The sequence below is a fragment of the Pseudomonas sp. FP2294 genome (assembly GCF_030687625.1).
In the GTDB taxonomy this organism is placed as follows: Bacteria; Pseudomonadota; Gammaproteobacteria; order Pseudomonadales; family Pseudomonadaceae; genus Aquipseudomonas; species Aquipseudomonas shahriarae.
Genome location: NZ_CP117441.1, coordinates 5595043 through 5650266, shown reverse-complemented (window position 1 = coordinate 5650266; position 55224 = coordinate 5595043). Strand labels below are relative to the sequence as shown.

The window sequence follows — 55224 nt, the reverse complement described above, 5'->3', positions numbered from 1 at the left end:
GAAGCTGTGGCCAAAGTGTTGAGCACTCGTACACCAGCCAAGGCAGTTGCGGCCAAGGCGCCGGCCAAAGTTGCGGCCAAGCCTGCTGCTAAAAAAGCGCCTGCTAAAGCTGCTGCTGCGAAACCAGCCGCCAAGCCAGTTGCTAAAACTGCTGCTGCAAAACCAGCCGCCAAGCCTGCTGCTAAAACTGCTGCTGCAAAACCAGCCGCCAAGCCTGCTGCTAAAACTGCTGCTGCAAAACCAGCCGCCAAGCCTGCTGCTAAAACTGCTGCTGCGAAACCAGCCGCCAAGCCTGCTGCTAAAGCTGCTGCTGCGAAACCAGCCGCCAAGCCTGCTGCTAAAACTGCTGCTGCGAAACCAGCCGCCAAGCCAGCTGCTAAAGCTGCTGCTGCGAAACCAGCCGCCAAGCCAGCTGCTAAAACTGCTGCTGCGAAACCAGCCGCCAAGCCAGCTGCTAAAACTGCTGCTGCGAAACCAGCCGCCAAGCCAGTTGCTAAAACTGCTGCTGCAAAGCCAGCTGCCAAACCTGCTGCTGCAAAACCAGCAGCCAAGCCGGTTGCCAAACCTGCGGCTGCCAAACCCGCGCCAGCTCCAGCAGCTGCCAAGCCAGCGACTCCTGCCGCACCGGCAGCGCCAGCCGCTACCACTGCACCGGCCAGCAGCACGCCTGCCCCGGTAGCACCAGGCACCACCCCAACCAGCGCTTCCTAAGTGCCGGTGGCCGCGGCGCGCAGCTGAAGCAGCGCGTCGTGGTCAAGGTTGGCGGCTTCGGTCGCCAGTCCTTCAAGCCATGTCTGATGCGTGGCGCGTTCTCCCGTTGGCCAAGCCTGTGCCAGCGCTTCCAGACGTAACAGCAACTGCTGTTCGGCTTCCAGTTCCAGGGCCTTGACCCGCTCGCGCAACGTTCCCAGCCCCACATCCTGCTGCGCTATGGCGCGCCATTGCTTGCGCACCCTGCGCAAGGGCTCCACAACGTCTGCCTGCCAGGGACCGGCGATTGCTCGCAGCGCCTGCACGCGTCCAGGTTCAAGGGCCACCCCGCGCTGTTCCAGCCACAGCCCGCACAACAACAGACACACATCCGCCCCTTGCTCCTGCAAGCGCAGGCAGGCATCTTCAGCGCCCGTACGGGCGTAGGTCGAGAGGGCAAAGCTCCACAGGTCAGCGCACATGTTCACACCCAAGCCAGCGGCCAACGAAGCTGGTAGACTCCGCCGCCATTATGATCCGACTTCAAAGCCTAACATTACAGCGTGGCCCGCAACGTCTTCTCGAAGACGCCGAGCTGACCCTGCACGCCGGTCACAAAGCCGGCCTGATCGGTGCCAATGGCGCCGGCAAATCCACGTTGTTCGCCCTGTTGCTCGGTGAGCTGACCCCTGATTCCGGGGACTGCCTGCTGCCAGCCGACTGGCGTATCGCCCACATGCGCCAGGAGATCGACACCCTGGACCGCATCGCGATCGACTACGTGCTCGATGGCGACCTGCGTCTGCGTCAGGTGCAACACGACCTGGCCGAGGCCGAGAAAGCCCAGGACGGTGCCGCCCAGGCCCGCCTGCACTCGGAACTCGACAGTGCCGACGGCTACACCGCCGACGCCCGCGCGCGCAAAATGCTCGCCGGCCTCGGGTTCACCAACGAACAGATGGACCGCCCGGTTGCCGACTTCTCCGGTGGCTGGCGCATGCGCCTGAACCTGGCCCAGGCGCTGATGTGCCCCTCGGACCTGTTGCTGCTCGACGAACCGACCAACCACCTGGATCTGGATGCAATCCTGTGGCTGGAGGATTTCCTCAAGAGTTACCCAGGCACGTTGCTGCTGATCTCCCACGACCGGGATTTCCTCGACGCCGTGGTCGATAACATCGCCCATGTCGAACAGAAGAAAATCACCCTCTATCGCGGCGGCTACACCGCGTTCGAGCGGGCCCGTGCCGAACGCCTGGCCCAGCAACAGCAGGCCTTCGAGAAGCAGCAGGCGCAACGTGCGCATATGGAAAGCTACATCGCCCGGTTCAAGGCCCAGGCCACCAAGGCCCGTCAGGCCCAGAGCCGGATCAAGGCCCTGGAGCGCATGGAAGAGCTGTCGGCGGCCCACGTCGATTCGCCGTTCGACTTTGTGTTCCGCGAGTCAGTGAAAATCTCTAGCCCCTTGCTCGACCTCTCGGATGCCCGCCTGGGTTATGGCGACAAGACCATCCTGGAGAAGGTCAAGCTGCAGCTCACCCCGGGCGCGCGCATCGGCTTGCTCGGCCCCAACGGCGCGGGCAAGTCGACGCTGATCAAGAACCTGTCGGGCGAGCTGCAACCCCTGGCCGGACGCCTGACCCGTGGCGAGAACCTGGTGGTGGGCTACTTCGCCCAGCATCAATTGGACTCCCTCGACGCCAAGGCCAGCCCGCTGTTGCACCTGCAACGCCTGGCGCCGACCGAGCGCGAACAGACCCTGCGCGACTTCCTTGGCGGTTTCGACTTCCGTGGTGCGCGCATCGACGAGCCGGTGCTGAATTTCTCCGGCGGCGAAAAAGCCCGCCTGGCCCTGGCCCTGATCGCCTGGGACCGTCCCAACCTGCTGCTGCTCGACGAACCGACCAACCACCTGGACCTGGAAATGCGCCTGGCGCTGACCATGGCCCTGCAGGAATTCAGTGGCGCTGTGCTGGTGGTGTCTCACGACCGCCACTTGCTCAAGAGCACCACCGACAACTTCCTGCTGGTGGCCGATGGCAAGGTCGAAGAGTTTGATGGCGACCTGGACGACTACGCCCGTTGGTTGACCGACTACCGTCTGCGCAACGCGCCGGTCAGCAACACCCCGGTCAACCCGGACAAGACCGACAAAAAAGCCCAGCGCCAGGCTGCTGCGGCCCTGCGCCAGCAGTTGGCACCGCACAAACGCGAAGCCGACAAGCTTGAAGCCGAATTGGGCAAGGTCCACGAACGCCTGGCCAAGATCGAAACCAGCCTCGGCGACAGCGCGGTGTACGAAGCGGCCCGCAAGGATGAGCTGCGCGACCTGCTGGCCGAACAGGCCAAGCTCAAGGTGCGCGAAGGGCAACTGGAGGAGACCTGGATGGAAGCCCTCGAACTGCTGGAAGGCCTGCAAGCGGAGTTGGAGGCGCTGTCCTGATGGAAGCCTTGCAGCTGCCACTGCCGGCGCAATGGATCGAACCGATGTGGGTCGGTGTGCAAATCCTGCTGATCCTGCTGGCCGGTTACCTGGCCCAGCGCTTCGTCGCCAAGGGCCTGACGCGCCTGGGTGAGCGCTATCCGTTTCCGCCGCAACTGCTGATGCCCCTGCGTGGTGGCCTGCGTTGGCTGATCATGGGCAGTGCGCTGATCTTCGTCCTCGAACGCCTGGGGGTCTCGGCCACCGTGCTGTGGACCGCGCTCTCGGGTTTTGTGGCCGTCGCGGCGGTAGCGTTCTTTGCCATGTGGTCGGTGCTGTCCAACCTGCTGTGCGCGATCCTGATCTTCACCGTCGGGCCGTTTCGCCTGGGTGATGTGGTCGAGCTGGTGGACACCGTCGACAAGCCCGGCGTCAAAGGCCGGGTGATCGCGATCAACCTGCTGTACACCACGCTGATCGAAGTGGCCGAAGCGGGCACCGACAGCGCCGTGGTGCAAGTACCCAACAGCCTGTTCTTCCAGCGCTCGGTACGCCGCTGGCGCGGTAGCGATATCAGCCCTTTACCTTAAAAATTCTCTAGCCAGCCCTCGGTCCTTGGCGTTAGCTTAGTGCTGACAACGAATTTGCTACGAGGTGTGTAATGGCGCTCGACACATGGCTGGCCTTCTTCCTGGCCAGTTGGATCATCAGTCTCTCCCCCGGCGCGGGCGCCATCGCCTCCATGTCCAGCGGCCTGCAATATGGTTTCCTGCGCGGTTACTGGAACGCCATTGGCCTGCAATTGGGCCTGGCGATGCAGATTGCCGTGGTGGCGGGCGGCCTGGGCGCCGTTCTGGCGACGTCCTCAACCGCGTTCTATGCGATCAAATGGTTTGGCGTGGCGTACCTGGTGTACCTGGCCGTCAAGCAATGGCGCGCCCTGCCCATGGACATGAGCGATGACGGGCCAGTCCGCCCGATCGGCAAGCCGCTGGCGATGATGTTCCGTGGTTTCCTGGTCAATGCCAGCAACCCCAAGGCTCTGGTGTTCATGCTGGCGGTGCTGCCGCAGTTCGTGAACCCACAGGCGCCGCTGCTGATTCAGTACCTGATCCTCGGTGCGACCATGATTGGCGTGGATATGATCGTGATGGCGGGCTACACCGGGCTGGCGTCGAAGGTGCTGCGCCTGTTGCGCACGCCCAAGCAGCAGAAACGCGTGAACCGCACTTTTGCCGGGTTGTTCGTGGGCGCTGCGGGTTTCCTCGCCAGCCTGCATCGCGCCACGGCCTGACTGAACAAGTCCAATCAAAACTGTGGGAGCTAGCCGAGCCATTGAGCTTCAGTGCAGGATTTTCGGCGCCTCATCCCTTGGCAGGTTGTTGCGCAATGCCGGCTGCCCAGGCTCCTGGTAGCCACCGCCCAGTTGCTCCTGCAGCTGGCGCGCCACATCTTCACCCAAGGTTTTCGACACTTCCTTCACCACCCGTGGCCGGCTCAGGCTGACGCGCACGTCGCGACTGTTCACCAGCTTGGTGTCCTGGCCCTCACCCATGGCGGTAAACGCCGAGGTGATTTCATAGGTGCGGGTGTTGATCAGGCTGAAGTCCGCCACGACCGCCAGTCCCAGCACCGCTGAATAGCTGTTGGTGCGATCCAGGGCGTTGATGTCCTGGGTGAAGTCGATATCCGACAAAGTACCAAACAGCACATAGTCGGCGCCCTTGAAGTGGCCGGCCTTGATCCGCTTGATCACGTCGTACACATCGCCCTTGGCCTCGCTGGTGTAGGGCGTGCCCTGGACCAACTGGAACTGGCGCGACTTGAGAATCTCCCCCTTGATATCGCCGCTGAATTTACGCAGCTCACTCTGTTCGATGTAGCTGTTGCGGCTCTCGAACTCGGTGTAGCTGGACGCACCGCTGGCGTTGTACGGGCTGGCCTGGAAGTTATTGGTCGCCGCGACGGCGTGGATGTATTCCTCCACCCGCGCCTCGTAGGCCAGGTCCGTCACCGCGATTTTCGGCGCCGCCCAGGCGCCAACGCTGCACAGCAGGGCGATGATGCCGATCCATGGACGCATGGCTTAGCGCTCCGTGGTCTTGCGGATTTCTTTTTCGTCCATCCATTCCGCCAGGCCGCTTTCGACGTCGATCAACTGCAGGCTGAACTTGTAGAACACGTCCTTGTAGTCGGCGCTGCGCTTGACGATGGAGCTGATGGAGCCTTCCAGGCGGTACTTGGCGGCAACCATGTTGCCGGTCTTGCTGACCGTGGATTTCTTGTACAGGCCGCTCTGGTTTTGCAGCTTGAGCTGGTCGACCTGGCTTTGCATATCGGTGTTGTCGCTGGCGAAGCGGGCGGTGCCGGTCTTCATCAGTTGGGTCTTGATCGAGGTGGTGATCTCGCGGGTGTCGATGTACTCGCTGGTCTTGTTCTTCACGTCATACACCTGCACCACCGGGCGGCCCTGGAGGATGCCGGACTGCGCCAGGGAGCGGGTCATGCTTTCGGCGATCATCTGCAGGTCGGTGGAACCGAACTCGTTGGTCACCAGTTCCACGGCCTTGGTGTCGCCGTAGCTGATATTTTTACCGCCGATGACCGGCGAGGTGTTGGCGCAGCCGCTGGCCAGGACGGCGACTACGGCGAGGAACGAAAAGCGTACAAACATGGGAATGTCTCTCGAAAACTGAATAGGGGGCTGGCTCAAGGCGTCTTGACTTCAAGGCGGAAGTCGGCGGCCTGGGGCAGGTTGGCGATGGCCGGCAGGAAGGTGGCCTGGTTGGCGTAGAGGTTCAGCACTTTCCAGGTTTCTTCGTCACCCACCGGGAAGCCATCGGCGCCCAGCCAGGCGAAGCGGTAATACATCATCTGGTTGCTGCTGGTGATGTTGCTCAGTTGCACCTTGGCCGTCAGGAAGCCGTTCTCGCGGGCTACCCGAATGGCGCCGACGGCGATGCCCTTGAACTTGCCCATCACCACGACTTTGCTCGCGGCGCTGCCTGGTTCCGGCGGCGGGGTGGCGCAACCGGCGAGGAAGATCAGCGCCAGGGCGCCGAGGATGAAATGACGCATAGCGTGCTCCTTAAGGTTGTTTGAGGCTGGCGACGGCCTGGGCCGGGTTGCTCGCGACCACATGGGCGGCCACGCCGCTGGTGAAGACCTGGTTGCCGACCACTCGCAAAGTGATCACCTGATGGCGTTGTTCGGCCTTGACCGTCACCAGGGTGCCGCCCAAGGCATTGGGCAGGCTCACCTGGTGCTCACCGTGCTTGAGGCGCAGGCGCGTGACCTGGGTCAGGTCCGGCAGGGTGCGCCAGGTGCGGGTATCGGCGCCTTCGGTGACGGCGGACGCGATGCCCAGCACCAGGCCGGCCATCGGGTTGGTCTGGTTGAGGTTTTTTTGCGTCACGCCGCGGCTGATGGCGCGCACGGTGGTACGCAGGATGATCCCCGGCATGTCGTCGCGCAGGGCGCGGCGCGACATTGCAGTGGTGCTGTTGAGGGGCGTGAGGTTCTGCTGCCGACCATCGACGCCGATCTGCGCAAAGGTGGCCGTCGAAGTGTCTGGCTTGATCACCGGGAACGACAGCGGTGTGATCACCCAATGCCCGTCGATAGGGATCGGCAACGGCAGGCGGATCGAGTCGCGGGCCGGCGCCAGGCCGCTCTGCACTACGATCAGCACGTCGCTTTCGTCAGCTGCCACGCGGGAGGCATCCAGGTCGAGCAGGGCCTGTTCCAGCAACGGTGTATTGGGGCGCAGTTCGGCGGCTTTGCGGTAGCCCGGCGCGGCCAGGTCCTTTTCGCCCAGGGCTTCGTAGATGAAACCGGCCAGGTAATGACTGAACGCGCTCTGGTAGCTGTTCTTCAGGCCCACCACGTCCGGCGCATCGAGACTTTCCACCGGATAGCCGCGCAGATCCTTGAACTGCGTGGCCACGCCCTGGCGCTCGGCTTCGTTTTCGCGCTTGAGGTATTCCTTGTCCCGCAGTTCGGCGATCACCGCTTCGCGTTCGTGGGTTTTCTTGATTTCGGTGCGCGCGCCGTCGAAGTCATTGACGGCCAGCAGGTTCAACGCCATCTGGGTGGTGAGCATGACTTTTTCATAGTCATACCCTTCGTAGCGCCGCACCTTGTCGTTGACCAGGAAGCTACCGAATTGCGCGAGATAGCGCTCGGTGTCGAACCTGACCGACTCTTCCCACTTGTACACCACCAGGTCTGCCCGGTGCCAAGCCGCCTGGCTGCCGGTCAGATCGCCCTTGGCCCGCAGCAACTCGCCTTTTTCGAAGTAGTAGAGAAGGTCTTTGTCTTCGCTGCTGTTGTTCTTCTCCAGCAGGGTCAGCGCGCCATCGACATTGCCGCTGGCCAACTGCTGGTTGGTGGCTTGCAGTTCAGTGTCGTAGCTGCGGAACATCGAACAGCCCGACAGCAGCGTGAGTGCCGCGAGGGCAAGGGAGGTAAAGACGCGAGATGCCATTGAGGTGCTGCTTCCCTGAGCGTAATCGGCCGAAGGGGCTGGTCGGGCCAAATAACCAAGTGCAGGAAAAACCTTTTCCCACACATCCCTCATAAAAAGAGGAGCCTAAATGCCGTTTCGCGATAACGAAGGCGGCGCATTATAGGCCTCGTTACTGGCAAAACAATGGCTTTTCCGCTGCTTTATTTGAGGGTTGGCCCCTACCTGAGCGAGTCATTTCAGCGGCCAAAGCACTAACGTCTTGAGTCAAACCGATTAACATTCGACAATGTGTTACTTCTTGTTTCCATTTGGGATTCATTCATGACTGCCCCCTCCCGTTTTCTCGCCTGGCTGTTGCTGCCGGCGTTGGTGTCGTGCAGCTTCAATCTGCTGGCTGCTACCGCAGAGGGTGCGCCCCAGGCCCTGCATTTACTGGACTACATTGGCGCTGACTATCCGCCGACGGTGGAGGCGGGCAAGGTGGTCGACGACTCCGAATACCGCGAACAGGTGGAGTTTCTCGGCGTGTTGCAGGGGCTGGTGGTAGAGCTGCCCGACAAGCCCGAGCGTGCGAGCCTGGTCAAAGGCGTCGATGAGCTGCTGGCCGCTGTCACTAACCGCCAGGATGGCAACGCGGTAGCGCGCCAGGCGCGTCAACTGGGTGCGCAACTGGCGGCCGCCTATGAGGTCAGCCAGGCGCCGGCCATTACCCCGGACCCTACGCGCGGTGCGCCGCTGTACGCCCAGCACTGTTCGGTGTGCCACGGTGACGCCGGTGCGGGCGATGGCCCGGCCGGTGTCGGTATGGCCCCACCGCCGGCCAACCTGCGCGATGCCCAGCGTCTGGACCGTCTGAGCCTCTACGGTATCTACAACACCCTGGGCCTGGGCGTCGAAGGCACCGACATGCCGTCGTTCGCCGACCAGTTGGATGACCGGCAGCGCTGGGACCTGGCCACCTATATCGCCGGCTTTACTGCCGACCCGGCCGCCGCGAAAAGCGAAAAATCCTTCAACCTGGCCGACCTGGCACGCCAGACCCCGGAAGAAGTGCTGGCCGCCGAGGGGCCGGACGCGGTCCGGGTGTTCCGCGCCCAGCGCGCCCAGCCGCCCCAGGTCCAGCGTGGCCCGGCGCAGTTGCTGGAGTACACCGCTGCCACCCTGGACAAGAGCCTGGCAGCGTTCCGCAGCGGTGAGCACGAACAGGCCTACGACCTGTCGGTAGCGGCGTACCTGGAAGGCTTCGAGCTGGTGGAAAGCTCCCTGGACAACGTCGATGCCAACGTGCGCAAGGACACCGAGAAAGCCCTGATGGCGTATCGGCAGTCGTTGCAGGATGGTTTGCCGATCGAGCAGGTCCAGCAGCGCCTGGACGTGGCCAAGGGCAAACTCACTGAAGCGGCCGGCCTGTTGGGCGGCGACGGCCTGAGCTGGTCGTTGAGCTACATCTCGGGCTTGCTGATTCTGCTGCGTGAAGGGTTGGAAGCGATTCTGGTGCTGGCGGCAATCCTGGCCTTTTTGCGTAACACCGGCCAGCAATCGGCGGTGCGCAGTGTCAACGTCGGTTGGGCCCTGGCGTTGGTCGCCGGTGCGGCGACCTGGGCCCTGGCGGCGTATGTGATTGACGTCAGCGGCGCCCAGCGTGAACTGCTCGAAGGCTGTACGGCGCTGTTTGCCAGCGTGATGGTGCTGTGGCTCGGGGTGTGGATGCACGACCGACGCCACGCGGCCGCCTGGCAGGACTACATCAAGAGCAGCCTGGTCGGCGGTGGTGGGCGTTTTGGGTTTGCGGTCCTGGCGTTCTTCTCGGTGTACCGCGAACTGTTCGAAGTGATCCTGTTCTACGAAACCCTGTGGCTGCAAGCCGGTCCTGCCGGGCATAACGCGGTACTGGCCGGTGGCGCCACGGCGCTGGTGCTGTTGATGGGCTTGGCGTGGATCATCCTGCGCGGCTCGGCGAAGCTGCCGTTGGCGCTGTTCTTCGGGATTAACGCGGCGTTGCTGTGCGCGCTGTCGGTGGTATTTGCCGGGCATGGCGTGAAGGCGTTGCAGGAAGCGGGCATCTTCGGCACCCGGCCGGTGGCGTTCTTTGACTTCGACTGGCTGGGCATCCATGCCGATGCGTATTCGTTGAGTGCCCAGGCCGTGGCGATCATTGCGATTGTGGTGCTGTACAGCCGCAGCCGGTTGGCCGATAAGCGCCGGGTGGCGGCTTCCTGAAGGTACTGGCGGTCAAGTTGTGGGAGCTGGCTTGTGTGGACGCTGGCTCCCACACAAGCCAGCTCCCACATTTTTAATCGGTGTCGCCCATTCAGTCGCTCTCGTGGGTCAGCTCCAGCACCCGGTCCACCAGCTTGTTGATCCCCGATGCCACTTCGCTGATGTTTTTGCCCAGCATATAGGCCGGCGTGCTCACCAGCTTGCGCGCCTTGTCTTCGACGATTTCGTCTACCGCGCATTCCTGGTGGGTGGCACCCATCTTGTCCAGGGCGGCCGCGGTGTCGGCGTCGTTGCCGATGGTGCAGGTCACGCCAGGGCCGTAGATTTTTGCCGCCAGGGCCGGCGAGATGCAGATCAGCCCCACGGGCTTGCCTGCTTCGGCAAAGGCTTCGGCCAGTGCCAGTACGTCCGGGTTGACGCTGCAACCGGCGCCTTCGATGGCAAAGTTCGACAGGTTCTTCGCCGCGCCAAAACCGCCGGGCACGACCAGCGCATCGAACTCTTCCACGCGGGCCTCGCGAATGTCTTTCACCTCGCCTCGGGCGATGCGCGCCGACTCCACCAATACATTGCGCGACTCGGGCATTTCTTCGCCCGTGAGGTGATTGATCACATGCAGCTGCGCGATGTCCGGGGCAAAGCACTGAACCTGAGCGCCGCGCTGATCCAGGCGCAGCAGCGTGATAACACTTTCATGGATTTCAGCGCCGTCGTACACGCCACAGCCGGAAAGGATCACTGCAATCTTTTTGCTCATGGGCATTTCTCCTGATTTATGGCGTTAAATGTCTACTTATTTGTCTCGCATTGCCATTGGGATATCCGGTCACTGGCCTAACCTTGATGTAACAATAATTGACCGGACTGGCCCATGGACTTCGTCCCTTACGCGGTACCGTTTTTCATTGCCTTGATTGTGGTCGAACTGTTGGCTGACCGTTGGCGCGGCGAGCGCAACTACCGGGTGGCTGACGCCATCAACAGCTTGAGCACCGGTGTATTGTCCACCACCACTGGGCTGCTGACCAAAGGCGTGGGCCTGCTGACCTACGCCTTCGCCCTCAAGCATTTGGCACTGTTCGAGCTGCCAACCCAGAGCGCCTGGACCTGGGTGTTCGCCTTTGTCCTCTACGACTTCTGCTACTACTGGCTGCATCGCTGCGGCCACGAGCGCAATATTCTGTGGGCGGCGCACTCGGTGCATCACCAGAGCGAGGACTATAACCTCACCACCGCCTTGCGCCAGACCAGCACGGGCTTTTTGCTGAGCTGGATCTTCTATCTGCCACTGGCTGTCGTCGGCGTGCCGCTGCTGGTGTTTATCAGCGTGGCGTCGCTCAACCTGTTGTATCAATTCTGGGTGCATACCCGCCATGTGCCCAAGCTCGGTTGGTTCGAGTGGTTTTTCGTCACCCCGTCCAATCATCGGGCCCACCATGCACAGAACGCTCTCTACATGGATCGCAACTACGGCGGGGTGTTCATTATTTGGGACCGTTTGTTTGGCTCGTTCCAGGAAGAAGACGAAAACGAGCCGGTGATCTTTGGCGTGACCACGCCTCTGGCCAGTTGGAATCCGCTGTGGGCCAACCTGCAGTTCTATGCCCAGCTGTGGAGTGATGCCCGGCGTACCGAAAGTGGGTGGGACAAACTGCGCATCTGGTTCATGCGCACCGGCTGGCGCCCGGCGGACGTCAAGGCCAAGTACCCACTGGCCAAGCCGGACTTGAGCCAGTTCCGTAAATTCGAGGTGCCCCTGGACGCGCGCCAGCAGATTTACATCGCCCTGCAATTTGCCGCGTATGTGGGGTTGGGCAGCTATTTGATGAATGTTGGCGAAGGCATGCCGACGGCTGCGCTGGTGCTGGGTTGGAGTGTGATGGCACTGGGACTGTTTACCCTGGGCGTGGCCCTGGAAAATCGCCCGTGGGCCTTGAAGGCCGAGTTGCTGCGGTTGGGGCTGAATGTGCCGCTGGTGTGGCTGGCGCCGCTGGTCGGGTTGTGGCCGGCCAGTGCGTTGGGCTGGCCGGGGCTTGCCAGCTATAGCCTGCTCAGTGTCATCGGCCTCTACTGTTGCAGGGGCCGGCTTACTCGATGGGTGTCGTAGGCTCGGGCTTTTTCAGCTCGGCCAGTTGCTCCTGCGCCAGCCGGGCTTTTTCGGTCGCGCAGTTTTCCCGGGTCAGGCGGGCGTTGCGGATGCGCCGGCGCAGCCACAAGCCCAGGCCGAGTACCAGCAAGGCACCCAACACCCACAGCTCATATTTCTTGACGCTGCCCAGCATACCTTCGAGCACAGCGCCGAAGTGGTAGGCCGCCGCGCCCAGTGCTGCTGCCCAGATCGCCGCGCCGATACCGTTGAGAAACAAGTAGCGCCCCGGCGGGTAGCCGGACAGGCCAATGGCCACGGGCATGACCGTGCGCAGGCCATAGACGAAGCGGAAACTCAGAACCCAGATATCGGGGTGTCGGCGGATATGCTCCAATGCCCGATCGCCCAGCAGTTGCCAGCGTGGCCTGCGCGCCAACAATTTGCGCCCATGCTTGCGGCCCATGAAGTACCAGAGCTGGTCGCCGGCGTAGCTGCCGAAGAACGCCACCACCACCACCACGTTGATATCCATGTATCCGCGGAACGCAAGGAAGCCTGCGAGAACCAGGATGGTCTCACCTTCAAAGAACGTCCCCAGGAAGAGGGCAAAGTAGCCAAAGTCATTCAGAAATTGTTGGAGCATTGTCTGGGTGCTGGCGAAATGAACGCGCAGCCTACGCCTTCGTGAACATTCATGAAAGTATCGAGATGTGTCACGAAGTGAACATTTCCTACGGAAAGCATGAATGCGACTACAGGTCACATGCCGGTCGTATGAGTAAGCACAACTGTCATTCCTTCGTCATAATGGCCGCTTATAACTGTCACGCTCGCCCGTCAAGTCGGGCTCAGGAGTCTGCCGTGAGCTTTACCCCCGCCCAACGCCTGTTTCCCGCTACCCGCCTGCGCCGCAACCGTCGTGATGATTTTTCCCGTCGTCTGGTGCGTGAAAACGTCCTGACGGTGAATGATCTGATCCTGCCGGTGTTTGTGCTCGACGGTGAAAATCGTCGGGAAGCGGTGGCGTCGATGCCGGGTGTCGAGCGTTTGACCATTGATCTGCTGCTGCAAGAGGCGGCGCAGTGGGTTGAACTGGGGATCCCGGCGCTGGCGCTGTTCCCGGTCACACCCGCCGGGCTCAAGTCCCTGGACGCCGCCGAGGCCTGGAACCCCGAAGGCATTGCCCAGCGTGCGACCCGCGCCCTGCGCGAGCGTTTCCCGGAGCTTGGGGTGATTACCGACGTGGCGCTGGACCCGTTTACCACCCACGGGCAGGATGGCATCCTGGATGAAGAAGGCTATGTGCAGAACGACATCACCGTCGACGCACTGGTCAAGCAGGCGCTGTCCCATGCCGCTGCAGGCGCCCAGGTGGTGGCCCCGTCAGACATGATGGACGGCCGGATCCAGGCGATCCGCGAGGCGTTGGAACTGGCCGGGCACGTCAATGTGCGGATCATGGCCTATTCAGCCAAGTACGCCAGCGCCTACTACGGCCCGTTCCGCGATGCGGTCGGCTCGGCGTTGAACCTGGGCAAGGCCAACAAGGCCTCGTACCAGATGGACCCGGCCAATAGCCACGAAGCCCTGCACGAAGTGGCGGCGGACCTGGCTGAAGGCGCTGATATGGTGATGGTCAAGCCCGGTATGCCGTACCTGGACATCCTTTATCGGGTCAAGGAGGAATTCAAGGTGCCGACCTTTGTCTATCAGGTCAGTGGTGAATACGCCATGCACATGGCTGCGATTCAAAATGGCTGGTTGAGTGAAGGCGTCATCCTGGAATCCCTTACCGCCTTTAAACGTGCGGGTGCCGATGGCATCCTGACTTACTTTGCCGCCCGTGCCGCCCAATTGCTTAGAGAGCAACAATAGCCCTCACAGGAACACTCGATGAATACCGAAGGACTCACAGAAGTTGCCGTAAAAGATGCGCACCCGGTAGTTGAACAGGTCGCCGAAACCCCGCCGGAGCTTGCGCCTGAGCAGCCTGCCGTGGTCGCGGAGCCGGTGGTGGCGGCACCGCCTATCGTGATTCCGAACCTGGATGACAGCAGCCTGTACATCCATCGCGAGCTGTCGCAACTGCAATTCAATATCCGCGTGTTGGAACAGGCGCTGGATGAGTCCTACCCGTTGCTGGAGCGTTTGAAGTTCCTGCTGATCTTCTCCAGCAACCTGGACGAGTTCTTCGAGATTCGTGTCGCCGGCCTCAAGAAACAGATCACCTTTGCCCGTGAACAGGCCGGCGCCGACGGCCTGCAGCCGCACCAGGCCCTGGCGCGCATCAGCGAGCTGGTGCATGGCCATGTGGATCGCCAATACGCCATCCTCAACGACATCCTGCTGCCGGAGCTGGAAAAGCACCAAGTGCGCTTCATCCGTCGCCGCAACTGGACCGTCAAGCTCAAGACCTGGGTCCGTCGCTATTTCCGTGACGAGATCGCGCCGATCATCACCCCGATTGGCCTGGACCCGACGCACCCGTTCCCGCTGCTGGTGAACAAGAGCCTGAACTTTATCGTCGAGCTCGAAGGGATCGATGCCTTCGGCCGTGATTCGGGCCTGGCGATCATCCCCGCACCGCGCCTGTTGCCACGCATCATCAAGGTACCGGAAGAGGTCGGGGGGGCTGGCGATAACTATGTATTCCTTTCGTCGATGATCCACGCCCACGCCGATGACCTGTTCCAGGGCATGAAGGTCAAGGGTTGCTACCAGTTCCGCCTGACCCGAAACGCTGACCTGGCGGTAGACACCGAAGACGTCGAAGACCTGGCCCGCGCCCTGCGTGGCGAGCTGTTCTCGCGGCGCTACGGTGACGCGGTGCGCCTGGAAGTGGCGGATACCTGCCCCAAACATTTGTCGGACTACCTGCTCAAGCAATTCAACCTGGCCGAGACCGAGCTGTACCAGGTCAACGGCCCGGTGAACCTGACGCGCCTGTTCAGCATCACCAGCCTGGACAGCCATCCGGAGCTGCAATACACGCCGTTCACCCCGCAGATTCCGAAACTGCTGCAAAACAGCGAAAACATCTTCAGCGTGGTCAGCAAGCAAGACATTCTGCTGCTGCACCCGTTCGAGTCGTTCACCCCGGTGGTCGATCTGTTGCGCCAGGCCGCCAAGGACCCCCATGTCCTGGCCGTGCGCCAGACCCTCTACCGCAGCGGTGCCAACTCGGAAATCGTCGATGCGCTGGTGGACGCCGCGCGTAACGGCAAGGAAGTCACGGTGGTGATCGAGCTGCGTGCGCGGTTCGACGAAGAGTCCAACCTGCAACTGGCCAGCCGCCTGCAAGCGGCCGGTGCAGTAGTGATCTACGGCGTGGTGGGCTTCAAGACCCACGCCAAGATGATGCTGATCCTGCGCCGCGAGGCCGGTGAGATCGTGCGTTACGCGCACCTGGGCACCGGTAACTATCACGCCGGCAACGCCAAGCTCTACACCGACTACAGCTTGCTGACTTCCGACGACGCGCTGTGCGAAGACGTCGGCAAACTGTTCAGCCAGTTGATCGGCATGGGCAAGACGCTGCGCATGAAAAAGCTGCTGCATGCGCCGTTCACCCTGAAGAAGGGCATGCTCGACATGATTGCCCGCGAGACCCAGTTCGCCCTCGACGGCAAGCCGGCGCACATCATCGCCAAGTTCAACTCGCTGACCGATCCGAAGATCATCCGCGCGCTGTACAAGGCCAGCCAGTCCGGCGTGCGTATCGACCTGGTGGTGCGTGGCATGTGCTGCCTGCGCCCGGGCATTGCCGGGGTGTCCCACAATATCCACGTGCGTTCGATCATCGGCCGCTTCCTGGAGCACACGCGGGTGTTCTACTTCCTCAATGGCGGTGAAGAGCAGATGTTCCTCTCCAGCGCCGACTGGATGGAGCGCAACCTCGACAAGCGTGTGGAGACCTGCTTCCCGGTGGAAGGCAAGAAGCTGATCATGCGGGTCAAGAAAGAGTTGGAGAGTTATCTGACCGATAACACCCACAGCTGGAGCCTGCAGTCCGATGGGCGCTACGTGCGCAACACCCCGACGGGCAACCAGAACCCGCGCAGTGCCCAGGCCACGTTGCTGGAGCGGTTGGGCAGCCCGTTGCTGGCGGTTCGCTGATATCGACTAGACCTACATCCCTCACTGGGAAATCGGACAGGACCGTCAGATTTCCCAGGTTGGGGATCCCATGCTCCCGTTCCTAGACTGACCTTGGGCTATCAGACGATAGCCTGTACAGGGCAGTTAAGGAGTTTTCGATGGTGGGATCAGGCATAGGTATCGGGTTCGCAACCGCGGGGCTATTCGAGGCGCTGGCCTTGCCGCCGGAGGGCTACCGCAGTGCACAGGCCATGTCGTCCGATATGGCTGGGGCGGTAGCCACTTCAGAGTCCCTGGTGCGGGACTCATTAAAAAGTATTGCCAACATCGATCAGGGTCTGCAGGGCGGCAATGCCTTTGTGCAGGTTAACCCCGATGCGCGTGAACAGGCTCGGGCGCGTGACCGGGAGCGAGCCAGCGGTACCGTGCGCGGTTTTTTGCACGGCGTGCCGATTGCCCTGAAAGATGTCTTCGAAACCAGTGGGAAAATGCACACCAGTGCCGGTTCCCGTGCGCTGGTCGGCTCACCGACGAGCAAAAACGCCAAGGTTGTGGATAACTTGCTCAAGGCCGGGGCCGTGATCGTGGGCAAGACCAATATGAGCGAACTGTCCAACTTCCGCTCCAGCGTGCCGGTGGATGGCTGGAGCTCCCGTGGTGGGCAAACGCTTAACCCCCATCGGCTGGGAGGGCAGGTGGCAGGGTCCAGTTCGGGATCGGCGGTGGCGGTCGCCCAGGGGCTTGTGCCGCTGGCATTGGGCATCGAGACCAATGGCTCGGTGATTGCCCCGGCGGCCTACAACGGCGTGGTCGGTTTGAAAACCACAGCCGGGCTGGTGAGTACCGAAGGGGTGATGACCAGTTCAAAACTGGACGCGGTGGGCACCTTTACGCGCAACGTGCGCGATGCTGGCGAAGCGCTCAATGCCATGACCGAAACAACGGCCTACACCGCCGGGCTCACACCGGATGCCTTGCAGGGCAAGCGCATTGGCTACACGCCGCTGCCGGTGCTGTCGCCTGAAGACGCCAGGGCCCCGGCCCTGCGTGCGGACCGGAAGCACTTCGAAGACGCGATCGCGATGCTCGGGGCCAAGGGGGCAGTCATGGTGCCGATAGGCAGGCTGGACGCGGGTGTCTCACGTGAGGCTTACGATCAATACAGTGACGCGCTGCTGGCCGGGATCAAGCAAAACCTGGACAGCTACCTGGCCGCCCGGGAAGGGCTGCCAGTGAAGTCGCTGGCTGAACTGATTGCCTTCAACGAGCGCGACAAGCAAGCCGGGGAACCGGACCAGGCGTTGCTGGAGCACATCAACAGCCTGGACGTGACGGATGAGCAGCGCGAGCAACTGTGGGCGGCCGTTCTGCCGATTTTCAAAGGCACCCTCGACAAGCCGCTGAGCGAACACCGCCTCGATGCCATCGTGTCGAACTTTCGCGCCGACAGTTACTACTTTGCCGCCGCCGCCGGTTACCCCGGCATCTCGGTGCCCTCGGGCATGGATGATGAGGGTATGCCGACCGCGCTGCACTTTTACGGTACGGGCAACAGTGAAGCCACACTGCTCGCGGTCGCCTATGGTTATGAACAGGCCACGCAGGCTATCCGTGAGCCGGCGTTCCTGCCGGGGGCGCCGGTGTCGTCCGAGAGCGTCTAGGGGTTAGTGCACATTCAGGCTGAAGCCCACTCGCGTCAGCCACTCGGCTTCCTGGGCGAAATCCGCCTGGGTCAGTTGGTTCTCATCCAGCCAGCCTTTAGGGAACACCACATCCAGGCTGTCGCCGTTGGCGCGCAGGGTGACTTGCGGCATCTGCTGAGTGCCGCGAATGTGGTGGAACAGGATCGCAAAGCGCAGCAGGGCACACAGGCGAATCAGCTTGATGCCCTCGGCGCCGAACTCGGCGAACTTGTCCCTGGGGATGTTACGGCGATGGCCGCGCACCAGCAGCGCCAGCATCTGCTGGTCCTCGCGGGAAAACCCTGCCAGGTCGGAGTGCTCGATCAGGTACGCGCCGTGTTTGTGGTAATGGTAGTGGGCGATATCCAGCCCTACTTCATGGACCTTGGCGGCCCAGCCCAGCAGTTCACGCCAGACCCCGTCTTCCAGTTCCCAATCTGCAGCGACCTGGTCGAAGGCATGCAACGCTTTGCGCTCGACCCGCGCCGCCTGTTCCAGGTCGACGTGGTAACGCTCCATCAGCGAGCCCAGGGTGCGTTCGCGCACGTCTTCGTGGTGATGGCGACCCAGCAGGTCGTAGAGCACGCCTTCACGCAGGGCGCCATCGCAATGGTCCATGCGTTGCAGTTCGAGGGCGTCGAAGATGGCTTCGAGGATTGCCAGGCCTGCAGGGAAGATGGTCCGGCGGTCGGGCTTGATGCCGTCGAAGTCGATTTTTTCGGCATCCCCGAGCTTGAACAGTTTGCGCTTGAGCCAGGCCAGGCCTTCGGCATTCACCTCACCGGTGCCATGGCCGCCGGCCTTCAGGGCCAGGCCGATGGCGCGGATAGTGCCGGATGAGCCGATGGCTTCATCCCAGGTCAGGCGGTGCAGGGCGTGTTCGATGCTCATGATCTCCAGCCGCGCCGCCGTGTACGCCTGGGCGTAGCGGGCCGGGGTGATCTTGCCGTCCTTGAAATAGCGCTGGGTGTAGCTGACGCAGCCCATTTGCAGGCTTTCGCGCAGCAACGGCTCGAAGCGCTGGCCGATGATGAACTCGGTGCTGCCGCCGCCAATGTCGGCCACCAGGCGCTTACCGGGGGTATCGGCCAGGGTGTGGGAGACGCCGAGGTAGATCAGGCGTGCTTCTTCACGGCCGGAAATCACTTCTACCGGGTGCCCGAGGATCTCCTCGGCACGGCGGATGAATTCGCCGCGGTTACGCGCTTCGCGCAACGCGTTGGTGCCGACGATGCGCACGGCGCCCTGGGGCATGCCGTTGATCAGTTGGGCAAAACGCTTGAGGCAATCGAGCCCGCGCTGCATGGATTCTTCGTTGAGCTTGCGCTCGTCGTCGATTCCGGCAGCCAGTTGTACCTTTTCGCCGAGCCGCTCAAGGATGCGGATCTCACCGTTCTGGGCCTTGGCCACGACCATGTGAAAGCTGTTGGAGCCCAGGTCGATGGCGGCGATCAGGGACAGATTCTTGGCTTGGGATTGCGGCATGGGTAGGGGATCTCGGTCGATAACCTCGCCATCGTGCCACGATCAAACGCTGACGCCAACGCGTAGTGCGCAGAGGAGTTCTCCTACGGAGGTTCGGGACACAGGTTTGTAGGGAATGTAGGGGGGCTCCATTGGTTCCTTGTAATTATTCCGTAGGATCTATGGGAAACAGTAGAATTTCAAAATTTGGAAACTTCTCTTGATTTAACCTACATCTTAAGATCAGTTATACCCATTGGTTATTTGTTTGGTACTACTCTTGAGTTGGGTTAAGGCGACGATTGTTTTTTATTGTTCTGACAGTAATCAGGGTATTGTCTTATTCTTTAGTGGGGTGCATGCGGGAGAGACTGTCACTCGGCAATTCTGCCTTGGTGTTATTTATTTACAGCTCATTTGTCACGGATGGCGGGATGTTGGGCAATGCAATTGCCCGGGTAGGAATAAAGGCACCTGATAACTTCTAGTGACAGGTTCAGCATGAAAAAAATATCTGGTTTGGTAATGGGTGTTGTCTGTTTGGCCGCAAGCGTGGTTGCACACGCCGATACAAGTGGTTCGGGGAACTTGAGGGTCATTGGTACTATCAAGCCAGCGCCCTGCACGGTCAGTATCAGCAGCGGCGTCATTGATTATGGTCAGATCAGTGCAGCTTCTATCTTGCCAAATGCTTTCAACCCCTTGCAGGAGAAAACCCTGCCGCTGTCCGTGAACTGCGGCACCGCGGCTACGCAGATGGCGCTGTCGGTATCTGACACGCAGGCGGCCAGCACCGTTGCGGGTATCCTGGGAACCGGCTTCGCTGAATCCCAGAACTTTGGCCTGGGTGCGGTGGATGGCCGGCGTACCGGTGGCTATTCGGTCAGGCTTTCGAACCTGTCCAGCGCCGGTGCCAGCCTGCTACCGCTCAAAAGGACCAGCTCTGTCGCAGCCTGGATGTATAGCGCCGATGGCCGGGTCGACAAGTTCCCGTACCAGCACTCCTGGAGCCGCACCACCAGCCCGGTTCCAGCACTGGTCAACGTTGTCAGCGGCACGATCAACGTCAAGGCCGTCATCAACCGGGGCAGCGCCCTGGACCTGAGCAAGGATGTTCCTTTGAACGGCCTTGCCACCTTAGTCGTTACTCGTATCTAAACAGGTAGTAAATCCGCACTGCAGTCGTAACTGGCTGTTGCGACTGCGTGCGGGCTGCTTACAGTCCTGGGTGTATTGACGGTCTCTTAAATTGTGTGTGGGTAGAACTTGATGAGTTTTCTTTTCAATACAGTTGCTGCCCTGCTAGGGGGCGTAAGTCTTTCTCTGCTACTACATGGCAACGTACTGGCTGACGGTATGGAGCCTGAAACATCTGTTGTAATTCTTTATGAAGAAAATGGCGAAGCGACTATTAATGTCAAGAATACCGATGCCGGTCCGGCTTTATTACATTCGGTCATTCAAAATCTTGCTGAAGATCCGGAACCATTATTGATTGTTACGCCGCCAATTGCGCGCGTGGAACCTGGCGAAACACAACTAGTGCGCTTTATCGCAACCCTCAAGGAACCACTCAAGACTCAACGCTTGAAGCGGGTCACTTTTGAAGGGATTCCCCAGGCCAGGGCCGAAGGGCGTGCGACCATTGGTATCACCATTCGCCAGGACCTGCCGCTGATCCTGCACCCCCAGGGTTTGCCGCGGCTTGAAGATCCCTGGAAGTTGCTCAAGTGGACCCTGCAAGGCAATCGCCTGGCCGTGCAGAACGACAGTGCCTACGTTGTCCGCTTGGGTTTACAGGTGCAGCTGCTGCCGGCCAAGCGCCCGGCAATACTGTCGCGCACCTATGTGCTGCCTGGCGAAACGCTTTGGACCACGGTCGAGGGCAATGTCGCAGGGGTCAATGCCGTTGAGATTCAACCGGCGACGGTCTACGGCTATTCGACCTCCGTCTACCAGGCTCCCGTTGTTGTCGAGGCGGGTTGATCGAGCTATGAGAACTGTCGATAAAGCCGGTTGTTTCAATCAGTCCGCATCGTTCTTCCGGGCCCCGGGCTCCCTGGCGTATGGCTCGGGCATTGTCATCGGGCTGGCCTCACTGTGCAGCGGGCCTGCCCATGCCTTGGAGCTGGGAGAGGGGTTTGATCTTGCCGTTCTCTCTGCGAACGGTATTGACCCGAAGGTTGCCCATTATTTTCGCAGTGCGGCGCGCTTTCGCGAGGGCGTCCATGTGGTCGGGTTGAGGGTCAACGGCAACCCACTGGGCTTGGTGGAAGCGCGTTTCGACTATGAAGGGCAGCTGTGTTTCACCCCCGGCCTGCTGGAAAAGGCCGGGCTGCGCGTCCCGGCGACCGTCACTCGGCAGGGCATCGCGCGCGATCAGGCGTGCCATGATTTTGTCGGTGAGTACCCGGCGACCCTTGTGCGGCTGAGCCCTGGCAGCGATGAAGTCTCCCTGGTGGTGCCCACCCAGTCGATGCGCGAGTTTGAATGGGGCGGGGGCAATGCTTCCCAGGGTGGCATGGCGGCCTTGTTCAATTACGACGTGCAGGGTTTTGAGGATCGTTTCAACAGTGGCTCTTCCCGCTCCGTCTCCGCCTATACCGAGGCGGGGTTCAACCTGGGCAACTGGATTGTGCGCAGTCGCCAGTTTTATATCTCCGATAATGGCAAGGCCAGCAGCGAGCATGTGAACGCCTACGCCCAGCGCGATTTCGCGGGCCTGCGCTCGACCTTCCAGGTGGGTCAGATCTCCAGCAACAACCCGGTGTTCGGCGGGCTGCAGCTCTCCGGCCTGCAACTGTTCCCAGATGGGCAGTCGCGCGCGGCCGGCGGCAGCGCGGTGGTGGTCGAAGGGCTGGCTCGCAGCCCGTCCAGGGTGGAGGTGCGCCAGTCAGGGGTGTTGATCCATACCACCCTGGTACCGGAAGGCCCTTTTTCCCTGACTGACCTGCCGTTACTCAATGGCACCAGCGACCTGGAGGTGAACGTGATTGGCACCCGTGGCGGTGGGCACAGCTTCAGGGTACCTGCGGCGTCCTTTGGCGCGAGTGTGCCGGTGGTGCCGGGCTACTTCTTTTCCATGGGCAAGGTGCGGGGCGCAACGCTGGGCGAGCGGGAGCCCCCGGTGGTGGCGATGGCCAGTGGTACCTGGGGCCTTGGGCGCAGTTCTTCACTGGGCTTTGGCCTATTGAGCACTGACGAGTACCAGGCTGCGGGCGGAACATGGAGCAGCGTTTTTTTCCAGCGGCTGGCAGTGGGCGGGCGTCACAACCTGTCTCGCGATGGTTCAGGCAATGTCAGCGGCGCTCGCAGCTCCATTTCATTGAGTAGCCCGCTGTCTGCCAGCCTTGAGGCCAACCTCAGTGCTACACGCCAGACACGGGGGTATCGCGAAGTCACGGAAGCCGGGCTGTCGAGCGCCCGCGACGACCTGGACGCGCGCTTCAAGAACCAATACACCCTGGGCCTGAGCTGGGCTGACCCGCTGTTGGGTGGCTTCTCCATCAGCTACTCGCACAGTGCGCAATTTGACGGGCAATCGGCTGAACATGTCTTTGCCTCCTGGAACCGAGACTTCAGTGGCACCCAGGTGTCGTTGATCGCCGACTCCCGGGTGGGTGGGGCTCGACCGCGCAAGGAGCGGAATATCCGCCGCCACGAGCGCAATGATGCTCTCGAGACAGGGCTGTCGCTGCGGTTGCAAGTCACCATGCCATTTGGCGGCGAACGTCGTGTCACTTCCTATGCCAGCCGGCGCGGGGGCGAGGTGGAGTTCGGCAGTGCGTTCAGTGATCGGGTGAACGACTATGTGAATTATGAGGTGGGTGTTTCCCGGGAGCAGGCGAGTGGTGATCAGTCGGTTCAAGGCCGGGTAAATGCCATACCGCGTTACACCCAGGTTGGCTTGGGCATGCGTCGCGACTCTTTCAGTACCAGCTACACCGGGCAATTGCAGGGTGGCGTGGTGGCCCATGAACGCGGTGTGACGTTCTCGCCCTACGCCGTCCAGGACACCTTTGGCATCGTCTCGGTGGGCGATGTTGGCGCGGTCAAGGTCGCGACCCCCCAGGGCCCGGTCTGGACCGATTATCGCGGGCAGGCGGTGATCGCCGGTTTGCCGGCCTACCTCAACAGTAACGTTGAGGTGCAGACCCGCTCCCTGCCCAAGCGTGTCGACCTGAAAAACGGCACCAAGGCACTCACGGCGGGTCGTGGATCCTTCAATACCGTTGATTTCGAGGTGGTGAAAGTGCGCCGCCTGCTGCTGGAAGTGCGTGACGAGCAAGGGCGCCCCTTGCCTCAAGGGGCCTCGGTATTCGGCCCGGACAATGCCTTCCTGACCAGCGTGGTGGGTGAGGGCATGGTGTTCCTGAACAATCTGGACGAGTCGCAAACCCTGAGCGTCTCCCTGCCGGATTCAACCTCCTGTGTATTGCAACTCAACCCTGAGCCAGAAACCGATGACGACAAACTCTACGAAACAGGTTCGGCAGTCTGCCGTGCGCAGTGAATCCCTGAACCGCCTTGGGCCTGGCCTCGCTCTGTGCAGCGTGCTGCTGTGGGCGGGGCTGATGCCGGGGGAAGCGCTGGCGGGTGAATGCCGTATGTCCTTGAGCCAGCCCCGGGTCGACTACGGTTTGATCCGCAGCGCGGAGCGGGCGGGAGACCAGTTGGCCCTGGGGAAACGCACGTTGCAACTGAACATCGCCTGTGCCGAGTCGGCACCCATGGCCCTGCGTTTCACGGGGGTGTCTGCCGGGTCGAAAGGCTTTCGGTTCGGCCGTCAAGGCTATTTCACCTTGAGCCTGCAGCATCCTCAGGTGGATGGGCAGGCGGTGGAGTTGCGGGTGTCGGGAGAGCCGCCAAGCGGACAGTTGTTGCCCGGCCAGACGCTGGTCGCACGGGCAGGCGGCGCCCCGATACACGGGCGCCGATTTACAGCGCTGGTGAATATCGAGACCTTTGTGCCAGCGGTCGGGCTGGCAGTGCGTGACGAAACGGCCTTCGAGGGGCAGGGCAGTTTCGAATGGGTACCCGGCGCCTGAAGCCTCAGCCTGGTTGTTCCACCGAGCCTATAAAGTTAGCCAATTCGGGCGTGCGCGGTTGGGCAAACAGGACGTTCGGGTCGCCGACTTCATGCACCTTGCCCTGATGCATGAACACCAGCTTGTCGCCGACCTCACGGGCAAAGCGCATTTCATGGGTGACCATGATCAGGGTCATGCCGTCCTTGGCCAGTTGGCGCACCACGCTGAGGACTTCATTGACCAGTTCAGGGTCCAGCGCCGAGGTGATTTCATCGCACAGCAACACCTTGGGCGACATCGCCAGCGCGCGGGCGATCGCCACCCGTTGCTGCTGGCCGCCGGACAGGCGATCGGGGAATGCATCGAACTTTTCCCCCAGGCCGACCCGTTCCAACATCTGCCGGGCCAGCTCCGCAGCCTTGGCCTTGGCGACTTTTTGCACGACCTGGGGCGCGAGCATGACGTTTTCACCCACGGTCAAATGGGGGAACAGGTTGAATTGCTGGAACACCATGCCGACTTTTTGCCGCAGGCTGCGCAGGTCGGCGCGGGCCGCGTCGAGGTATTCGCCGTCGACCTCAATCACCCCGTCATTGATCGACTCCAGGCCGTTGAGGGTGCGCAGCAGCGTGGATTTTCCCGAGCCGCTGCGGCCGATGATTGCCACCACCTGGCCTTCCTCGATACTCAAGTCGATGCCCTTGAGCACATGGTGATCGCCGTAATACTTATGCAGCGCGGATATTCTAAGCAGAGGCATGCAGTCTCCTTTCCAGGTAGCGGGCACTGAGGGACAAGGGGTAGCAGAGCAGGAAGTAACCGAGCGCCACCAGGCCGTAGACCATGAAGGGCTCGAAGGTGGCATTGGCGAGCATGCCGCCGGTCTTGGTCAGTTCGGTGAAGCCGATGATCGAGGTCACCGCTGTGCCCTTGACCACCTGCACCGAGAACCCCACCGTCGGCGCCACGGCAATTCGCAGGGCCTGGGGCAATATCACGTAGCGCAGTTGCTCATAAGGGTTGAGGGCCAGGCTGGCGGAGGCTTCCCACTGCCCGTGGGCGATGGAGTCGACACAGCCGCGCCAGATCTCGGCCAGGTAGGCACTGGTAAACAGGGTCAGGGCAATCGCGGCGGCCAGCCACGGCGAGATATCAATCCCCAGCAAGGCGATGCCGAAAAACACCAGGAACAGTTGCATCAGCAGCGGTGTGCCCTGGAACAGTTCGATATAGGTCCGGGCAATATTGCGCGGTAGCGCCTTTTTGCTGATGCGCAGGGTCATTACCAGCAGGCCAATCAGCCCGCCGCCGACAAACGCCACCAGCGACAGCAGCAGGGTCCATTGCAGGCCGGTCAGCAGGTTGCGCACGATGTCCCAGAACGAAAAATCACTCATCGACTGTTCCTCATCACATAGCGGCGACCGATCCAATTGAGCAACTGGCGGATCATCAACGCCATGCACAGGTACACCAGCGTGGTCAGGGCATAGGTTTCAAAGGCGCGGAAATTGCGCGATTGAATAAAGTTGGCGGCAAAACTCAACTCTTCAGTGGCGATCTGCGAGCACACCGCCGAGCCGAGCATCACGATGATGATCTGGCTGCTCAGGGCCGGCCAGACCTTGCCCAGCGCCGGCAGCAGCACCACATGGCGGAACGCTTCGAAGCGGGTCATCGCCAGCGCTGCCGCGGCCTCCAGCTGCCCACGAGGGATCGCCTGGATCCCGGCGCGGATGATCTCCGTGGAATAGGCCCCCAGGTTGATCACCATCGCCAGTACTGCGGCCTGCCATTCGGAAATCTGTACCCCCAGTGAAGGCAGGCCGAAGAAGATAAAGAACAACTGCACCAGAAACGGCGTGTTGCGAATCAACTCGACATACACCCCGAAGAGCCAGCAGAACGGCTGGATTTTCCATGCCCGCACCACGGCGCCGACGATGCCCAGGGCCACGCCGAGGAGGGCGCCGATGGCTGTCAGCTCCAGGGTGAACAGCGCGCCGCGCAACAACAGGTCGGTATTGGCCAGCACCGGCACAAAGTCGAATTGATAGGCCATCAATCAGCTCCGCTTCAGAGATCGGCAGGCAATGGTTCTTTGAGCCACTGCATCGCGTTCTTTTGCAGGCTGCCGTCAGCCTTGGCGGCGACCAGGATCTGGTTGACCTTCTCCAGCAGTGCCGGCTCGTTTTTGTTCACGCCGACATATACCGGCGAATCCTTGAGTTTGACTTTCAACGCCGGTACCCGCTTGGGGTTGCGCTCGCTGATCGCCACCATCACCACGTTGCCACTGGCGATCAGGTCCACCTGGCCGGCGAGGTAGGCGGCGATGGTCGAGTTGTTATCCTCGAAGCGCTTGATCGTGGCTTCCTTGGGTGCGACGGCGCTCAACTCGATATCTTCGATGGCACCGCGGGTCACGCTGATGGTCTTGCCCTTGAGATCGTCCAGGGTCGCAATCGCCGCGTCAGGCGGGCCGAACACGGCGAGATAGAACGGCGCGTAGGCCTTGGAGAAGTCGATGACCTTCTCGCGATCCGGGTTCTTGCCCAGGCTGGAAATCACCAGGTCCACTTTGCCGGTGGTCAGGAACGGGATGCGGTTGGTGCTGTTGACCGGGGTCAGTTCCAGTTTGACCTTGAGCTGCTCGGCCAGCAGTTTGGCGGTGTCGATGTCCAGGCCGCGCGGCTTCATATCGGGGCCGACCGAGCCGAAGGGCGGGAAGTCCTGAGGCACCGCGACCTTGAGGGTGCCACGGGCGACGATATCGTCCAGGCCATTGGCCTGGGCTGGCGTCTGGCTGAGCATCAGGCTGGCAAACAAGGCAGTGAGCAGGGCGCTGCAACGCTTGGTCATGGCAACTCTCCGAAAAGGGCGAAGGGATTTTCTGAGTCTTGCCAGTGCACAGCCCATGCCATGCCGCGCCAAAGCGGCTGCAAGGCAGGGTTTTACAGGTGTATAGCGGTCTTACTGGTCTGAACAGTCAGAAGCGATTGCGCACCCTTTTCGAGCGCCCGCAAAACCCGGCGAGCCCCTTTGGGGCGTGGCTTGCCGGCCAGCGAGAATAGATTTACAACTAGCCTCACTGTTGACCGAAATCTTGAGTTTTTTATGAATTCCATCGCCCAAGCCGTACCGGAAGCGGCTTTGCAAGCCATCCGCAAACTGATCAAGCAACGGGGCTTCGGGCCAGGTGATGCACTGCCTTCCCAGCGCGACCTGGCATTGCAGTTGGGGGTCAGTCGGGCCTCGTTGCGCGAGGCCTTGTCTTCGCTCAGTGCGCTTGGGCTGGTCAGCGTGCAGCCGGGCAAAGGCGTGTTTGTGCAAGCGCCACCGACGGTCGACATGAGCGGGGTGGCCTGGCCCTTTACGGCGCAGGCCAGCCCCCTGGATATCTTCCAATTGCGTTATGCCCTGGAGGGCTTTGCGGCGGGGCTGGCGGCCATGACCCTGACCACCGAGGAACTGGATGGGCTCGAAGACAATGTCCAGGCCATGCGCCGGGAACTCAAGGCCGGGGATTTCGAGGCCGCTGCGCGGCTGGACTTCGCGTTCCACCAGCGCATCCTGTTGGCCAGTGGCAATCAGGCGATGATGAGCATCCTCAGCGCCAGTGCCGAGGTGTTTCTGGAAAGTCAGAAGCTACCGTTCATCCGACCGGAACGGGCGATGGAAACCTGGCAGGAGCATCGCAAGATCCTCCGGGCCCTGGCCCGGCGCAGCAGCGCGGCGGCGCACAAAGCTATGCAGGAGCACGTGCGTAACGCTGCGTTGCGCACGGGAATAGCCTTTGTGACTCCGACGGCCTCTTGAACCCGCCATATCCAAAATGATGACGCTCCATAGCAAGAGTCAATCAGCAGCGGCTTCCTGAACGCAGGAAGGGCGGCTATGATGGGCAACGTTTTTTTTGCTTACAACCCGGAGACATCCATGAGCAACGATCTTATCAAGCACGTCACCGACGCGACCTTTGAGGCCGAAGTACTGCAGGCCCAGGGCCCGGTGCTGGTTGACTACTGGGCTGAGTGGTGCGGTCCTTGCAAAATGATCGCTCCGGTCCTGGACGACATCGCAACCACCTACGAAGGCAAACTGACCATTGCCAAGCTGAACATCGACGAGAACCAGGAAACCCCGGCCAAGCATGGCGTGCGTGGTATCCCGACGCTGATGCTGTTCAAGAACGGCAACGTCGAAGCGACCAAGGTCGGCGCACTGTCCAAGTCGCAATTGGCTGCATTCCTCGACGCCAACATCTAAGCGTCGTCAAAAAGCCCCGCAAATTGCGGGGCTTTTTCGTAAAGCAGGGCTAGACGCTCTGAAATTCAGGTGGTACATTCGGCCCCGCACTGGTTTCTCCACTGCCCCCTGCAAGCCGTCGCCGACGCATTCCTTTCGATTAGTACGCGATCCTGTCGCCTTCTCTGCGGCGCGGCCTCATTAAGCCAAAAGCTTAATTCCCCCCCTCTATAAATGATTACGTCATTCCTATATGAATCTGACTGAACTCAAGCAAAAGCCGATTACCGACCTGCTCCAACTGGCCGAAGAAATGGGCATAGAAAATATGGCCCGTTCGCGCAAGCAGGACGTGATTTTCTCCCTGCTGAAAAAGCACGCGAAAAGCGGCGAGGAAATCTCCGGTGATGGCGTGCTGGAGATTCTCCAGGACGGCTTCGGCTTCCTTCGCTCTGCAGACGCGTCCTATCTCGCCGGCCCAGACGATATCTACGTCTCGCCGAGCCAGATCCGTCGCTTCAACTTGCGCACCGGTGACACCATCGTTGGCAAGATCCGTCCTCCAAAGGAAGGCGAGCGTTATTTCGCCCTGCTCAAGGTCGACACGATCAACTTCGATCGTCCTGAGAACGCGAAGAACAAGATTCTCTTCGAGAACCTGACGCCGCTGTTCCCGACCGTGCGCATGAAGATGGAAGCCGGTAACGGTTCCACCGAAGACCTGACCGGTCGTGTGATCGACCTGTGCGCCCCGATCGGCAAAGGCCAGCGTGGCCTGATCGTCGCACCGCCGAAAGCCGGTAAGACCATCATGCTGCAGAACATTGCAGCGAACATCGCGCGTAACAATCCTGAAGTTCACCTGATCGTGCTGCTGATCGATGAGCGTCCGGAAGAAGTCACCGAAATGCAGCGCACCGTGCGCGGCGAAGTGGTTGCCTCGACGTTCGATGAACCGCCAACCCGCCACGTGCAGGTTGCCGAAATGGTGATCGAGAAGGCCAAGCGCCTGGTCGAACACAAGAAGGACGTGGTGATCCTGCTCGACTCCATCACCCGTCTGGCCCGTGCCTACAACACCGTGATCCCGAGCTCCGGCAAGGTATTGACCGGTGGTGTCGATGCCCACGCCCTGGAGAAGCCGAAACGTTTCTTCGGCGCCGCGCGTAACATCGAAGAAGGCGGCTCGCTGACCATTATCGCCACCGCGCTGGTTGAAACCGGCTCGAAGATGGACGAAGTGATCTACGAAGAGTTCAAGGGTACCGGCAACATGGAACTGCCTTTGGACCGTCGCATCGCTGAAAAGCGTGTGTTCCCGGCCATCAACATCAACCGCTCCGGCACCCGCCGCGAAGAGTTGCTGACCGCCGACGACGAACTGCAGCGCATGTGGATCCTGCGCAAGCTGCTGCACCCGATGGACGAAGTGGCAGCCATCGAGTTCCTGATCGACAAGCTGAAAACCACCAAGACCAACGACGAGTTCTTCCTGTCGATGAAACGTAAGTAATACGACGTTTCAGGTCCGAAAGAATGGCGCCCCCAGGGGCGCCATTTTTTTTGCCTGAAATCTTTAACCACAGCTGGTGGGCAATTGCGCCGTCGATAGGGCTGCCAGCCGCCCTCAGAGCAGGTACGATGTACGCCTATTTTACGGGTGGCATGGTTAATGAAATTCAAGGATCTTCGGGATTTCGTGCAGCAACTTGAGCAGCGCGGAGAGTTGAAACGTATTCAGGTGCCGGTTTCCCCGGTCCTGGAAATGACTGAGATTTGCGACCGCACCCTGCGTAACAAGGGGCCGGCGCTGCTGTTCGAAAACCCCACAGGCTTTGATATCCCCGTGCTGGGCAACCTGTTCGGCACGCCCGACCGGGTGGCGTTCGGCATGGGGGCCGAGTCGGTCAGCGAACTGCGCGAGATCGGCAAGCTGCTGGCCTTCCTCAAGGAGCCCGAGCCGCCCAAAGGCCTGAAGGATGCCTGGTCGAAGCTGCCGATCTTCCGCAAGATCATTGCCATGGCGCCCAAGGTGGTCAAGGACGCGGTCTGCCAGGAAGTGGTCATCGAAGGCGATGATGTCGACCTGGCGATGCTCCCGGTGCAGACCTGCTGGCCCGGCGACGTCGGCCCGCTGATCACCTGGGGCCTGACCGTCACCAAAGGCCCGAACAAGGACCGCCAGAACCTGGGGATCTACCGTCAGCAAGTGATTGGCCGCAACAAGGTGATCATGCGCTGGCTGAGCCACCGTGGCGGCGCCCTCGACTTCCGTGAGTGGTGCGAGAAGCACCCCGGCCAGCCGTTCCCGGTTTCCGTGGCCCTGGGGGCCGACCCGGCCACCATCCTCGGCGCCGTGACGCCGGTGCCCGACAGCCTGTCCGAATACGCCTTCGCCGGCCTGTTGCGCGGCAATCGCACCGAACTGGTGAAATGCCGTGGCAACGACCTGCAAGTGCCGGCCACCGCCGAAATCATCCTCGAAGGCGTGATTCATCCGGGCGAGATGGCCGATGAAGGCCCTTACGGCGATCACACCGGCTACTACAATGAAGTCGACAGCTTCCCGGTGTTCACCGTCGAGCGCATCACCCACCGGGTCAAACCGATCTACCACAGCACCTACACCGGCCGGCCGCCGGATGAGCCGGCGATTCTCGGCGTGGCGCTGAACGAGGTATTCGTACCGATCCTGCAGAAGCAGTTCCCGGAAATCACCGACTTCTACCTGCCGCCCGAGGGCTGCTCGTACCGCATGGCCATCGTGACCATGAAGAAGTCGTATCCGGGCCATGCCAAGCGCGTGATGCTCGGTGTGTGGTCGTTTTTGCGACAGTTCATGTACACCAAGTTCGTTATTGTCACCGACGACGACATCAACGCCCGGGACTGGAACGACGTGATCTGGGCGATTACCACGCGCATGGACCCCAAGCGCGATACGGTGATGATTGATAACACACCCATCGACTATCTCGACTTCGCCTCGCCGGTGTCGGGCCTGGGTTCGAAGATGGGCCTGGATGCCACCCATAAATGGCCGGGTGAAACCACCCGTGAGTGGGGCCGGGTGATCGTCAAGGATGAAGCCGTGACGGCGCGTGTCGATGCGATGTGGAAAGAATTGGGAATAGATTGATGCGTGTAACCCTGCAACCTTCCGGCGCGGTCCTCGACTTGCAGCCGGGCGAGCGGATTCTTGAAGGTGCGCGGCGCCTGGGCTACGACTGCCCGCAGGCGTGCCGTAACGGTGTGTGCCATGTGTGCGCGGCGCTGTTGGTCGAGGGCCGGGTGCAACAGGCCGGCGAGGTGCGTGACCATGGCGAGTTCTACACCTGCATCGCCGAGCCGCTGGAGGATTGCATCGTGCTGTGGGATGGCGTGCTGGCGCCGGGGGAGTTGCCGGTGCGCACGCTGGCCTGCCAGTTGAGCGAGTGCGTGGAGCTGGGTGGCGATGTGTGGCGCGTGCGCCTGCGGGCCCCGGCCGGCAAAGCGGTGCGTTACCACGCTGGCCAGTACCTGATGATCGAGCGCGAAAACGGCGAGAAGTCGGCGTTTTCCCTGGCCTCGGCGCCCCACGCCGGGCGCGAGCTGGAATTGCATGTGCTGGTACGCGAAGACAGCGCCCGCAGCCTGATCGAGCAGTTGCAGCGTAACCAGATGGCGCGGGTCGAGCTGCCGTTTGGCGATACTCACCTGGCCGAGCTACCCGACGGCCCGCTGGTACTGATCGCGGCCGGCACCGGCATGGCGCAGATGCACAGCCTGATCGAACATTGCCGGGCCACGGGGTTCAAGTATCCGGTGCACCTGTACTGGGGCGTGCGTCGTCCTGAGGATTTCTACCAGGTCGAACATTGGGAACAGTGGCAGCAATTGCCCAATCTGTTCCTGCACAAAGTGGTCAGCGACCTGTGTGGTTGGGAAGGGCGCTGTGGCTTGTTGCACGAGGCGGTGTGCGAAGACATAACCGACCTCAAGGCCGTGCATGTGTATGCCAGCGGATCGCCGGCGATGATCTACGGCACGCTGGACGCGCTGGTGAATGCCGGGATGGATGCGCACCAGATGCGCGCTGACGTATTTGCCTACGCCCCTCGCTCCTGACCGCTACGAAAACATTCTCGTAAGCCGATCAAACTGTGGGAGCGGGCTTGCCCGCGATAGCGGAGTGTCAGCCAACAAATCTGGCACTGATACACCGCCATCGCGGGCAAGCCCGCTCCCACATTGAACTGTGTCTACTCAGGTGTGCGGCGTCAGAACCGCACGCCCGTGGTCACCATCGCCGCATTGAACCCCAGCAACACAAACTCCGCCGCCACCGGCCCGTAGTGCGCACCCACCGACGGAATGATCACCGGTGCCACGCCGTAGCGGTTCAGCGGGATCTTGTCGCGGTACTTGCCGCGATAGCCCTGGATCGCCCCGCCGGTCAGTTTCAGATACACCGGATAGTCGGCCATGTCGAAGCGCTTGCCGGCGTAGGCGTAGTACGAGCGTTGGCGAAACGAGTTGCGAAAGGTCGCACCGCCATACACCCACCCCGCAGCGTCATTGCGCTCCAGGCCGATCAGGTCTTGATGGTTATTGTGCTCGGGGTCCGGCGCAAAGTGCCGGGTGTAGACGCTGGTCTGGGCGTACCAGAAGCCTTTGTCGTCGTTGGCCGGCGCTTCGGCGGCCAGGGCGGTGGTGGCCAGCGCCAGGAGCAGCAGGCCGGAAAGTCGGTTTTTCATGGTGCGACCTCGATAGTCGGTGAATGCGCGGCTAAGTGGGTCGTGACGTGACGCTATTTTGAGGTCCCGTCGGGCATAAAGGCTGAACGGGCGCTGAAAATAGCGCGGTTTTGCGCGGCGAACCTGACGAATGGGGCCTATTGCTTATGCTTTTTCATATTTTTAAAAGGTATTGATTGCAAGGGGAGCGGTATGGGGAGCGGTCGACATATTGAAGTGCTGCGCGAGGGTGCGTCGGCCCGCTACGGGTCTGACGCGGTGGCCGGGGTGATCAACCGCCAGCAGTGGCGGCAACCTGGCCCATAGTACTTTTTCGCCTTACGGTTACAGCGGCGCGTTCTATTACGGTAAAGTCGCCTATAACTGGTAGTACACAGGAGACCTAAGCGATCTGCCATGACCGTTCTCGAATCCGAACTTCTGCAATTGGCTTACCCGCCGCGGCTTGATCTGGGGCCGCAACTCACTCACGAACAATTGATGAGCTCGATGCAGGCCACCATGGGTCTGCACAAGGGTGGGCCGGTCTGGCTGTTTGCCTATGGCTCGCTGATCTGGCGCCCTGAGTGTTCGGCAACCCAGCGCCTGCGCGCCCGGGTCCATGGCTATCATCGAGGCCTGTACCTGTGGTCCCACGAGCACCGGGGTACGCCGGAGTTACCGGGGCTGGTGTTTGGCCTGGATCGCGGCGGCTCGTGCAGCGGCTTTGCTTACCGCCTGCCGGAAGATCAACTGGAGGCCTCGCTCTATGCCTTGTGGCAGCGCGAGATGCCTTACCCATCCTATCGGCCACACTGGCTCAGTTGCCGGCTTGAAGACGGCAATCAGGTGCAGGCATTGGGTTTTGTGCTGGAGCGACACCTGCCCAGCTATGCCGGTAACTTGCCCGACAGTGTGCTGAACCAGGTGTTTGCCAGCGCTTGCGGGCGTTACGGCACCACTCGCGATTATGTCGAGCAGACCGTCAACGCCCTGCGTAGCCACGCCATGCCAGACAAGAATCTGGAGGCGCGGCTCAAGCGATGTGCCAAAGGCATCGCGGCGATTAACGTGCCGAGCTGACGCTATTGGTGTGCCACAGGGTTGGGATCAGGAACGCGATGGCCAGCAGGCACGCGCCGATCAGCAGCACAAAGCCGCCGTCCCAGCCGAAGTGGTCCACGGTGTAGCCCATGGCTGCACTGGCTGCCACCGATCCACCCAGGTAACCGAACAGGCCGGTAAAACCTGCGGCTGTACCTGCGGCTTTCTTCGGCGCCAGTTCCAGGGCCTGCAGGCCGATCAGCATCACCGGGCCGTAGATCAAAAAGCCAATGGAGAACAGCGCGATCATGTCGACCATCGGGTTGCCTGGCGGGTTGAGCCAGTACACCAGGGTCGCCACGGTCACCAGAGCCATGAACACAATGCCGGTCAGGCCACGGTTGCCACGGAAGATCTTGTCCGACATCCAGCCGCACAGCAGCGTACCGGGGATCCCCGCCCACTCGTAGAAGAAGTACGCCCAGGACGACTTGTCGACGGTGAAGTGCTTGGCTTCCTTGAGGTAGGTCGGTGCCCAGTCCAGCACGCCGTAGCGCAGCAGGTAGACGAACACGTTGGCGAAGGCGATGTACCACAGCATTTTGTTGCGCAGCACATACTTGACGAAGATTTCCTTGGCGCTGAATTCGTCTTCGTGGCTGGCGTCGTAGCCTTCCGGGTAGTCGTTCTTGTACTTCTCGATCGGCGGCAGGCCCACCGATTGCGGGGTGTCGCGCATGGTGATGAAGGCAAACGCCGCCACTGCCAAGGCCACGGTGGCCGGGACGTAGAACGCTGCGTGCCAGTCGTTGAACCAGGCCATGCCCAGCAGGAACAGCGGGCCGATCAGACCTCCGCCGACGTTATGCGCCACGTTCCACACCGACACCACGCCGCCGCGTTCTTTCTGCGACCACCAGTGCACCATGGTCCGTCCACTTGGCGGCCAGCCCATGCCCTGGGCCCAGCCGTTGATGAACAACAGAATGAACATCATGGTCACGCTGGAGGTTGCCCAAGGCGCGAAACCGAAAATGAACATCACCCCGGCCGATACCAGCAAGCCAAACGGCAGGAAGTAGCGCGGGTTGGAGCGGTCGGAAACCAGGCCCATGAGGAACTTGGACAGGCCGTAGGCAATGGCGATTGCCGACATGGCCAGGCCCAGTTGACCACGGGTATAACCCTCGTCGATCAGGTACGGCATGGCCAGGGAGAAGTTTTTGCGCAGCAGGTAGTAACCCGCGTAGCCAAAGAAAATACCGGCGAAGATCTGCCAGCGCAGTCGTCGGTAGGTACTGTCGATCTTTTCTTCAGGCAGGGGTGCCTGGTGGGGGGCAGGACGAAAGAAAGCAAACATTCAAGAGCTCCAAATTTCTTGTTTTGACTGCGGATGCGAATGTTACAGTTTCGTTACCGAAAATAGCATCGCCTCTTATCTGCAAACACAGGAAACGGGAGTAATTGCATGTTCTTTTACGAACATGTCGCTAATAGATAAGTATGGGGCGCGATCAGATTCCTCAGAGCACTTGAGATCAAATGTGGGAGCTGGCTTGCCTGCGATGGCGGTGGACCAGTTACCAAAGACGTAGCTGACCCACCGCCATCGCAGGCAAGCCAGCTCCTACACTAATTGCATTTCAAATCACTGGCGGACCTGCACGACCACCTTGCCCACTGCCTTGCGCTGCCCCAGGTCATTGATCGCCTGCGCCGCGTTGTCCAGCGAATACACCTGCGACACCAGCGGCTTCAACTTCCCCTCGGCATACCAACCAAACAGCTGCTGGAAATTCGCCGCGTTATCCTGCGGCTGGCGCTGGGCAAACGAGCCCCAGAACACCCCGACCACCGCTGCGCCCTTGAGCAGCGCCAGGTTCACCGGCAGGTCGGGGATACGCCCGCTGGCAAACCCCACCACCAGCAGACGGCCGTTCCAGGCAATGGCGCGGATGGCCTGGTCAAACAGGTCGCCCCCTACCGGGTCATAGATCACATCGGCACCGTTGCCATCGGTCAGGCGCTTGATCTCATCCTTGAGGTTGCTTTCGCTGTAGTTGATCAACTCATCGGCGCCCGCCGCCTTGGCCACGGCCAGCTTGTCGGCACTGCTGGCGGCGGCAATCACCCGGGCACCCATGGCCTTGCCGATCTCCACGGCAGCCAGGCCCACGCCACCGGACGCGCCCAGTACCAGCAGGGTCTCGCCAGCGGCCAGGTGGCCACGCTGCTTGAGGGCGTGCATCGAGGTGCCGTAGGTCATGCTGAAGGCGGCGGCGGTGTTGAAATCCATGCTCGGCGGAATCGGCAGCACGTTATAGCCCGGTACCGCGACCTGCTCGGCAAAGCTGCCCCAGCCGGTCAGCGCCATGACCCGGTCGCCGACCTTTAGGTGGCTGACCTTTTCCCCGACTTCGCTGACCACCCCAGCCGCTTCGCCGCCCGGCGAGAACGGGAAGGGCGGTTTGAACTGGTACTTGCCCTCGATGATCAGCGTGTCCGGGAAATTCACCCCAGCGGCATGGACGTCCAGCAGGATCTCGTTCTTCTTGATCGCCGGGCTTTCGACGTCTTCCAACACCAGGGTTTCGGCAGGGCCGAAGGCTTTGCACAGCACGGCTTTCATCGGACTATTCCTTTTGGCGTATTGGCCGATAAGTGTAGGTGGGTAAGGTCACGGGTCAACGAGCATGCCCCGGCCTGATAAGTCGCCATAAGCTTGTGCTCTGCCTTGCTAGCGTTATGCTACTGGCAACCGAATGTGAGGAATGAACTGTGAAAGCGTGGATCCTGTTGATGCTGGCCCTGACGTTGCCGATGGCAGCCCATGCCGAAGAAGCCAAGGAAGGCGAAGCGCCGAAGGTCAGCTATTACAGCCTGACGCCGCCTTTTGTGGGCAACTATGCCCTGGATGGCGGCCCGAAACTGCGGGTGTACAAAGCGGATGTGGCCCTGCGCGTGACCGGCCCCGAAGCGGCGGCGGCGATCAAGGCCAATGAGCCATTGATCCGCAACCAACTGGTGGCGTTGTTTACCCAGCAGACTGTCGAGAGCATGGGCAGTGTCGAGGGTAAGGAAAAGTTGCGTCAGGAAGCGTTGAAGCAGACGCAGCAAGTGATGAATGACGAGACGGGCAAGCCGGTGGTTGAGGATTTGTTGTTTAACAATCTGATTATCCAGTAACGCCCATCCTGTGGGCGTCGGCTTGTTGGCGATGGGGCCTTGAAGCTACCGACGCTCACAAGGCCGTCACCGTCAGCAACCCGAACTTTGGCGCCAACCTCAGGAGGGGTAACGCCTCTGCACGATGATGATAAAGATTCAGAGGCTCGGTTGGTTTCTATTGTGGAGGTTTTTCTATCGCAAACGTTATGCTTTTGGAGACGGAAATTGTGGGGCCTCCGCCTGATCCAGGATTATCGAATATAAAAGTAAAACGATAAGTTTTTCCTTTTGAAACATGGGTATCCTCGGAGGATATCCAGCTATGCCAATTGCCGCCCTTTATAGGTACTCTTGCCAGTACCGCCCCACTGGGGCATATAACTTCAAATATCGAATTTCTGCTTTGGTTGAGTCCACTAAATTTATACTGGATCGTGGAGACAAGTCCGGATGGGCGGGAGTTCAATGAGTTTGGAAAACCAGCAACTAAGTTGCTGGTTATAATAGGGCTTATATATAGATTTTCACTCTTTTTCTATCCGTTCGCCATACCCCATCGGGGGGCGCGTCGAAGACAAAGTAGAACTCGAATGTGTCTACTGTGTTAGATGTTGTGTATTTTGTTGACGACCCCCAAACGCGCCATTGGCCATCTTGTGGAGGGTGGACTGCTAGTATCGGGCCGCCGAAGGTAACAGAGTGAATCTCGAAACGCGGGTTTTTTCCCGTCACCGCACCTCGTTCAAACATATAGCGGAGCGCATGTATGATGTAAATGCCATTACTCCAAGTGGCTTCAACCTCGATGGCTCCTTTGTATCCATGTAATGAATATTCCCCTCTCACTGTCGTTACGCTGGTGGGGTTATTTCGGTCGACCTTAATCTCTATTGTTTCTGAGGGGGCTTCGTCGCTGGAGCCCTTCTTGTCCGAGTCTGATATGTCGCTCATTTTTTGCTCTCCCGAGAGTCTCGATGCAATGAATTTGCGGTCGATTGTTATAGTTAATAACGAGAGATAAACGCCGGCTACTGTCAGAATTGACAGTTTTTCATTTTGTTTTTTAATAAGCTCAGTGATTTTTATAAGTGAAAGTTCAAGAAGCCAGACTCTTCCTGAACCGCGCCAACGCCACCGCAAAAAACAACAAGCCAATCCCCGCCAGCGCCAGCAAATCCGGCCACACCACGCTCACCCCCGCATCGCGAAACAGAATCGCCGCACTCAAACTCACAAAATGTGTGGATGGCGAGCCCTGCATCACCCATTGCAACCATTCGGGCATGCTGTCCAGCGGCGTACTGCCGCCTGACAACAGCAGCATCGGAATAATCACCGGGATCGCCAGCAAGCCAAATTGCGGCGTCGAGCGGGCGAGGGTAGCGAGGAAGATGCCCAGGGCAGTGCTGGCAAACAGATACAGCGCGGTTACCAGCAGGAACAGACTCAATGAGCCGGCCAGCGGCACGCCGAGCATGCCCTTGACCACCACTTCCAGTGACAGCCAGGTACACAGCACCACCACCAGCATGTTGCTCCAGATTTTTGCCAGCATGATTTCCAGGGCGGTCAGCGGCAGCACCAGCAAATGGTCGAGGGTGCCATGTTCGCGTTCGCGCAGTAGCGCGGTGCCGGTCAGGACGATGGCGAGGATGGTGATGTTGTTGACGATCTGGATCACCGCCAGGAACCAGCCGCCTTCCAGGTTGGTGTTGAACAATGCCCGGGTGGTGAGGGTCGCCGGTGCGCGCTGGCTGGTGTCCGCCTGGCCGCTGTAGGTCAGCAATTCACGCTGGAAGATCCGCCCGATATAGCCCGCGCCCATGAAGGCCTGGCTCATCGCCGTGGCATCCACATTGACCTGCACGCTCGGCTGGCGGCCGGCCAGCAGGTCGGCCTGGAAATTGGCCGGCACGTTGATCACGAAAGTGTACTGGCCGCTGTCCATGACCTTATCCAACTGGTCGTAGGCCAGTGGCACGGCGGGCTGGAATTCCGGTGGTTGCAGGGCTTCGGCCAACTGGCGTGACAATTGGCCATGGTCTTCATCGACAAAGGCCACGCTGGCGTTATGCACGCCAATCACTGAACCGGCCGCTGGCATATAAATGGCGACGGTGAAGGCGTAGAACAGAAACAGCAGCAACACGCTGTCGTGGCGCAGGCTGGTGAGCTCTTTGATTCCCAGGCGCAGGATATGGGCGAACTTATGCATCAGGCCTCCTGCTTCTTGAGCATCACCAGGCTCAGCCCGGTGAACCCCAGGAAAAACCCGAACAGCGCCAGGCACTGTGGCCACAGCTGGCGCAGGTCCAGGGCTTTGGTAAAGGTGCCGACGGCGACATCCAGGAAGTAGCCGGCGGGAAACAGCATGCCCATCAGCGCGGCCGCCCCTTCCAGGGACGAGCGCGGCACGATCAGCCCGGAGAACTGGATGGTTGGCAGGCTGGTGATGATCATGGTGCCGAGAATCGCCGCGATCTGGGTGCGGGTGAACGCAGAAATCAGCAGGCCCATGCTGGTGGTGGCCAGCACATACAGCAGGCCGCCAAACGCCAGGGTCACGCCACTGCCCTTGAACGGCACGCCGAACAGCCAGCGGTTCATCGCCACCAGCAGCGCCAGGTTGATCAGGCTGATAACCAGATACGGTGCCTGCTTGCCGAGGAGAAACTCCAGGCGGGTCAGCGGTGTGGCGTAGAAGTTAGTGATCGACCCCAGTTCCTTCTCGCGCACGATGCCCAGGGCGGTGAGCATGGCCGGGATAAACGCCAGGATCAGTGCCATCACGCCGGGGCCGATGGCATTTACGCTGACCACGTCCTGGTTATAGCGAAAGCGCGTCTCCAGTCTGGCGGCGGCGGGCTGGGCTCGCGGGGAGCTGTTGAGTTCCGCCAACTGCTGCAGATTGGCCTGGTGTACCGCTTCGACATAGTTGCGGCTGGTCTCGGCGCGAAACGGCATGCCGCCATCCAGCCAGGCGGCCACTGCCGGTTGGCGCCCGGCGTACAGGTCGCGGCCAAATCCGGGAGGAATCTCCAAGGCGAGTTTGATTTCCGAGCGTTGCAGGCGCCGGTGCAGCTCGGCCGAATCGCTGATCGGCGGCTGTTCGGCGAAGTAGCGCGAACTGCGAAAGGCCTCCAGATAGGCGCGGCTTTGTGGCGTCTGGTCCTGGTCATACACGGCGAAGGCGAGCTTCTCCACGTCCAGGGAAATGCCGTAGCCGAAGATCACCATCATGAAAATCGCCCCGAGCAGGGCAAAGGCCATGCGCACTTTGTCGCGCAACAATTCCTTGCCTTCGCGACTGGCCACTGCCAGCAGGCGGACCAGGCTGAAGCCGCGCTTGCTGACTGGCGGCGTGGTCGGTGTGCTGACGGTTGCGCTGGGCGCGGCGGCCTCTGGGGCTTCCTGGGCTTGTTCCAGACAGGTGACAAATGCGGCTTCCAGGGTCTCGCCGTGGAAGTGTTGCTGCAGGGCGTCCGGGGTGTCGCAGGCCAGCACCTTGCCGGCGTGCATCAACGAGATGCGGTCGCAGCGCTGGGCTTCGTTCATAAAGTGGGTGGAGAGAAAAATCGTCACCCCTTGCTCGCGGGACAACTCCACCAGCAAACGCCAGAAATCGTCGCGCGCGGCGGGGTCCACACCGGACGTGGGTTCGTCGAGGATCAGCACTTCCGGGCGATGCAACACCGCCACGGCCAGGGACAGGCGCTGGCGCAAACCCAGGGGCAGCTCGCCGGAGGGTTGTTCGGCGACACTGCCCAGGTCAAAACGCTGGATCAATTCTTCGATGCGCGGGCCGCTGTCGGCCTTGGGCAGGTCGAACAACTGTGCGTGCAGCACCAGGTTCTGGCGCACGCTGAGCTCACCGTACAGCGAGAAGCTCTGGGACATAAAGCCCACGCGCTTGCGGGTTGCCAGGTCCTTGGCATTTACCGGGTTGCCCAGCAGTGTGGCGCTGCCTTCACTGGCCGGCATCAGCCCGGTGAGGACTTTCATGGTGGTGGTCTTGCCGCAGCCGTTGGAGCCGAGAAAGCCGAAGATCTCGCCACGGCCAATGGCGAAACTGACCTTGTTGACTGCCGTAAAGTCGCCAAAGCGCAGGGTCAGGTCGTGGGCTTCGATGGCGATGTCGGTGTTGTCGTTTGCCCGAGGAGGGATCACCAGCGGCTGGTTGTTATGCGCGCTGTCACCCTGGAAATGGGTGAAGGCCTCATCCAGCTTGCCGCTGGGCGTGACCGCCGCCAGTTCGCGGCTCAGGCCATCGGCGATCAGCTTGCCGCGGTCGAGCATCAGGCAGTGCTCGAACTGCTCGGCTTCTTCCATGTAGGCCGTGGCCACCAGCAGCGTCAGTTGCGGGCGTTCGCTGCGTACGGTTTCTACCAGTTCCCAAAAGCGCCGGCGTGACAACGGGTCGACGCCGGTGGTGGGTTCATCGAGGATCAGCAAGTCTGGGTCGTGGATCAGCGCGCAGCACAGTCCCAGTTTTTGCTTCATCCCGCCCGACAGTTTGCCCGCCGGCCTGTCGGCGAAGCGTGCCAGGTCGGTGGCCAGCAGCAGGTTGTGCATGCGCTGCTCGCAATCGGCTTTGGACAGGCCAAACAGGGTGGCGAAAAAACGGATGTTCTCGCTGATGGACAGCTCGGGGTACAGGTTGCCGCCCAGGCCCTGGGGCATAAACGCGATCAACGGGTACAGGCTGTTGCGGTGGCGGCGGTCTTCGATGGAGCCGCCCAGCACCTGCAAGTCACCGTCCTGCAGTTTTTTCACCCCGGCGATCAAGCCCAACAGGCTCGACTTGCCCGCGCCATCCGGGCCGATCAACCCGCAGCGGGTACCGGCCGGCAGGCTGAAGGCGATGTCGATCAGCGCCTGTTGCTTGCCGTAGCGGTGGTTGATGCCCGTGGCGTGCAGCGCCAGCCCGGTCATTGCAGGTTGGCCGGCCAGTCCAGGTCGGCGGTGCGCACATAGCCGGCGCCGGGCATGCCGGGCTTGGCCTGGGGCACGGCGCTCGGTTGAGTCAGGCGCAGTTTGACGCGGAACACCAGTTTCTGGCGCTCGTCGCGGGTTTCAACTTCTTTGGGGGTGAACTGCGACTTGGCGGCGACAAAGCTAATTTTCGCCGGCAGGGGTTGATCCGGCAGGGCATCGAGCACGATCCGCGCTTCACTGCCCACGGTCAGGCGACCAGTGACGGAGGCGGGCAGGTAGAGGTTCATGTACTGGTCATTCGGATCTATCAGCAGCAACACGCGCCCGCCGGCACCGAGCACTTCGCCAGGTTCGGCCAGGCGCAACTGGATGATGCCGTCGATGGGCGCGCGCAGGCTGCTGTCTTCGATCTCGCTGGTCAGTTGTGCCACCTGGGCCTGGGCCGCACCGATGGCGGCCTTGACCGCATTGACCTGGGCCTGGGCTGCCGTCACCGCCGCATTGCCGGTGTTCTGCCGTGCCTGTTGCTGGTCGATCAGCTGTGCGCTGGCGAAGCCGCGGCGGTACAGCTCCTGGGTGCGCTTGAGTTCCTGGCTGGCCAGCAGGTTTTCGCTCTGGCGCAATTGCACGTTGGCTTCGGCGGCGGCGAAGTTCTCCTTGGCGCGCAGCACTTCGGCCTCGGCCTGGGAACGCTGGGCTTCGAGGGTGCGGGTGTCGATACGCGCCAGCAGTTGGCCCTTGAGCACTTTGTCGCCTTCATCGACCCGCACTTCAGCCAGGCGGCCGGGGATCTTGGTGGCGATCTGCACTTCGGTGGATTCCAGCCGGCCATTGCCCATGTTCAAACCTTCCGGCAGGCGGTCCAGGGTGGACTTCCAGTAGCCGAAGCCGCCGGCGGCCACCAGCAATAGAATCAGGAGAAAGGCAAAGAAGTGCGAACTGCGATGTGACGTCGACATGGGTGCATCCTGCGGTGTTAGCGTCCTAGTTTGCCGGGATCGTAACCGATAGCCGTTGATACCGGTCAAATGAATACCGTTAGGCGTTAACGCAGGGCCATTACCGCCGCCCATTGCTGGGCCGTCACCGGCATCACCGACAAACGACTGCCTTTTTGCACCAGCGGCAGTTCGGCCAGGGCCGTCTGTTGTTTGAGGTAGCCCAGCCCGAGAACGTTGGGGAAGGTCTCGACATGCGCCACTGTGATGGCGCTCCATGGATTTTTTTCCGGGGTGGCCTTGGCATCGAAGTAATGGCTGTCAGCTTCCAGCGCTGTCGGGTCCGGATAAGCCGCCTCAATGATTTTCCCTACGCCGGCAATCCCCGGTTCGGGGCAACTGGAGTGGTAAAAGAAGAACGCGTCACCCACGGCCATGGCCCGCAGGAAGTTGCGTGCCTGGTAATTGCGCACGCCATCCCAGCGCGCCTCGCCGAGTTTTTCCAGGCCCTTGATGGACAGCTCATCGGGCTCAGACTTCATCAGCCAATAGGCCATGGTTTTGCTCCTTTGCAGGGGATTGGGCAGGTTGTCTGTCAATTTCGTGACAAACCGACGGTCGGTTGACGTCAAGGTTTGCGTGTTGGTTCACGTTACCGCAGAATGCCGGGATTTTAAGCTTGACGCAGCTGGAACGGACTACTTTGGAACGTTGCTGTCATCGTGTGTGATAGGCCTGAAGGGGGGCAATCGATGAAACGCAAACCGGATTTACTATGGATTTTGGTTATTTTGTTCGGTCTGGGCGTCGTGACCACCGGGTATGCGCAAAGCCTGTGGTCGAACAAGACCGAAGCCCCGGTTGAATTTGCACAGCAGCAGCCACAAACCTTCAAGCGTTGATGCTATTTCGGCGCCGTTGATTCCAGCGGCGTCCCCTCTGCGATATACCACTTCTTATCGGTAACGGTGCCATTCAACGGCACGTCCCAGCTGGCCTGTGCCAGTCGTTCGACTTTCTGACATTCATGGGCCAGGCCCAGCAGCGTCGGCTTGCGCCACGACGAGCGGCGCGCCAGGTACGCCAGGCTGCGATCGTAAAAGCCGCCGCCCATGCCCAGCCGCCCGCCCGCATCATCGAAACCCACCAATGGCAGCAGCACCAAGTCCAGGGCCCAGACCTTGCGCTGGCGCCCGATATTGACCCGTGGCTCAAGAATGCCGAAGCGATTGGGCGCAAGTTTTTCCCGGGGACGTACCCGTTGGAACACCATCTTGGTCCGTGGCCAGGCGCTGAGCACCGGCAGGTAGGTGGCCTTGCCCCGGCGCTGGGCAGCGCGCAGCAGCAAGCGCGGATCGATTTCGCCATCCGTTGGTAGGTATAAAGCAATATGTTTGGCCCGGCGAAACAGCGGGTGCTGTGCCAGTTGCCGATACAGGCCAAGAGCTGCCTGGCGCTGCTCGCCCGGCGTCAGGGCGCGGCGGGCATTGCGCAACATGCGTCGAAGTTGCGGACGGGAAAGCGGCGCAGGTTCGGTCATGGTGTTCGGCTCATAAAACAATGCCAGTCCGGGGACTGGCATTGAGTTTGGGAATTCAGGCTCCCCGACAGAACCGCTGTCGACTAAGCCCTTGAACCCGAAAGTTCAAGGTGGAAGAAGCAGTAGGCTTTAAGGCTTTCCGTCTAGCGGACATGCACACCAGCCCAACGTGCAACTTCCAGGGTAGTGCGAATCGGCTCCGGGACATCGCCGACTGGCAAGCACGCCAGGGAGTGGGGCGAGTATACCCCAAACAGACTCGGCAATCAGCCCTTGGGTGCGTCTGAATCGCTGGAAAGCACCAGATCCACACGTTCCAGCAGGTCACGCACCTGCTCGCGTGTCGAGCCGCTGGCCTGTACGTCAGGGCGCTCCTGCTTATGCAGCAAATCGTGGGTAATGTTCAGGGCGGCCATCACGGCGATACGGTCGGCACCGATGACTTTGCCGCTGCTGCGGATTTCACGCATCTTGCCATCCAGGTAGCGGGCGGCGCTCACCAGGTTGCTGCGCTCTTCCTGGGGGCAGATGATCGAATACTCTTTGTCGAGAATCTGCACGGTGACGCTATTGCTTGAACTCATGAGTCTTGCTCCAGGGCCTTCAGGCGCGAAATCATCGACTCGACCTTACGCCGGGCGATTTCGTTTTTTTCAATGAGGTGAGCGCGTTCCTCGCGCCAGGTCTTTTCCTGAGCTAATAGGAGTCCGTTTTGACTCTTTAGTTGCTCGACCCGGGTAATTAGCAATTCGAGTCTGGCCATCAGCGCTTGCAAGTCGGCGTCTTCCATAGGGTTCCACTGGATTTGTCTGATGAATGGCAACTGCAGGATAAACGATCTGACGCCCTTGATAGTCGGGTGCGTCTGCCGGTGCTAGGATACAGCGCTTCATTCTAGACATCGCGCCGCCTGGCGCCTAGCTCATCATGCCTATTCAGAATTCCCCGTACGACGCTTTTTCCAAACTGCTGAGCTCCAGCGGTCACCCTTGCTCGCCTGCCGAACTGCATGGCGTGCTGCTGGGCCGTAGCTGCACCGGTGTCGGCTTTGACGCCGACAACTGGCTGGCCGACGTCGCCGAGCTGCTGGAAACCGAGCCTACCGAAAACGTGCGCAACGCGTTGATCGGCTTGCAAGAAATGGTTAAAGGCGAGCTGACCGGTGATGACGTCACCGTAGTCCTGCTGCTGCCAACCGATGATGCGCCGCTCACCGAGCGTGCTGCTGCACTGGGTCAATGGTGCCAGGGCTTCCTCCATGGCTTTGGCGTGAACGCCGGCGGCCTGGAGTTGAGCACCGACGCCAAGGAAGTGTTGCAGGACCTGGCAGCCATCTCCCAGGTGCAAGACGCCCTGGAAGAGTCCGAAGACGGCGAAGGCGACTATATGGAAGTCATGGAATACCTGCGCGTCGCGCCGCTGCTGCTGTTCACCGAGACCAAAAAGTCTGCTGAACCCGCAGCAGTCAAGCCGTCGCTGCACTAAGAGAGGGAACCCACCTGCCCATGATCCATATCCCCAAAGCGGAATACACCCGCCGCCGCAAGGCGCTCATGGCGCAGATGGAACCCAACAGCATCGCGATCCTGCCGGCCGCCGCCGTGGCGATCCGCAACCGCGATGTCGAACACGTCTACCGCCAGGACAGCGACTTCCAGTACCTGAGCGGCTTCCCCGAGCCCCAGGCAGTGATTGTGTTGATGCCTGGGCGCATTCACGGCGAGTACGTGCTGTTCTGCCGTGAACGCAATGCCGAGCGCGAATTGTGGGACGGCCTGCGCGCCGGTACCGAAGGCGCGATTCGCGAATACGGCGCCGACGATGCCTTCCCGATCACCGATATCGACGACATCCTGCCCGGCCTGATCGAAGGTCGCGACCGGGTGTATTCGGCCATGGGCAGCAATGCCGAGTTCGACCGGCACCTGATGGAGTGGATCAACGTGATCCGCTCCAAGGCGCACCTCGGTGCGCAGCCGCCGAACGAATTCGTTGCCCTGGATCATCTGCTGCACGACATGCGCCTGTATAAATCCGCCGCAGAAGTGAAGGTCATGCGCGAAGCCGCACGGATTTCCTGCGCGGCCCATATCCGGGCAATGCAGGCCAGCCGCCCGGGGTTGCATGAATTCAGCCTGGAAGCCGAGCTGGACTACGAGTTCCGCCGGGGCGGGGCGAAGATGCCGGCCTATGGCTCCATCGTCGCTTCGGGGCGCAACAGCTGCATCCTGCACTACCAGCAGAATGATGCGGTGCTCAAGGACGGTGACCTGGTGCTGATCGACGCCGGTTGTGAAATCGACTGCTATGCCAGCGATATCACCCGTACCTGGCCGGTCAACGGCAAGTTTTCCGCCGAGCAGAAGGCGATCTACGAAGTGGTGCTGGCCTCCCAGGAAGCCGCCTTTGCGCAGATCGCGCCGAACAAACACTGGAACCAGGCCCATGAGGCGACGGTGCACGTCATCACCGCCGGGCTGGTGAAGCTGGGCTTGTTGCAAGGTGAGGTGGACGAGTTGATCGCCAGCGAAGCCTACAAGGCGTTCTATATGCACCGCGCCGGGCACTGGCTGGGCATGGATGTGCATGATGTGGGCGAGTACAAGGTCGGCGGCGAGTGGCGGGTGCTGGAAGTGGGCATGGCCCTGACCGTGGAGCCGGGCATCTACATTGCCCCGGATAACCAGAATGTGGCAAAGAAATGGCGTGGCATAGGCGTGCGCATCGAGGATGACGTGGTGGTGACCAAGCAAGGCTGTGAAATTCTGACCGGTGGCGTGCCCAAGACCGTGGCCGAGATTGAAGCACTGATGGCGGCCGCCCGATGAGCCGGGTCAACCTGGCGATTATCGGTGGCGGCCTGGTGGGCGCCAGCTTGGCGCTGGCGTTGCAGGCCGGGGCCAAGGCTCGCGGTTGGAAGATCGTGCTGATCGAACCCTTTGCCCCCGGCGACAGCTACCAGCCGAGCTACGACGCACGTTCCTCGGCACTGTCCTTTGGCGCGCGACAGATCTACCAGCGCCTGGGTGTGTGGCAAGACATTTCCCGGCGCGCCGAGCCGATCAAGCAGATCCATGTTTCCGACCGTGGGCGCTTCTCTACCGCGCGCTTGTCGGCGCTCGAAGAGGGCGTACCGGCCCTGGGCTATGTGGTGGAAAACGCCTGGCTCGGGCAGTGCCTGTGGCAAGGCCTGGACAAGGACGTGATCAGTTGGCGTTGCCCTGCAGAAGTCAGCCGCATGGAACCGCTGGCCGACGGCTACCGCCTGACCCTCAACGATGAAACTGTCATCGAGTGCGATCTCGCGGTACTGGCCGATGGTGGCCGCTCCGGCCTGCGCGAGCAGTTGGGCATTGGCGTCAAGCAACGGCCTTACAACCAGAGCGCCCTGATCGCCAACATCACCCCCAGCGAAGCCCATAACGGCGAGGCTTTCGAGCGTTTCACCGACGAAGGCCCGATGGCCTTGCTGCCGCTGGCAGACAACCGTTGCGCACTGGTCTGGACCCGCGTCGGCATGGACGCCCAGCGCTTGGCGCAACTGGATGAACGCAGTTTTCTCAGCGAGTTGCAGGGCGTGTTTGGTTATCGCCTGGGCACCTTGAAACAGGTTGGCGCGCGCCACTTGTATCCGCTGACCCTGGTGGAGGCCGAGGAGCAAGTGCGCTCGCACCTGGTGATCCTCGGCAACGCGGCCCACAGCTTGCACCCGATTGCCGGCCAGGGTTTCAATCTGTCGCTGCGCGATGCCTATGCGCTGGCCGAGGCCCTGTTGGCCGGGCCGCAAGTGCCGGGTGACCTGGCGACCTTGCAGGCCTACCGCGAACGCCAGCGCCTGGACCAGCAGTTGACCGTGGGCTTTTCCGACCAGGTCACCCGCCTGTTTGGCAGCGGCCAGCCGCTGGTCGCCATGGGCCGCAACCTCGGCCTGCTGGGCCTGGACCTGTTGCCGCCGGCCAAGCGCTGGTTCGCCCGGCAGGCCATGGGCCTGGGCACGCGTCCCGATGCGTAAGTGGCTGACGGAGCGCCTGGGCAAGGCGCGGTTGTTGCGCTGGATCATGACCCTGTATCCGCCGTATCTGGGCGCAGGCGTCCGTGTGCAGCACATGAGCGCTGATTTTCGTCAGGTGAAGGTGCGCATGGGCCTGGGCTGGTACAACCGCAATTACGTCGGTACGCAATTTGGCGGCAGCCTGTACTCGATGGTCGACCCGTTCTACATGCTGATGCTGATGGAGAACCTGGGGCGCGACTACATCGTCTGGGACAAGGCCGCGACCATTGATTTCATCTCGCCGGGCAAAGGCCCGGTGTTTGCCGAATTCTCCATCGACCAGGCCTTGCTCGATGAGGTGCGACGGCAGACCGAGGGCGGCGAGAAATACTTGCCGCACCTCAAGGTGCAGATTCACGACGGCTCCGGCACCCTGGTGGCGCGAGTCGACAAAACCCTTTACGTGCGGCGCAAGCCGCCAGCGAGACAGGCATAAAGCATGGACATGCGCGCAGATGTGCTGATTGTCGGGGCCGGAATGGTCGGAAGCGCCCTGGCGCTGGCGTTGCAGGGCAGTGGCCTGCAGGTGCTGCTGCTCGACGGCAGCCCAATGAGCGTCAAGCCATTCGACGCCGATGCGCCGTTTGAACCGCGGGTGAGCGCCTTGTCGGCCGCCAGCCAGCGCATCCTCGACCGCCTGGGTGTGTGGGATGGCATCGCCAGCCGCCGCGCCAGCCCCTACGGCGAGATGCAGGTGTGGGATGGCAGCGGCACCGGGCAGATCCACTTTTCGGCGGCCAGTGTGCATGCCGAGGTGCTGGGGCATATCGTCGAAAACCGCGTGGTCCAGGACGCCCTGCTTGAGCGCCTGCACGACTGCGACCTGGGCCTGCTGGCCAATGCACGCCTGGAGCAGATGCGCCGCTCCGGCGATGACTGGCTGCTGACCCTGGCCGATGGCCGCACTTTGCGCGCGCCGCTGGTGATCGCCGCCGACGGCGCCAACTCGGCTGTGCGTCGCCTGACCGGCACCGCCACCCGCGAATGGGATTACCTGCACCACGCCATCGTCACCAGCGTACGCAGCAGCCAGCCGCACCAGCGTACCGCCTGGCAGCGCTTCACCGACCATGGTCCGCTGGCGTTCCTGCCGCTGGTGCGCGATGGCCAGGAAGATTGGTGCTCGATCGTCTGGTCGACCACGCCAAGTGAGTCCGAACGCCTGATGGCCCTGGACGACGACAGCTTCTGCCGCGAACTGGAGCGCGCTTTTGAAGGGCGCCTCGGCAGCGTGGTCAGCGCCGACCCGCGTCTGTGCGTACCGCTGCGCCAGCGCCACGCCAAGCGCTACGTCGCCGAAGGCCTGGCGCTGATTGGTGATGCTGCCCACGTTATCCACCCATTGGCGGGGCAGGGGGTGAATCTGGGGTTCCTCGATGCCGCCGTGTTGGCCGAGGTGCTGCTAAAGGCGTGCGAGCGCGGTGAGCGCTTGGCGGATGTGAAGGTGCTCAGTCGCTACGAGCGTCGGCGCATGCCGCACAACCTGGCGCTGATGGCGGCGATGGAGGGCTTTGAACGGTTGTTCCAGGCTGACCAGTTGCCATTGCGCTGGTTGCGCAATGCGGGGCTGAAGATGGTCGACCAGATGCCCGAGGCCAAGGCGCTGTTTGTGCGCCAGGCATTGGGCTTGACCGGAGACCTGCCGGATCTGGCCAAGGCCTGAGGCCATCTGTCGCACCTTAAATGGCACTCGTGCAACATCTCGTAACTCCTCCGGCCAGTGTTCGGTTGAGATGCTAAATGTGAGTCCTTATCATTTGCGCTCACTTTTCCTACGAGAGACCGCACCTATGTTGGCACCCAAGCGCCTCCTGACTGCCCTGGCACTCACCCTTATCGCCAGCACCACCGCCCAGGCGGCTGACGAAGTGGTGGTCTACTCCTCTCGTATCGACGAGTTGATCAAGCCGGTGTTCGACGCCTACACCAAGAAAACCGGGGTGCAGGTGAAGTTCATCACCGACAAGGAAGCGCCGCTGATGCAGCGCATCAAGGCCGAAGGCCAGAACGCCACCGCCGACCTGCTGCTGACCGTCGATGCTGGCAACCTCTGGCAAGCCGAGCAGATGGGCATCCTGCAGCCGTTCACTTCCAAGGTGATCGACGCCAACATCCCCGCGCAATATCGCGCTTCCAGCCACGCCTGGACCGGCTTGAGCCTGCGGGCGCGGACCATCGCGTACTCCACCGACCGCGTGAAGCCGGCAGAGCTGACCACCTACGAAGCCCTGGCTGACAAGCAATGGGAAGGCCGCCTGTGCCTGCGCACCGCGAAGAAGGTCTACAACCAGTCGCTGACCGCCACCCTGATCGAGACCCATGGCGCAGAAAAGACCGAAGAACTCATCAAGGGCTGGGTGAATAACCTGTCCACCGATGTCTTCTCCGATGACGTCGCGGTATTGCAGGCAATCAACGCCGGGCAGTGCGACGTGGGGATCGTCAACACTTACTACTACGGCCGCCTGCACAAGCAGGACCCGAAGCTGGCAGTCAAATTGTTCTGGCCGAACCAGGGCGACCGTGGCGTGCACGTCAACCTGTCGGGCATTGGCCTGACCAAGTACGCCCCGCACCCGGAAGCCGCCAAGGCTCTGGTGGAGTGGATGACTACGCCTGAGGCGCAGAAGATCTTTGCCGACGTCAACCAGGAGTTCCCGGCCAACCCGGCGGTAGAACCCTCGGCTGAAGTGGCGAGCTGGGGCAAGTTCAAGGCTGACACCCTGCCGGTGGAAGTGGCGGGCAAGCGCCAGGCCGAGGCGATTCGCCTGATGGATCGTGCGGGCTGGAACTGAGTACAATTTGTAGGACGCCGCAGTTCTAATGTGGGAGCGGCTTGTGTAGGAGCTGGCTTGCCTGCGATAGCATCACCCGGTATCGCTGATAAACCGAGGTGTCTGCATCGCAGGCAAGCCAGCTCCCACACAAGCCCGCTCCCACAGTGTTTTGTGCAGGTCTCCACATCATCCACTGCTTGAGAATTCCTTTTGGCCCACCCCGCCCAACGCCGCTGGTACCTGCCAGTCTTCACTGTCGCCGCCCTGGTGCTGCTGCCGTTGAGCGTGTTGTTGCTGTCCTGGCAAAGCATCGACACGCAAATCTGGTCGCACCTGTGGGACACCCAGATGCCGCGTCTGCTGGGCAACACCTTGACCCTGGTGCTGGGCGTCGGGGTCGGTGTAACGGTGCTGGGCGTGAGCCTGGCGTGGCTGACCAGCCTCTGTGAGTTCCCCGGCCGGCGTTGGCTGGACTGGGCGTTGATGCTGCCGTTTGCCATCCCGGCCTATGTCCTGGCGTTTGTCTTCGTCGGCCTGCTGGACTTCTCCGGGCCGGTACAAACCCTGCTGCGCGAGTGGTTCGGCACGGGCCTGCGCCTGCCGCGCGTGCGCTCCACCAGTGGCGTGATCATCGTGCTGGTGCTGGTGTTCTATCCCTACGTCTACCTGCTGGCGCGCACCGCCTTTCTGGCCCAGGGCAAGGGGTTGATGGAAGCGGCGCGGGTGTTGGGCCAATCACCCTGGCAGGCATTCTGGCGGGTGGCCCTGCCCATGGCGCGCCCGGCCATCGGCGCCGGCGTGGCCCTGGCGTTGATGGAAACCCTGGCGGATTTCGGCGCGGTGTCGGTGTTCAATTTCGACACGTTCACCACCGCCATCTACAAGACCTGGTATGGCTTTTTCAGCCTGTCCAGCGCCGCGCAACTGGCGAGCCTGCTGCTGTTGGTGGTGATGCTGGTGCTCTACGGCGAGCGCCGGGCCCGTGGCGCCAGCCGCCCGAGCAACGAGCGACCGCGGGGCAAGGCGCTGTATCACCTGAGTGGCTTCAAGGCCGCCGCCGCCACTGGCTGGTGCGCCCTGGTGTTTGCCTGCGCCTTTGTCATCCCGATGCTCCAACTGCTGGCCTGGTTCTGGCAGCGCGGGCGTTTCGACCTCGACGAGCGCTACGCCGGGCTGATCGTGCATACCCTTTACCTGGGTGGCATGGCCGCGTTGATCACCGTCAGCGTGGCGTTGCTGCTGGCGTTTGCCAACCGCCTGGCGCCGACCCGTGCCATCCGCGCCGGGGTCAGCCTGGGCAACCTGGGCTATGCCTTGCCGGGTTCGGTATTGGCGGTGTCGATCATGCTGGCGTTCAGCTATTTGGACCGCGAGTTGGTGATCCCTGTGTCCAGTTGGCTGGGCGGTGCTGGCAAACCGTTGCTGTTGGGCAGCCTGTCGGCGCTGCTGATGGCCTATCTGGTGCGCTTCCTGGCCGTGGCCTACGGCCCACTGGAAAACAGCCTGGCGCGCATCCGCCCGTCCTTGCCGGAAGCAGCGCGCAGCCTGGGGGTCAGTGGGCCACGACTGTTTTGCAAAGTGTATCTGCCACTTTTGTTGCCCGGCACCTTGAGCGCCGCGCTGCTGGTGTTTGTCGATGTGCTCAAGGAAATGCCCGCGACCCTGCTGATGCGCCCGTTCGGCTGGGATACGCTGGCGGTACGCATCTTTGAGATGACCAGCGAAGGCGAGTGGGCGCGTGCCTCCTTGCCCGCCCTGACCCTGGTGTTGGTCGGCCTGTTGCCGGTCATCGGCTTGATCCGACGTTCGGCGCGACGAATCGGTTAGGTGTCAGTCCTACGGCTTGAGGCTACAATGCGCGGCATTCGGTGCGGCCCGTCTTTCGGGTTGGGCTGCTGATTGTGGCTGCAAGCCTTGTATTTCAAGGTGTGTAGCCCGAACAGCAACCGTCCGCACCTTCGCCACGCCCGGAAGGAGAAACCCATGGGACAGCGTACGCCTCTGTATGACCTGCATCTCGCCCTTGGCGCGAAAATGGTCGATTTTGGCGGTTGGGATATGCCTCTGCACTACGGCTCGCAAGTCGAGGAGCACCATCAGGTGCGCCGTGACTGCGGGGTGTTTGATGTTTCCCACATGACCGTGATCGATATCTCGGGCCTGCAGGCCAGGGAATGGCTGCAGTACCTGTTGGCCAATGATGTCGATCGTTTGCATGGCTGCGGCCATGCGTTGTACAGCGCCATGCTCAACGAGCAGGGCGGGGTGGTGGACGACATGATTGTCTACCGCACCGAAGAGGGTTACCGGCTGGTGGTCAATGCGGCCACCCGCGACCAGGATATCGCCTGGATGCAGAGCCAGTTGGGCAGCTACCAGGTGCAGATGCGCGAACGCCCGGACCTGGCCATGCTGGCGATCCAGGGTCCCCAGGCCCGGCACAAGATTGCCGAGTTGGTCACCCAGTCTCGCGGCGTGTTGATCCAACAGCTCAAGCCTTTCGAGGGGCGTGCCGACGGTGACTGGTTTATCGCGCGCACGGGCTATACCGGCGAAGATGGCCTGGAAATCGTCCTGCCTGCCGATCAGGCCCCGGGGTTTTTCAACGACCTGGTAGGCGCGGGCATCTCGCCCATCGGCCTCGGTGCTCGCGATACCCTGCGCCTGGAGGCCGGCATGAACCTCTACGGCCAGGATATCCACCTGAATGTGTCACCGTTGGCCGCCAACATGGCCTGGAGCATCGCCTGGGAACCCGTCAGCCGCGATTTCATCGGGCGCGCCGCCCTGGAAGCCGAGCGTGCGGCCGGGGTGCAGCTCAAACTGGTAGGCCTGGTGCTGGAAGAACGCGGGGTTTTGCGCGCTCATCAAGTGGTTCGTATCGCCAATGTTGGCGAAGGAGAGATCACCAGTGGTAGTTTCTCTCCTACGCTAAGCAAATCCATTGCCCTGGCGCGTGTACCGATGGCAACCGCCGACCGTGCCGAGGTAGAAATTCGCGGTAAGTGGTACCCGGTGCGAGTGGTCAAACCGACCTTCGTGCGCCATGGTAAAACCTTGATCTAATCTTTTCCGGGCCAATGGCCGCTGACATTTCTTTTTGAGGACACAGACTATGAGCGATATCCCTGCCGCACTACGTTTTGCCGAAAGCCACGAATGGGCACGCCTGGAAGCTGACGGCAGTGTGACCGTCGGGATCTCCGATCACGCCCAGGAAGCATTGGGTGATGTGGTTTTTGTTGAGTTGGCTGAGGTGGGCAAAGTGTTCGCTGCAGGCGACGCAGCAGGCGTTGTGGAGTCGGTGAAGGCTGCTTCGGATATTTATTCGCCAGTGTCGGGCGAAGTGATTGCGGTCAACGAGGCGTTGGCCGATGCCCCTGAGTCGCTCAATGACAAGCCGTACGAGGCCTGGATCTTCAAGGTCAAGCCAAGCAATGCCGCCGAACTGGACAAGCTGCTGGATGCCGCTGGCTATAAAGCCGCCATCGGCGAATAACACCGCCCCCTGCAGGAGCCGGCAAGCCAGCTCCTGCAAAGGTCAGGGCTTGAGCGCCTGCTTCACCGCTGCGACAGCACGCTCCACATCCGCCTTGGTCATCGCTGTAAACATCGGCAACGACACAATCAAACGCCCGACTT

The 55224-nt window shown here is 61.4% G+C and carries 53 protein-coding genes and 1 other RNA gene (2 of these 54 cut by a window edge); 30 read left to right on the top strand and 24 right to left on the bottom strand.

Annotation, left to right across the window (positions count from 1 at the left end; all coding sequences use genetic code 11):
- Window positions 1–711, top strand: partial view of an AlgP family protein gene (locus PSH73_RS25570; protein WP_305461600.1) — the 3' portion only. The gene continues 369 nt to the left of window position 1, outside the view; only the last 711 of its 1080 coding nucleotides appear in the window; its start codon lies beyond the left edge, outside the window; it ends in the stop codon at window positions 709–711.
- Here the strand turns inward: PSH73_RS25570 and PSH73_RS25565 are convergent.
- Window positions 708–1172 carry a TIGR02444 family protein gene (locus PSH73_RS25565; protein ID WP_057960967.1) on the bottom strand — a complete coding sequence of 155 codons (465 nt, stop codon included), beginning with the start codon at window positions 1170–1172 and terminating at the stop codon, window positions 708–710. The two genes, PSH73_RS25570 and PSH73_RS25565, sit on opposite strands and share 4 nt — an antisense overlap.
- A 50-nt stretch (window positions 1173–1222) precedes the next feature.
- Here PSH73_RS25565 and PSH73_RS25560 point away from each other — a divergent pair, with 50 nt between their 5' ends.
- The 3 genes from PSH73_RS25560 to PSH73_RS25550 all read left to right on the top strand — a co-directional run bounded on the left by PSH73_RS25560 (window position 1223) and on the right by PSH73_RS25550 (window position 4406).
- Window positions 1223–3133: an ATP-binding cassette domain-containing protein gene (locus PSH73_RS25560; protein ID WP_057960966.1), complete on the top strand. Its 1911-nt coding sequence runs from the start codon at window positions 1223–1225 to the stop codon at window positions 3131–3133.
- Window positions 3133–3702 carry a mechanosensitive ion channel family protein gene (locus PSH73_RS25555; RefSeq protein WP_120734326.1) on the top strand — a complete coding sequence of 190 codons (570 nt, stop codon included), beginning with the start codon at window positions 3133–3135 and terminating at the stop codon, window positions 3700–3702. The genes PSH73_RS25560 and PSH73_RS25555 overlap by 1 nt, the downstream gene beginning before the upstream one ends.
- Window positions 3703–3773: 71 nt before the next feature.
- A complete protein-coding gene (locus PSH73_RS25550; protein ID WP_057960965.1) occupies window positions 3774–4406 on the top strand; it encodes a LysE family transporter in 633 nt (210 codons plus the stop codon).
- Between the two features lie 48 nt (window positions 4407–4454).
- Here the strand turns inward: PSH73_RS25550 and PSH73_RS25545 are convergent, their stop codons facing one another.
- The 4 genes from PSH73_RS25545 to PSH73_RS25530 are packed head-to-tail and all read right to left on the bottom strand — an operon-like array spanning window position 4455 to window position 7598.
- The gene (locus tag PSH73_RS25545) at window positions 4455–5195 is read right to left on the bottom strand and encodes a hypothetical protein (protein ID WP_057440467.1); all 741 of its coding nucleotides are present in this window, start codon (window positions 5193–5195) and stop codon (window positions 4455–4457) included.
- A 3-nt stretch (window positions 5196–5198) separates the two neighbouring features.
- Window positions 5199–5786, bottom strand: a complete 588-nt coding sequence (lpoB, locus tag PSH73_RS25540) for a penicillin-binding protein activator LpoB (RefSeq protein ID WP_057960964.1) — start codon at window positions 5784–5786, stop codon at window positions 5199–5201.
- A gap of 35 nt (window positions 5787–5821) precedes the next feature.
- Window positions 5822–6190: a YcfL family protein gene (locus tag PSH73_RS25535; protein ID WP_029289599.1), complete on the bottom strand. Its 369-nt coding sequence runs from the start codon at window positions 6188–6190 to the stop codon at window positions 5822–5824.
- A 10-nt stretch (window positions 6191–6200) separates the two neighbouring features.
- On the bottom strand, window positions 6201–7598 hold the full coding sequence (locus PSH73_RS25530) for a COG3014 family protein (protein ID WP_057440465.1): 1398 nt from the start codon (window positions 7596–7598) through the stop codon (window positions 6201–6203).
- Window positions 7599–7901: 303 nt separating this feature from the next.
- On the opposite strand from PSH73_RS25530, the gene PSH73_RS25525 reads away from it, so the two are divergent.
- Entirely contained in the window at window positions 7902–9800 is a 1899-nt protein-coding gene (locus tag PSH73_RS25525; protein WP_120734324.1) for an FTR1 family protein, read from the top strand.
- 91 nt (window positions 9801–9891) lie between these two features.
- Here PSH73_RS25525 and elbB read toward each other — a convergent pair whose 3' ends face one another.
- Window positions 9892–10557, bottom strand: coding sequence for an isoprenoid biosynthesis glyoxalase ElbB (elbB, locus tag PSH73_RS25520; protein WP_057440464.1), 666 nt, complete (start codon window positions 10555–10557; stop codon window positions 9892–9894).
- 114 nt (window positions 10558–10671) lie between these two features.
- Between elbB and PSH73_RS25515 the strand changes: the two genes are divergently transcribed.
- Window positions 10672–11907: a sterol desaturase family protein gene (locus tag PSH73_RS25515; RefSeq protein ID WP_120734323.1), complete on the top strand. Its 1236-nt coding sequence runs from the start codon at window positions 10672–10674 to the stop codon at window positions 11905–11907.
- Here the strand turns inward: PSH73_RS25515 and PSH73_RS25510 are convergent.
- Window positions 11888–12532: a DedA family protein gene (locus PSH73_RS25510; protein ID WP_120734322.1), complete on the bottom strand. Its 645-nt coding sequence runs from the start codon at window positions 12530–12532 to the stop codon at window positions 11888–11890. The two genes, PSH73_RS25515 and PSH73_RS25510, sit on opposite strands and share 20 nt — an antisense overlap.
- A 218-nt stretch (window positions 12533–12750) precedes the next feature.
- On the opposite strand from PSH73_RS25510, the gene hemB reads away from it, so the two are divergent.
- The 3 genes from hemB (at window position 12751) to PSH73_RS25495 (ending at window position 17648) form a co-directional block, all read left to right on the top strand.
- A complete protein-coding gene (gene hemB / locus PSH73_RS25505) occupies window positions 12751–13764 on the top strand; it encodes a porphobilinogen synthase (RefSeq protein WP_057960958.1) in 1014 nt (337 codons plus the stop codon).
- 18 nt (window positions 13765–13782) lie between these two features.
- Complete coding sequence (ppk1, locus tag PSH73_RS25500) at window positions 13783–16005, top strand: polyphosphate kinase 1 (RefSeq protein ID WP_057960957.1); 2223 nt, start codon at window positions 13783–13785, stop codon at window positions 16003–16005.
- 140 nt (window positions 16006–16145) lie between these two features.
- Window positions 16146–17648, top strand: coding sequence for an amidase family protein (locus PSH73_RS25495; protein WP_305461597.1), 1503 nt, complete (start codon window positions 16146–16148; stop codon window positions 17646–17648).
- Window positions 17649–17651: 3 nt separating this feature from the next.
- On the opposite strand, the gene ppx is transcribed toward PSH73_RS25495, so the two are convergent.
- The gene (gene ppx / locus PSH73_RS25490; RefSeq protein ID WP_170044539.1) at window positions 17652–19154 is read right to left on the bottom strand and encodes an exopolyphosphatase; all 1503 of its coding nucleotides are present in this window, start codon (window positions 19152–19154) and stop codon (window positions 17652–17654) included.
- Between the two features lie 480 nt (window positions 19155–19634).
- Between ppx and PSH73_RS25485 the strand changes: the two genes are divergently transcribed.
- From PSH73_RS25485 to PSH73_RS25470, 4 genes are all read left to right on the top strand, one after another.
- Window positions 19635–20291 carry a DUF1120 domain-containing protein gene (locus PSH73_RS25485; protein WP_057440460.1) on the top strand — a complete coding sequence of 219 codons (657 nt, stop codon included), beginning with the start codon at window positions 19635–19637 and terminating at the stop codon, window positions 20289–20291.
- Between the two features lie 111 nt (window positions 20292–20402).
- Window positions 20403–21119: a fimbria/pilus chaperone family protein gene (locus PSH73_RS25480; protein WP_115129253.1), complete on the top strand. Its 717-nt coding sequence runs from the start codon at window positions 20403–20405 to the stop codon at window positions 21117–21119.
- Window positions 21120–21126: 7 nt separating this feature from the next.
- Window positions 21127–23646: a fimbria/pilus outer membrane usher protein gene (locus tag PSH73_RS25475; protein ID WP_305461594.1), complete on the top strand. Its 2520-nt coding sequence runs from the start codon at window positions 21127–21129 to the stop codon at window positions 23644–23646.
- Window positions 23636–24181 carry a hypothetical protein gene (locus PSH73_RS25470; protein WP_271043703.1) on the top strand — a complete coding sequence of 182 codons (546 nt, stop codon included), beginning with the start codon at window positions 23636–23638 and terminating at the stop codon, window positions 24179–24181. The genes PSH73_RS25475 and PSH73_RS25470 overlap by 11 nt, the downstream gene beginning before the upstream one ends.
- Before the next feature lie 4 nt (window positions 24182–24185).
- Here PSH73_RS25470 and PSH73_RS25465 read toward each other — a convergent pair whose 3' ends face one another.
- From PSH73_RS25465 to PSH73_RS25450, 4 genes are read right to left on the bottom strand one after another with little or no spacing between them, the layout of a single operon-like run.
- Window positions 24186–24923: an amino acid ABC transporter ATP-binding protein gene (locus PSH73_RS25465; protein WP_057440457.1), complete on the bottom strand. Its 738-nt coding sequence runs from the start codon at window positions 24921–24923 to the stop codon at window positions 24186–24188.
- Window positions 24910–25560, bottom strand: a complete 651-nt coding sequence (locus PSH73_RS25460; protein ID WP_057960952.1) for an amino acid ABC transporter permease — start codon at window positions 25558–25560, stop codon at window positions 24910–24912. Before PSH73_RS25460 ends, PSH73_RS25465 begins: the two co-directional genes overlap by 14 nt.
- On the bottom strand, window positions 25557–26225 hold the full coding sequence (locus PSH73_RS25455; protein WP_057960951.1) for an amino acid ABC transporter permease: 669 nt from the start codon (window positions 26223–26225) through the stop codon (window positions 25557–25559). Before PSH73_RS25455 ends, PSH73_RS25460 begins: the two co-directional genes overlap by 4 nt.
- Window positions 26226–26239: 14 nt before the next feature.
- A complete protein-coding gene (locus PSH73_RS25450; RefSeq protein ID WP_057960950.1) occupies window positions 26240–27025 on the bottom strand; it encodes a transporter substrate-binding domain-containing protein in 786 nt (261 codons plus the stop codon).
- 255 nt (window positions 27026–27280) lie between these two features.
- On the opposite strand from PSH73_RS25450, the gene PSH73_RS25445 reads away from it, so the two are divergent.
- From PSH73_RS25445 to PSH73_RS25425, 5 genes are all read left to right on the top strand, one after another.
- Window positions 27281–27982, top strand: coding sequence for a FadR/GntR family transcriptional regulator (locus tag PSH73_RS25445; RefSeq protein ID WP_057960949.1), 702 nt, complete (start codon window positions 27281–27283; stop codon window positions 27980–27982).
- Window positions 27983–28102: 120 nt separating this feature from the next.
- Window positions 28103–28432 carry a thioredoxin TrxA gene (trxA, locus tag PSH73_RS25440; RefSeq protein ID WP_029289563.1) on the top strand — a complete coding sequence of 110 codons (330 nt, stop codon included), beginning with the start codon at window positions 28103–28105 and terminating at the stop codon, window positions 28430–28432.
- Between the two features lie 232 nt (window positions 28433–28664).
- A complete protein-coding gene (gene rho, locus PSH73_RS25435) occupies window positions 28665–29924 on the top strand; it encodes a transcription termination factor Rho (RefSeq protein ID WP_003176825.1) in 1260 nt (419 codons plus the stop codon).
- A 159-nt stretch (window positions 29925–30083) separates the two neighbouring features.
- On the top strand, window positions 30084–31550 hold the full coding sequence (gene ubiD / locus PSH73_RS25430; protein WP_029289556.1) for a 4-hydroxy-3-polyprenylbenzoate decarboxylase: 1467 nt from the start codon (window positions 30084–30086) through the stop codon (window positions 31548–31550).
- Window positions 31550–32518, top strand: coding sequence for a CDP-6-deoxy-delta-3,4-glucoseen reductase (locus PSH73_RS25425; RefSeq protein ID WP_057960948.1), 969 nt, complete (start codon window positions 31550–31552; stop codon window positions 32516–32518). Before ubiD ends, PSH73_RS25425 begins: the two co-directional genes overlap by 1 nt.
- A 152-nt stretch (window positions 32519–32670) precedes the next feature.
- On the opposite strand, the gene PSH73_RS25420 is transcribed toward PSH73_RS25425, so the two are convergent.
- Window positions 32671–33147 (bottom strand): hypothetical protein, encoded by a 477-nt coding sequence (locus PSH73_RS25420; RefSeq protein WP_057960947.1) that lies wholly within the window; start codon window positions 33145–33147, stop codon window positions 32671–32673.
- A 396-nt stretch (window positions 33148–33543) separates the two neighbouring features.
- Here PSH73_RS25420 and PSH73_RS25415 point away from each other — a divergent pair, with 396 nt between their 5' ends.
- Window positions 33544–34209 carry a gamma-glutamylcyclotransferase gene (locus tag PSH73_RS25415; RefSeq protein WP_057440451.1) on the top strand — a complete coding sequence of 222 codons (666 nt, stop codon included), beginning with the start codon at window positions 33544–33546 and terminating at the stop codon, window positions 34207–34209.
- On the opposite strand, the gene glpT is transcribed toward PSH73_RS25415, so the two are convergent.
- Together glpT and PSH73_RS25405 are read right to left on the bottom strand one after the other, a co-directional pair.
- The gene (glpT, locus tag PSH73_RS25410; RefSeq protein ID WP_057440450.1) at window positions 34193–35530 is read right to left on the bottom strand and encodes a glycerol-3-phosphate transporter; all 1338 of its coding nucleotides are present in this window, start codon (window positions 35528–35530) and stop codon (window positions 34193–34195) included. The two genes, PSH73_RS25415 and glpT, sit on opposite strands and share 17 nt — an antisense overlap.
- Before the next feature lie 288 nt (window positions 35531–35818).
- Window positions 35819–36799, bottom strand: coding sequence for an NADPH:quinone oxidoreductase family protein (locus PSH73_RS25405; RefSeq protein ID WP_305461592.1), 981 nt, complete (start codon window positions 36797–36799; stop codon window positions 35819–35821).
- A gap of 149 nt (window positions 36800–36948) precedes the next feature.
- Here PSH73_RS25405 and PSH73_RS25400 point away from each other — a divergent pair, with 149 nt between their 5' ends.
- A complete protein-coding gene (locus tag PSH73_RS25400) occupies window positions 36949–37356 on the top strand; it encodes a flagellar basal body-associated protein FliL (RefSeq protein ID WP_029289542.1) in 408 nt (135 codons plus the stop codon).
- Window positions 37357–38434: 1078 nt separating this feature from the next.
- On the opposite strand, the gene PSH73_RS25395 is transcribed toward PSH73_RS25400, so the two are convergent.
- From PSH73_RS25395 to PSH73_RS25380, 4 genes are all read right to left on the bottom strand, one after another.
- Window positions 38435–39553 carry an ABC transporter permease gene (locus tag PSH73_RS25395; protein WP_057960944.1) on the bottom strand — a complete coding sequence of 373 codons (1119 nt, stop codon included), beginning with the start codon at window positions 39551–39553 and terminating at the stop codon, window positions 38435–38437.
- Window positions 39553–42270, bottom strand: a complete 2718-nt coding sequence (gene rbbA / locus PSH73_RS25390) for a ribosome-associated ATPase/putative transporter RbbA (protein WP_273865371.1) — start codon at window positions 42268–42270, stop codon at window positions 39553–39555. Before rbbA ends, PSH73_RS25395 begins: the two co-directional genes overlap by 1 nt.
- A complete protein-coding gene (locus PSH73_RS25385; RefSeq protein ID WP_057440447.1) occupies window positions 42267–43232 on the bottom strand; it encodes an HlyD family secretion protein in 966 nt (321 codons plus the stop codon). Before PSH73_RS25385 ends, rbbA begins: the two co-directional genes overlap by 4 nt.
- Window positions 43233–43318: 86 nt before the next feature.
- Window positions 43319–43768, bottom strand: coding sequence for an EVE domain-containing protein (locus tag PSH73_RS25380; protein WP_057960942.1), 450 nt, complete (start codon window positions 43766–43768; stop codon window positions 43319–43321).
- A 195-nt stretch (window positions 43769–43963) separates the two neighbouring features.
- On the opposite strand from PSH73_RS25380, the gene PSH73_RS25375 reads away from it, so the two are divergent.
- Window positions 43964–44113 carry a hypothetical protein gene (locus PSH73_RS25375; protein WP_143110453.1) on the top strand — a complete coding sequence of 50 codons (150 nt, stop codon included), beginning with the start codon at window positions 43964–43966 and terminating at the stop codon, window positions 44111–44113.
- A gap of 2 nt (window positions 44114–44115) precedes the next feature.
- Here PSH73_RS25375 and PSH73_RS25370 read toward each other — a convergent pair whose 3' ends face one another.
- From PSH73_RS25370 to PSH73_RS25355, 4 genes are all read right to left on the bottom strand, one after another.
- On the bottom strand, window positions 44116–44751 hold the full coding sequence (locus tag PSH73_RS25370; RefSeq protein ID WP_128593635.1) for a 5-formyltetrahydrofolate cyclo-ligase: 636 nt from the start codon (window positions 44749–44751) through the stop codon (window positions 44116–44118).
- A gap of 57 nt (window positions 44752–44808) precedes the next feature.
- A non-coding RNA gene (gene ssrS, locus PSH73_RS25365) (6S RNA) lies at window positions 44809–44987 on the bottom strand.
- Window positions 44988–45017: 30 nt separating this feature from the next.
- Window positions 45018–45335, bottom strand: coding sequence for a cell division protein ZapA (locus tag PSH73_RS25360; RefSeq protein ID WP_010207385.1), 318 nt, complete (start codon window positions 45333–45335; stop codon window positions 45018–45020).
- The gene (locus tag PSH73_RS25355; protein WP_057440444.1) at window positions 45332–45541 is read right to left on the bottom strand and encodes a TIGR02449 family protein; all 210 of its coding nucleotides are present in this window, start codon (window positions 45539–45541) and stop codon (window positions 45332–45334) included. The genes PSH73_RS25360 and PSH73_RS25355 overlap by 4 nt, the downstream gene beginning before the upstream one ends.
- A gap of 137 nt (window positions 45542–45678) precedes the next feature.
- Between PSH73_RS25355 and PSH73_RS25350 the strand changes: the two genes are divergently transcribed.
- The 9 genes from PSH73_RS25350 to gcvH all read left to right on the top strand — a co-directional run bounded on the left by PSH73_RS25350 (window position 45679) and on the right by gcvH (window position 55081).
- Complete coding sequence (locus PSH73_RS25350; protein ID WP_057440443.1) at window positions 45679–46236, top strand: YecA family protein; 558 nt, start codon at window positions 45679–45681, stop codon at window positions 46234–46236.
- Between the two features lie 20 nt (window positions 46237–46256).
- Complete coding sequence (pepP, locus tag PSH73_RS25345) at window positions 46257–47579, top strand: Xaa-Pro aminopeptidase (protein ID WP_057960940.1); 1323 nt, start codon at window positions 46257–46259, stop codon at window positions 47577–47579.
- The gene (gene ubiH / locus PSH73_RS25340) at window positions 47576–48763 is read left to right on the top strand and encodes a 2-octaprenyl-6-methoxyphenyl hydroxylase (RefSeq protein ID WP_057960939.1); all 1188 of its coding nucleotides are present in this window, start codon (window positions 47576–47578) and stop codon (window positions 48761–48763) included. Before pepP ends, ubiH begins: the two co-directional genes overlap by 4 nt.
- On the top strand, window positions 48756–49241 hold the full coding sequence (locus tag PSH73_RS25335; protein ID WP_057444198.1) for a DUF4442 domain-containing protein: 486 nt from the start codon (window positions 48756–48758) through the stop codon (window positions 49239–49241). The genes ubiH and PSH73_RS25335 overlap by 8 nt, the downstream gene beginning before the upstream one ends.
- Before the next feature lie 9 nt (window positions 49242–49250).
- Window positions 49251–50468, top strand: coding sequence for a 2-octaprenyl-3-methyl-6-methoxy-1,4-benzoquinol hydroxylase (locus PSH73_RS25330; RefSeq protein ID WP_169960161.1), 1218 nt, complete (start codon window positions 49251–49253; stop codon window positions 50466–50468).
- Between the two features lie 127 nt (window positions 50469–50595).
- Window positions 50596–51600, top strand: coding sequence for an extracellular solute-binding protein (locus PSH73_RS25325; protein ID WP_057440441.1), 1005 nt, complete (start codon window positions 50596–50598; stop codon window positions 51598–51600).
- Between the two features lie 192 nt (window positions 51601–51792).
- Window positions 51793–53409 carry an iron ABC transporter permease gene (locus tag PSH73_RS25320; RefSeq protein WP_057960937.1) on the top strand — a complete coding sequence of 539 codons (1617 nt, stop codon included), beginning with the start codon at window positions 51793–51795 and terminating at the stop codon, window positions 53407–53409.
- Window positions 53410–53565: 156 nt separating this feature from the next.
- The gene (gcvT, locus tag PSH73_RS25315; RefSeq protein ID WP_120734314.1) at window positions 53566–54648 is read left to right on the top strand and encodes a glycine cleavage system aminomethyltransferase GcvT; all 1083 of its coding nucleotides are present in this window, start codon (window positions 53566–53568) and stop codon (window positions 54646–54648) included.
- A gap of 49 nt (window positions 54649–54697) precedes the next feature.
- Window positions 54698–55081, top strand: a complete 384-nt coding sequence (gene gcvH, locus PSH73_RS25310; RefSeq protein WP_057440440.1) for a glycine cleavage system protein GcvH — start codon at window positions 54698–54700, stop codon at window positions 55079–55081.
- Window positions 55082–55123: 42 nt separating this feature from the next.
- On the opposite strand, the gene PSH73_RS25305 is transcribed toward gcvH, so the two are convergent.
- Window positions 55124–55224, bottom strand: the final stretch of a protein-coding gene (locus PSH73_RS25305; protein WP_057960935.1) for a DegT/DnrJ/EryC1/StrS aminotransferase family protein. 1039 nt of this gene lie beyond the right edge of the window; 101 of the gene's 1140 nt are visible here — the last part of the coding sequence; the start codon falls outside the window, past its right edge; the stop codon is at window positions 55124–55126.

What these genes read in the sequence shown, in the direction of transcription:
- PSH73_RS25465 (WP_057440457.1), bottom strand. Translation starts at nt 24,923, where the DNA reads ATGCCTCTGCTTAGAATATCCGCGCTGCATAAGTATTACGGCGATCAC.
- PSH73_RS25350 (WP_057440443.1), top strand. Translation starts at nt 45,679, where the DNA reads ATGCCTATTCAGAATTCCCCGTACGACGCTTTTTCCAAACTGCTGAGC.
- PSH73_RS25525 (WP_120734324.1), top strand. Translation starts at nt 7,902, where the DNA reads ATGACTGCCCCCTCCCGTTTTCTCGCCTGGCTGTTGCTGCCGGCGTTG.
- PSH73_RS25325 (WP_057440441.1), top strand. Translation starts at nt 50,596, where the DNA reads ATGTTGGCACCCAAGCGCCTCCTGACTGCCCTGGCACTCACCCTTATC.
- ppk1 (WP_057960957.1), top strand. Translation starts at nt 13,783, where the DNA reads ATGAATACCGAAGGACTCACAGAAGTTGCCGTAAAAGATGCGCACCCG.
- ppx (WP_170044539.1), bottom strand. Translation starts at nt 19,154, where the DNA reads ATGCCGCAATCCCAAGCCAAGAATCTGTCCCTGATCGCCGCCATCGAC.
- rbbA (WP_273865371.1), bottom strand. Translation starts at nt 42,270, where the DNA reads ATGACCGGGCTGGCGCTGCACGCCACGGGCATCAACCACCGCTACGGC.
- elbB (WP_057440464.1), bottom strand. Translation starts at nt 10,557, where the DNA reads ATGAGCAAAAAGATTGCAGTGATCCTTTCCGGCTGTGGCGTGTACGAC.
- lpoB (WP_057960964.1), bottom strand. Translation starts at nt 5,786, where the DNA reads ATGTTTGTACGCTTTTCGTTCCTCGCCGTAGTCGCCGTCCTGGCCAGC.
- PSH73_RS25450 (WP_057960950.1), bottom strand. Translation starts at nt 27,025, where the DNA reads ATGACCAAGCGTTGCAGCGCCCTGCTCACTGCCTTGTTTGCCAGCCTG.
- PSH73_RS25370 (WP_128593635.1), bottom strand. Translation starts at nt 44,751, where the DNA reads ATGACCGAACCTGCGCCGCTTTCCCGTCCGCAACTTCGACGCATGTTG.
- PSH73_RS25565 (WP_057960967.1), bottom strand. Translation starts at nt 1,172, where the DNA reads ATGTGCGCTGACCTGTGGAGCTTTGCCCTCTCGACCTACGCCCGTACG.
- PSH73_RS25405 (WP_305461592.1), bottom strand. Translation starts at nt 36,799, where the DNA reads ATGAAAGCCGTGCTGTGCAAAGCCTTCGGCCCTGCCGAAACCCTGGTG.
- PSH73_RS25395 (WP_057960944.1), bottom strand. Translation starts at nt 39,553, where the DNA reads ATGCATAAGTTCGCCCATATCCTGCGCCTGGGAATCAAAGAGCTCACC.
- PSH73_RS25555 (WP_120734326.1), top strand. Translation starts at nt 3,133, where the DNA reads ATGGAAGCCTTGCAGCTGCCACTGCCGGCGCAATGGATCGAACCGATG.
- PSH73_RS25335 (WP_057444198.1), top strand. Translation starts at nt 48,756, where the DNA reads ATGCGTAAGTGGCTGACGGAGCGCCTGGGCAAGGCGCGGTTGTTGCGC.
- PSH73_RS25495 (WP_305461597.1), top strand. Translation starts at nt 16,146, where the DNA reads ATGGTGGGATCAGGCATAGGTATCGGGTTCGCAACCGCGGGGCTATTC.
- pepP (WP_057960940.1), top strand. Translation starts at nt 46,257, where the DNA reads ATGATCCATATCCCCAAAGCGGAATACACCCGCCGCCGCAAGGCGCTC.
- PSH73_RS25550 (WP_057960965.1), top strand. Translation starts at nt 3,774, where the DNA reads ATGGCGCTCGACACATGGCTGGCCTTCTTCCTGGCCAGTTGGATCATC.
- PSH73_RS25515 (WP_120734323.1), top strand. Translation starts at nt 10,672, where the DNA reads ATGGACTTCGTCCCTTACGCGGTACCGTTTTTCATTGCCTTGATTGTG.
- PSH73_RS25510 (WP_120734322.1), bottom strand. Translation starts at nt 12,532, where the DNA reads ATGCTCCAACAATTTCTGAATGACTTTGGCTACTTTGCCCTCTTCCTG.
- PSH73_RS25420 (WP_057960947.1), bottom strand. Translation starts at nt 33,147, where the DNA reads ATGAAAAACCGACTTTCCGGCCTGCTGCTCCTGGCGCTGGCCACCACC.
- PSH73_RS25355 (WP_057440444.1), bottom strand. Translation starts at nt 45,541, where the DNA reads ATGGAAGACGCCGACTTGCAAGCGCTGATGGCCAGACTCGAATTGCTA.
- PSH73_RS25455 (WP_057960951.1), bottom strand. Translation starts at nt 26,225, where the DNA reads ATGGCCTATCAATTCGACTTTGTGCCGGTGCTGGCCAATACCGACCTG.
- PSH73_RS25475 (WP_305461594.1), top strand. Translation starts at nt 21,127, where the DNA reads ATGAGAACTGTCGATAAAGCCGGTTGTTTCAATCAGTCCGCATCGTTC.
- PSH73_RS25545 (WP_057440467.1), bottom strand. Translation starts at nt 5,195, where the DNA reads ATGCGTCCATGGATCGGCATCATCGCCCTGCTGTGCAGCGTTGGCGCC.
- PSH73_RS25535 (WP_029289599.1), bottom strand. Translation starts at nt 6,190, where the DNA reads ATGCGTCATTTCATCCTCGGCGCCCTGGCGCTGATCTTCCTCGCCGGT.
- PSH73_RS25385 (WP_057440447.1), bottom strand. Translation starts at nt 43,232, where the DNA reads ATGTCGACGTCACATCGCAGTTCGCACTTCTTTGCCTTTCTCCTGATT.
- rho (WP_003176825.1), top strand. Translation starts at nt 28,665, where the DNA reads ATGAATCTGACTGAACTCAAGCAAAAGCCGATTACCGACCTGCTCCAA.
- ubiD (WP_029289556.1), top strand. Translation starts at nt 30,084, where the DNA reads ATGAAATTCAAGGATCTTCGGGATTTCGTGCAGCAACTTGAGCAGCGC.
- gcvT (WP_120734314.1), top strand. Translation starts at nt 53,566, where the DNA reads ATGGGACAGCGTACGCCTCTGTATGACCTGCATCTCGCCCTTGGCGCG.
- PSH73_RS25425 (WP_057960948.1), top strand. Translation starts at nt 31,550, where the DNA reads ATGCGTGTAACCCTGCAACCTTCCGGCGCGGTCCTCGACTTGCAGCCG.
- PSH73_RS25560 (WP_057960966.1), top strand. Translation starts at nt 1,223, where the DNA reads ATGATCCGACTTCAAAGCCTAACATTACAGCGTGGCCCGCAACGTCTT.
- PSH73_RS25415 (WP_057440451.1), top strand. Translation starts at nt 33,544, where the DNA reads ATGACCGTTCTCGAATCCGAACTTCTGCAATTGGCTTACCCGCCGCGG.
- gcvH (WP_057440440.1), top strand. Translation starts at nt 54,698, where the DNA reads ATGAGCGATATCCCTGCCGCACTACGTTTTGCCGAAAGCCACGAATGG.
- PSH73_RS25445 (WP_057960949.1), top strand. Translation starts at nt 27,281, where the DNA reads ATGAATTCCATCGCCCAAGCCGTACCGGAAGCGGCTTTGCAAGCCATC.
- trxA (WP_029289563.1), top strand. Translation starts at nt 28,103, where the DNA reads ATGAGCAACGATCTTATCAAGCACGTCACCGACGCGACCTTTGAGGCC.
- PSH73_RS25375 (WP_143110453.1), top strand. Translation starts at nt 43,964, where the DNA reads ATGAAACGCAAACCGGATTTACTATGGATTTTGGTTATTTTGTTCGGT.
- glpT (WP_057440450.1), bottom strand. Translation starts at nt 35,530, where the DNA reads ATGTTTGCTTTCTTTCGTCCTGCCCCCCACCAGGCACCCCTGCCTGAA.
- PSH73_RS25360 (WP_010207385.1), bottom strand. Translation starts at nt 45,335, where the DNA reads ATGAGTTCAAGCAATAGCGTCACCGTGCAGATTCTCGACAAAGAGTAT.
- PSH73_RS25330 (WP_169960161.1), top strand. Translation starts at nt 49,251, where the DNA reads ATGCGCGCAGATGTGCTGATTGTCGGGGCCGGAATGGTCGGAAGCGCC.
- PSH73_RS25460 (WP_057960952.1), bottom strand. Translation starts at nt 25,560, where the DNA reads ATGAGTGATTTTTCGTTCTGGGACATCGTGCGCAACCTGCTGACCGGC.
- PSH73_RS25485 (WP_057440460.1), top strand. Translation starts at nt 19,635, where the DNA reads ATGAAAAAAATATCTGGTTTGGTAATGGGTGTTGTCTGTTTGGCCGCA.
- ubiH (WP_057960939.1), top strand. Translation starts at nt 47,576, where the DNA reads ATGAGCCGGGTCAACCTGGCGATTATCGGTGGCGGCCTGGTGGGCGCC.
- PSH73_RS25530 (WP_057440465.1), bottom strand. Translation starts at nt 7,598, where the DNA reads ATGGCATCTCGCGTCTTTACCTCCCTTGCCCTCGCGGCACTCACGCTG.
- PSH73_RS25480 (WP_115129253.1), top strand. Translation starts at nt 20,403, where the DNA reads ATGAGTTTTCTTTTCAATACAGTTGCTGCCCTGCTAGGGGGCGTAAGT.
- PSH73_RS25380 (WP_057960942.1), bottom strand. Translation starts at nt 43,768, where the DNA reads ATGGCCTATTGGCTGATGAAGTCTGAGCCCGATGAGCTGTCCATCAAG.